This is a genomic window from Hyphomonas polymorpha PS728, assembly GCF_000685315.1.
In the GTDB taxonomy this organism is placed as follows: Bacteria; Pseudomonadota; Alphaproteobacteria; order Caulobacterales; family Hyphomonadaceae; genus Hyphomonas; species Hyphomonas polymorpha.
Genome location: NZ_ARYM01000015.1, coordinates 1 through 55,396, shown reverse-complemented (window position 1 = coordinate 55,396; position 55,396 = coordinate 1). Strand labels below are relative to the sequence as shown.

The following is a 55,396-nucleotide window of genomic DNA, read 5'->3' as shown; positions in this document are numbered from 1 at the left end:
GAACAGGAAGAAGATCGGCAGACCGTCAGACTCGCGCGAGCCTTCCAGCAGCAGCCAGGCGCGGGCAAGGCCTGCCTCGCTCGTCATCAGGATGCGGACGCAGATGGGGAAGAGGAACAGGTAGATGCCGGCAAGCTCGATCCAGTTGCGTCCCGTCTCGCCAAAGCGCGGGCGCAGGATGTCCACACGCACATGCGCCCCGTCACGCAGGGCTGCGGCGGCGCCTAGCATGAACATGGCGGCAAAGCTGTAGGTGGTGATCTCGTTCAGCCAGCTGAAGGAGAGGGCGAAGGTGTAGCGCAGGATCACCACTGCGAGCATCGAGAAGACGAGCAGCAGGCTGGCGGCAATCGCCGCGCCAAGAGCTGCGCCGGTGATCTTGTCGATCAGACGGCTGAGCTTCAGCGCAAACCCCTCAGTCAGGCGCGGCGCGCTCAGCGCAATCAGCGGCACCAGGAACAGCGGCAGGCTGATCAGGCCCAGCCATTTCAGTCCCGTGCCGATATGCAGGAAGATGCCTGTGTCCATGCCCGCCCCGGCGCCCTTATTTGCCGAGCGCCCGGGCGGTGTAATACACCCCGTCCGAAACCCCGGCCCAGCCGCGCATCAGCTTCAGGGATTTCTCGAAGCTCTCATAGATGCGCTTCTCGACGCCGCTACGCCCGGCAGAGGCGCGCACATCATAGGCTGCTTCCGACATCCGCTTGACGACATCTTCGGGGAAGGATCGCATCTGGACGTTATGCTGGTTCACCAGCAGGTCGAGATGGACGGAGTTCTGATAGGTGAACTCGCCCAGCGTCTCATGGTTCACCGCTTCGCAGGCGGCCTTGAAGATCGCCTGCTCGCTGGCCGTGAGGCTGTCCCAGACGCCGCGATTGATGCCAACGGCAAGGCTCGCGCCCGGCTCATGGAAGCCCGGGCCGTAATAGTAGGGGGCCTCGCGGTGGAAGCCGAGGGAGTAATCGTTCCACGGGCCCACCCATTCGGCCGCATCAATCGCGCCGGTCTGGAGGGCCTGATAGATCTCGCCGCCCGCCAGCGCGATGGAGGCCCCGCCAAGCGCGCGCAGCACTTCGCCGCCTTGCCCCGGAATGCGCATGCGCAGACCCGCCATATCCCTCAGGGAGCGGATTTCCTTGCGGAACCAGCCGCCCATCTGGTGGCCGGTATTGGCGCCCTGGATGCATTTGATGCCGAACTGGCCGGAGAGCTCGTCCCAGAGTTCCTGCCCGCCGCCAAAGTCGATCCAGCCCATGATCTCCTGGGCCGTCATCCCGAAGGGCACAGCCGTGAAGAAGGGAAAGCCGGTGGACTTCGCCGTCCAGTAATATTCGGCGCCGTGATACATATCCGCCGAACCATTGGCGACGGCATCGAAGGATTCAAACGGCGGCACGAGTTCGCCCGCGGCAAACACCTTCACCTCGATCAGCCCATCGGTCATGTCGCTGATACGCTGGGCCACGCGCTCGGCGGCGGTGCCCAGGCCGGGCAGGCCCTTGGGCCAGGTGGTGACCATGTTGAAACGGCGCCGGTTGCGGCCGATGGCCGGTGTTGCCAGCACGGCGCCGGCTGTTGGCGTCGAGAAGGTGGCGGCCGCGCCGGCCACACCCAGTGCGCCTGCGCCGATCAGGTTACGGCGGTTGATCATCAATGCCCTCCCCACGCGGCACGGGTCTCTTTGGCGCGTTTGCGCCATCGGTCCGTTTTGCCGGCGAAAAACTAGTCGTCGTCTCTCTAGGGCCGCCAGCGGTCGCCGTCAAGCACTTCCAGCGGTTTGTAGCGCCGTTTGTAGTCCATCTTTGGGCTGCCCTTCACCCAGTAGCCCAGATAGAGGTGCGGCAGGCCGAGGTCGTGCGCGTGCAGGATGTGGTCGAGGATCAGATAGTGGCCAAGGCTGCGGCTGGCCTTCGACGGGTCAAAGAAGGTGTAGACCATCGACAGCCCATCGCGCAGCACATCGGTGATGGCGGCGGCCACCAGCGGCGCGTCCGGTTCCGGCCCTTCGCGATATTCGAAGATCAGGCTCTGCACCGGGCTACCGCCGACCATGGCGACATAATCCCGGTAGGTCATGTCCGACATGCCGCCATTGTCATGGCGCGTCGTGACATAGGTTTTCAGCAGGCGGAACTGCTCGCGGGTTGCCTGCGCGGCAACCGGGCGGCGCACCAGCGTCTCGTTGCGCGCGATCACCCGGCGGTCATTGCGACTGAGCTCGAAATCCCGCGTCGCCACCCGCACGCTCTTGCACGCATTGCAGCGCGCGCAGGCTGGCCGGTAGGCAATCGACTGGCTGCGGCGGAAACCGGACTGGCTGAGCACGTTATGCACAGCGTCTGCTTCCGGAATGGCCAGGTTGGTGAAGGCTTTGCGTTCCTTCCTGTCAGGCAGATAGGGGCAGGGGCTGGGGTTCGTGACGTAGAACCTCAGCGACCGCTCAAGGCCCGCCAGCAGAAGATGTGGATCCGAAAACTTCATTGCCGCTGACGATACACCGGCGCGCCGATACGCCAAGTGGCGTTTTCGGGGCAGAGGGCCGGGCGCAGCAAAAATGGCGCAGGGTTGTGCCCTGCTGGTGACAGTCTAGTCGGCCAGATGGACCTGCAGGCTGATGCGGCGGTTGGCGGCCAGGTGGGGCTGGCCGGCGCTGAGGGGGCGGGTGTCGGCATAGCCGGTGACGCCCACGACCCGCTCTGTTCCGAAACCGGACGCCTCAAGCAGCCGGCGGGCCTCATTGGCCCGGGCCGAGGAAAGTTCCCAGTTGGAGCTGGCCGTGCCCGCCATCGAGAAGGCGTCGGTATGGCCTTCGATGGAAACGGTATAGGGCAGGGCCGCAAGACTTGCGCCCGCCGCGCGGATCAGGGCGGCGCCGGTTTCCGTCAGCGCGCCGCTGCCGGTTTCGAACAGGGGCCGGTCGGCGGTATCCACAAGCTCTATCCGCACGCCTTGCGCATCGGCAGACAGCTGCACACTGTCACCGGCCGCCTTCAGGCTTTCAGAGAGTTCCAGCATCGCCAGCAGGCGGGCCGCGTCTGACAGCGCCTCGCTGGCCGTCACCGAGACGGTAGCCGGTTTACCGGTAAATTCCGAAGCGATCACCGCGCGGTCTTCTTTCGAGACCCCGCTGATCAGCCACATGAGCAGAAAGAACGCGACCAGGGCCGTCAGGAAGTCGGCATAGGCCAGCTTCCAGGTGCCCGTTTTACGGGTAGGCATAACGGGCCTTCTGCCCGTCTGCCGCCGTGAGGTCGTGGCATATGCCATTGCTCTTTTGCGTCCAATCCTTCTGATGGATGACGCTGGTGTATCAGGTCGTGGTGAAAGCCACGCTTCGCCGAGGGGTGGGATTTCCATGAAATTCGCTCTAATTAGCCCGTAATTCAGCAGGAGAGAGCAATGGCGCGCACCGCATTTCTGGGCCTCGGGGTCATGGGTTTCCACATGGCTGGCCATCTGGCGCGGGCAGGCCATCAGGTCACCGTCTGGAACCGCACGCCCGCCAAGGCCGCTGCCTGGACCGCGGCCCACAAGGGCAAGAGCGCGGCAGACCCCGCCTCTGCCGTGTTCGGCGCCGAATATGTGCTGATGTGCCTGGGCGATGATCCCGATGTACGCGCGGTGTTTGACGGCTTTGAGCCAAGCCTGGGCGCGGGCATGACCGTCATCGACCACACCACGGCCTCCGCCTCCCTCGCCCGCGAACTGGCCGAGCGCTGCCGTGCCAAGGGCGCGCATTTCATTGACGCGCCGGTTTCGGGCGGCGAGGCGGGCGCCATCAATGGCAAGCTCACCATCATGTGCGGCGGCGAGGAAGATGCCTTCGCCAAGGCAGAGCCGGTGATGGCCGCCTTTGCCCGGGCCACCACGCTGATCGGCGAGAGCGGCGCGGGCCAGCTTGCCAAATCCGTCAACCAGATCTGCATCGCCGGCATCGTCCAGGGCCTCGCCGAGGCACTCCACTTTGCCGGCAAGGCGGGGCTGGACGCAGAGAAGGTGATCGCGGCGATTTCCGGCGGCGCGGCCCAGAGCTGGCAGATGGAAAACCGCTGGAAGACGATGACGGACGGCAAGTTCGATTTCGGTTTTGCGGTTGACTGGATGCGCAAGGACCTCCGGATCACGCTGGACGCGGCCCGCGAGAATGGCGCAAGTCTTCCGCTCACGGCGCAAGTGGATCAGTACTATGCCGATGTGCAGGCGATGGGTGGCAACCGCTGGGACACCTCCAGCCTGATCGCCCGGCTGGACCGGAAGCCTGACTGATGGGGATCTGCCGCGTCGATATTCACATCCCGTCTGATGGCGAAGCCTATGACACGGCGATACGGATCATCAAGGCATCAGACCCGATCGACTATCTGGTGCTTCAGCCGGAACAGAAAGACCGCCGCCTGATCCAGGTGATCATGCGGGACGGCCCGGTTCAAGCCATGCTCGACAATCTTCAGTCCCTGCTCGAACACCGCTCCGGCTGGCGCGTCACCGTTGCCGATCTGGATGTGACCATTCCCAAGCTGCCCGAGCCGAAAGACGAGAAGAAAATCGCCCGCCAGCAGCACACCCGCGAGGAACTCTACGTTCAGGTTTCCAGCAATGCGAAACTCAATCGGGACTTCATCGTCATGGTGGTGCTCTCCACCATCGTGGCGGCGATCGGGCTTGTCTCGGATGGGGTTGCCGCCGTGATCGGCGCCATGGTGATCGCGCCGCTGCTGGGCCCGATCATTGGCCTGGCGATGGGCGCTGCGCTGGGCGAGCTCGCGCTGCTGCGCCGGGGCATCCTCACACTGTTTGCGGGCATCGCCATCGCACTCGGCGTTTCGCTGGTGCTGGCTTTGGTGCTGCCGCCCAACTGGGAAAGCCGGGAACTCATGTCCCGCGCGGAAGTGCGGCTGGACGGTTTGGCGCTTGCCATGGCGGCAGGTGGCGCAGCGGCGCTCTCGGTGACGCGGGGCGCTTCCTCGGCGCTGGTAGGCGTGATGGTGGCCGCCGCGCTGCTGCCACCGGGCGCAGCGTTCGGCCTCTTCCTTGGCTATGGCGAATGGCAACTCGCCCTGCGCGCGGCGCTGCTGCTCAGCCTGAATGTGGCGGCGCTGATCCTGTCGGCGCTGATTGTCTTCCGCCTGCGCAAGATCCGTCCCCGGACATGGATAGAGCAGCAACATGCCAATCGCGCCGTCTGGCTGAACGCGATCCTGTCAGGCCTCTTCCTTTTGATTGCCATCGCGCTCATACTGCTGCTGGATCTTGGGAGCGCTGTCGAACTGGGCGCCTGAGACGCCAGGGGGGAAGACGATGGCAGGCAAGGAAGCGAAAACAAAACCCACGGCGATCAGCCCGGCAGATTACATCGCTGCCATGGAAGATGGCCCGCGCAAGACGGACGCCGCTACCGCGCTCGCCTGGATGACGAAGATAACGGGCCTGAAACCGAAAATGTGGGGCCCGTCGATGATCGGTTATGGCCGCTATGCCTATACTTATGACAGCGGCCATTCCGGCGAGGCGATGCTGACCGGCTTCAGCCCGCGCAAGGCAAACCTTGTCTTTTACGCCATGCCGGGCACGCGGGATTACTCAGCCGAGCTTGCCCGCCTCGGCAAGCACAAGACCGGCAAGAGCTGCCTCTATATCAACAAGCTGGCCGATATAGACATGGACGTGCTCGCCGAAATCGTGCGCGATGGTGTCGCCCATATGCGCCGGAATTATCAGTCCTGGGACGAGTGAGCGTGCGGAGGCGCGCTCAGAAGGCCGGCATGTCCATCATTGCCAGCGCGTCGTTCAGGATTTCCTCGCCCAGAAGCTGCGCATAGGTTTCCACGGCGCTTTCGAATTTGGGGTTCTGAACATCCGCGAAGCTCATGCCGCATTGCGAGGTCGCAATGGCCAGCGCGCTGAAGCTGAAGTTGAGGAGGGCCGCATTTGCTTCCGGCTTCTGATCCTGCAAAGCATGGATCATGACCTGTTTTACATTCGTCTTGAGTTCCGGTGTCGTATTACTTTTCATACAGGTTGCCAGACGATTAGGGTCGAAGTCCGCGAACGCCGGCAGGGCGGAACTGGCGAGCACTGCAGCAGCAATAACAGAACGTAACATGGTTCGTCTCCGGAGCTTGTCGATGTCTCCTCCTGAGTACAACAGCCGCGCGTCCGGCGAAACGAAGGAACGCAGAATCCCTGCTTATGGGTTTACATCCCGGATCAAGCGCCTACCTTGTTCATCTACGCTTCAGGAAGGCGTGGTGCGCAGCTGCGGCCTTCTCCAACCATCCTCCAGAACGATTGGATATCTTATGACTGTCAAGAACGGCGACACCGTACACATCCACTATACCGGCACGCTGAGCGACGGGTCGACTTTCGATAGCTCGCAAGGGCGCGAGCCGCTCTCCTTCGAGGTGGGCAGCGGGCAGATCATTCCGGGCCTGGATTCGGCCATTCCCGGCATGGCGGTGGGCGACAAGAAAACCGTGAATGTGCCCTGCGAAGATGCCTATGGGCCGGTCAATCCGTCCATGCGTCAGGATGTACCGCGTACAGAGTTTCCGCAGGACGTGCCTTCAGAAGTTGGCACCCGTCTGCAGATGCAGACACAGAATGGCCAGGTGATCCCCGTGGTGATCGTTGCTGCCGACGACGCTGCCATCACGCTGGACGCCAACCACCCGCTGGCTGGCAAGGATCTGACATTCGATATTGAACTCGTGGCGATTGGCGCTGCGGCCTGATTGCGCTGGGCGATGGGCCAAGCGTCCATCGCCCGCCTTCAGTCCAGCGCCCGCATCGCCGCCGCGATTCCTGCGCCGCCGGGCTGGTCTTCCAGCGCCGCGATCACGCCTGCGCGCATCTCAGGCGACTTGTTCTGGCCGAGCTTGGTGATCCCCTCCAGCCGGCTGGGCCGCATTTCGAAAGCGCGGATGCCATTCAGCAGCGCTTCAAAGGCGGCCGGCTTCATCTTCGCCCGCGTCCAGGGCGGCTTGGGCGAGAGGCCAGCCTCGAACACGGCGGAGAGGTCATCCAGAAACGCTGCTGCGCCTTCCCGGCCCGTTTCGGTCACTGCGCCCTCGGCTTCGACCGACAGATAGTTCCAGGTCGGCACCTGATCGGGCACATCGCCATACCAGTCCGGCGAGATGTAGGCGTCCGGCCCGGTGAACACGAGGGTGGCCGCCGCCCCCGCCAGCAGCCGCGCCGTAACCGGATTGGCCGCCGAAAGGTGGAAGCGCAGGACAGGGCTCTCTCCCTCCAGCCGCACGATTACCGGCGTATGCACAGCCAGGGGCGCGCGCTCGCCATTCACCATCACGATGCCCAGAGGATGGGCGGCAATCCGCGCCAGCAGGGTGGCCGGGTCGGTCTCACGGAAGCGGGGCGAAGGGTGCATCGGCTCAGAACAGGTTGCCCTGATCCCCCTTCTTGCGGGGAGCAGGCTTGGGTTTGGCGGCAGGTGGCGGCGTGTCGCCCTCGATGGGCGCGGCGGTGACGTCTCCGTCCGCAAAGGTCACGCGCATGACCGGAAGTGTCCGGGCCTGTCCGGATGTGCGCACCAATTGTCCGGAATTGTCCCGAATGATCACATATCCGCGCTTCAGCGTCGCCTGATAGGACAGCGTTTCGAGCAGCTTGCCCTCCGCGTTCAGCGCCGCCTTGCGCTGCTCGATCAGACGCATCAGCGCAGGGCGCGCGCGCACGGCCGCCTCACGCAGGCGCTGGCGCTGTCCCCGGATTTCCGCCCGCAGGGTAGAGGGCGAAAGCTGCAGCCGGGAGAGCTTCAGGCGCGCCTTCTGGGTCAGCGCCAGGGCGGCGCGGGGCAGGCTGGCGGCAGCATAGTCCAGCCGCTGACGCTTTGATTGCAAAAGGCTTTCCGGGCGGGGCAGGCGGGCCGCGACGAGTTTGTCGCTGGCGCGGGCAAGGGCGCGGGTGAGCGCGCGTTTCAGCCGCTGGCCAGACTCTTCCACGCTGAGGATCAGCTCTGTGCGCACCGGCACGGCGATCTCGGCGGCGCCTGTGGGCGTGGGTGCCCGGCGGTCGGACACATAGTCGATCAGCGTGGTGTCGGTCTCGTGCCCAACCGCTGAAATCAAAGGAATTTCACTCTCGAAAGCGGCGCGGACGACCGTTTCCTCATTGAACGGCCAGAGGTCTTCAATCGAGCCGCCCCCCCGCGCCACGATCAGCACATCGGGCCGGTCTGCCCCTGTCATCGCGTTGAACCCGCGGATGCCGGTGGTCACCTGGGCAGCGGCCTGTTCCCCCTGCACCAGCGCGGGCCAGACAATGACGCGCACCGGAAACCGGTCACGGATCCGGTGGAGGATATCCCGGATCACCGCCCCGGTCGGCGAGGTGATCACCCCGATGGTGCGGGGCATGTAGGGGATCGGCTTCTTGTGTCTCGCGTCGAAGAGGCCCTCGGCAGCGAGCTTTTTCTTGCGCTCCTCCAGCAGCTGCATCAGCGCGCCGGCGCCGGCGGGCCGCATCGTGCTGGCGATCATCTGATAGGCCGAGCGGCCCTCATAGGTGGAGAGGCGCCCGGTGGCCACCACTTCCAGCCCTTCCTCGGGCCGGAAGGTCAGCCGGTCTACCTGGCCCCGCCACATGATGGTGTTGAGGACGGCCTTGTCGTCTTTGAGGTCAGCATACATGTGGCCGGACTTGGCAATCGTCACCCGGCCAAGCTCGCCGCGCACGATCACCTGGTCATAATTGGTCTCGATTGTCCGCTTCAGGCTCGCGGCGAGTTCCGAGACGGTCAGTTCAGGCTGATTTGTGGTCGGCGAGTCAGGCATTTGGGCTTGATCCCATGCCCTGCTCAGCGCATCAAGCCGCCCCATGAACATACTCCTGATCGGATCGGGCGGCCGTGAACACGCCCTGGCCTGGAAGATGGCCCAGTCTCCCCTCGTGGACGTGGTGCATTGCGCGCCCGGCAATCCCGGTATGGACGCGGTGGGCCCCTGTTTTGATGTGGCGGCCGATGACATTGACGGGCTGGTGAAGCTTGCCCTGCAGATAGAGCCCGACCTGGTGGTGATCGGCCCGGAGGCGCCCCTCGCCCTTGGCCTGTCTGACATTCTGCGGGCACGGGGATTTGATGTGTTCGGCCCGTCGAAAGAGGCGGCTCAACTGGAAGCGTCCAAAGCTTTCTCCAAGGCCCGGATGACGAAATACGGCGTGCCGACGGCGGCCTATGGCGAGTTTACCGAGGCTGCCCCTGCCAAAACCTTCCTGCGCAAGATGCGCGCGCCCTATGTGCTGAAGGCCGATGGCCTGGCAGCGGGCAAGGGCGTTGTGATTGCCGAGACACTGGAAGAGGCCGATAGCGAAATCGACGAGATGCTGTCGGGCAAGTTTGGCGACGCCTCCGCCACGCTGGTGATCGAGGAATTCATGCATGGCGAAGAGGCCAGCGTGTTCGTCATCACGGATGGTGAAGGCGCGATCTTCCTGCCTGCCGCCCAGGATCACAAGCGCGTGGGCGATGGCGACACCGGCCCGAACACCGGCGGCATGGGCGCCTACGCGCCCGCCCCGGTCGTCAGTGAAGAGATCATGTCTCGCGTCAAGTGCGAGATTGCCGCCCCGATGCTGAAGGGCATGGCGAAAGACGGGATGCCCTATCAGGGCGTGCTGTATATCGGCATCATGGTGACCGCTGAAGGCCCGAAGGTTGTCGAGTTCAATGCGCGCTTTGGTGACCCGGAATGCCAGGTGCTGATGAAGGGCCTGAAGGGCGATATTGTGCCCGCCATTCTTGTGGCGGCGACTGGTGGCCTCAAGGGCAATGAAGAAGCGTTCGAGGCGCTGCTGGAACTGGAGGACTTCCAACCGGCGGCAACCGTCGTTCTGGCAGCCAAGGGCTATCCCGGCAGCTATGAAAAAGGCACCGTGATTGAAGGCGTGAAACAGGCCGGGGCGCTGGAAGGTGTCACGGTATTCCATGCGGGCACGGATGTTGCCGATGGCGGAAAGCTGATCGCCAAGGGCGGCCGCGTGCTGAACGTGACGGCCAGCGGCGCCACCCTGCGGGAAGCGGTGGACCGGGCCTATGCAGGCGTTGACGCGATCAACTGGCCGGAAGGTTTCTGCCGCCGGGATATTGGCTGGCGCGCGCTCTAGCTAGTCATAGCTGAATGCAACGCTCATCCTGAGCGAAGTCGAAGGATGGCAAGCGGTGCGATCGCCAGCCCCGGCTCGTCCTTCGACTTCGCTCAGGATGAGCCGTTCGGGGGGCAGCGGCGCCTCAGGAATTGGGATCGATCAGGACCTTGATCTCGCTGGGGTTTTTCGCGAGGCTCTCGAAAGCCGCTTCGGTATTGGCGAGTGGCTGGCGGCTGGTGATGAGGCGGGCGGCCTTGTCCGGGTGCGCCTCTATCATGGCAAGGGCAGCGGCGAACTCTTCCGGGCGGTAGGCGAAGCTGAACTCAAGCGTCAGTTCACGGAGGATGCCGTCAAGCGGGGTGAGCTTCTCCTCATGCGGGCAGACGCCGGCCACGATGATATGGCTGTGCGGCGGGGCGCCCTTGATCACCTGATCCAGCATCCCTTGGGCGCCGGTGCATTCGAAGATGTTGGCGCCGGGCGGCAGGCCGCGGAAATCCCGCTCAAGCAGGGGTGACATCGGATAAGGCGTCAGCTTCAGATCGCCCCAGTGATCGAAGGCAGACCCGGCCGACGGATCTATGACAATGTCGGCGCCCAGCGCGCTGGCGGCGCGGCGGCGCTCTGCGGAGAAGTCTGCCGCGAGGATGGGCCCTCTGCCCTGCAGGCTGAGCGAGAGGATGACGGCGAGGCCGACCGGGCCGCAACCGATGACGACATTTGGCGCGCGGTTGCGGCTGGCCAGATTGGCCGCATGCAGACCAACGGCCAGCGGCTCGCTCAGCGCGGCAAGATCATGCGGTACACCCTCAGGGATGCGGAAGCTGCGGCAGGCATCAATGCAGGAAAGCTCGGCCAGCCCGCCGCCATGGGCGGGCGAGAGGCCGATGGTCTGCGGGCCTTCATGCGTGTGCGTGAAGGGCAGGCCGGTGATGATGTCGCCGGGCCTGATCTGCGTCTCCGTGCCCGGCGCGATGCCGATCACTTCAGCGGAAAACTCATGCCCGGGAATGATCGCCGGCATCTGGGACAGGGCTTCCGGCGGCAGGGTATCGGCCATGGCCGCCATCTGTTTGCGGGCGCTGAGATCACTGCCGCAGATGCCGGTGAAGATCGGCCGGACGAGGAGTTGGCCAGGCGCAGGCGAGGGGTCCGGCATCTGGCGTATGCTGATGGATTTGCCCTGAAGAACGGCGGCGCGCATGATACGTGTCCTGATGCTTGCTGCGGGTCAGCTCTGGGGCGGAAGGGCGAAGCGGGCGACTTCCGGCTGGCCGGTGTGCGCGGTGGTGCCGCCATCGGCCACCATGATCGTGCCGGTGACATAGGAGGCGTCTTCCGAAGCCAGGAAGGCCACGACGCTGGCCATCTCTTCGGGCTGGGCCGCGCGGCCGAGCGGGATGCGGCTTTCCCATTCTTCCTTCAGGCCCGGCAATTGCTGGGCACCCGCGGTAATCGGTGTAACGACGAGGCCGGGGCAGAGCGCGTTGACGCGGATGCCGTCGCGGGCATGGTCTACCGCGAGGGCGCGGGTGTAGTTGATGACGGCGCCCTTGGCAGCGTTATAGGCGGCGAAGCGATAGTCCCCGCCCATGCCAGAGATGGAGGCCGTATTCACGATGGCGCCGCCGCGCGGCATGTGGGGTATGGCGAAGTGGCAGGCATAATAGACGCTGTGCAGGTCTACCGCGATGACACGTTCCCATTCCGCAGGCTGAATTTCCACGCTGGTGCCGAAGCTGCCGATGCCGGCGTTGTTGAAGAGGATGTCGATGCGGCCATGGCGATCCACAGCCGCCTTGATGAGCGCTTCGATATCGGCGGCGCTGGAGACGTCGCATTTGATGGCCATGGCCGTAGCGCCAAGGTCAGCCGCGATGGAGGCGCCGCCATTATCGTTCAGGTCCGCCAGCACCACATGGGCGCCTTCGCGGGCCAGCAGACGGGCGGTGGCCGCGCCAATACCGGAGGCGGCGCCGGTGATGACGGCGACTTTGTTCTCAAATCTTTTCCGGGTCATGCGAGGCTCGCCTATTGCGCGCTGCTGGGCGGGGCTTCGGTGGCCCAGGCCGGGCGGCGCTCCTTGATCACATCGGTGATCTTCGCCCAGGCGGGCAGCGTCTTGGCCAGGAACTTGATGTCGAAATTCTCTTCGCTGCGGAATTCCAGCACCTCGACGCCTTCCGGGCCGGGTGTGTAGCGATAGGCTTTGTCCTTGCCGATGAAGAAGCCGTCACCCTTGCCGAGCTTTTCCGTTCCGAGCTGCAGCGTGCCGGCGACGATATAATAGAGGCAATCGGCATTGTGCGTGTGCAGAGGAAGCGGGAAGCCGCTCTTGAACCAGGCATAGGTGAGGCTGAAGCCGGGGCGGGAAAAGAGGGTTTTCACCACGTTGCCTTCAGCAAAGCCTGCTTCCAGCGCGCCGCCGATGCCAGCCTGCATGTCTTCATTGAGATCGGCCACTTCCATATGGCCTGTCTCGTCCAGCGTGGGCGCAGAGGCAAAGCGGAAAATTTCCATACCGGCCGTATTGGCAGACGGTTCCGTCGCGGCAGTTGTGGTCATGTGTTCCTCCCGTGCCGGATGATTTCTTGTTATGGCTTCGAAAAGCCTCTGGCGCCGCGCCCGGCAACGCGGCAAGCTGGAAAATTAGTATCATGGTTAGAAAAGTAGTCAATGTTGACTATTTTCGAGCCGGATAGCCAGGATGACGAGTGGGGAGCGCAGTCTTGATGGGTATGAACGACAGGAGCGATCCGCTGCCGCATACGCTGGCGGCACGCCCCCGGCGAACGCGGCGGGGCGAAGAAACGCGCCGGCAGCTGATCACTGCGGCCATCGAATGCCTGTGTGAGCGGGGCTATGCCGCCACCTCCATCGAAACGGTGATGGAGCGGGCGGGCGTCAGCCGGGGGTCAGTGCTGCACCAGTTCCCGACGCGGATCGCGCTGATTACCGGCGCGGTTGAGGCGGCGATGGACCAGATGATGGAGCATACGCGAGAGCTGATGCGCGCCTTACCCAATCCGGTGGCCCGGTACCGGGCGATGTGCGACCTGTTCTGGGAGTCCCAGAACATTCCCGAGGGCGCCGCCATTACCGAGGCGCTGCTGGCCTCGCGGTGGGACGCCGCGCTGGGAGAGGCATTGCGGCCCATCGGTATGCGGGTCGAAGCGGAGATTGACCAGGATACATGCGCCACGGCGATTGCTGCCGGGGTGAAGGATGTTGAGGCGGCCATGGTGCATGCCCGCGTGCTGATCCTGACGCTGCGCGGCATCACGCTGGAACTGATGTATGACAAGAACCGGGCGATGATCCACAAGGCCCTGGAACAGATCCGCGCGCAGCATAAGGCGCATTGCGAGGATATGCTGGGGCCGGAACCGGCTTAGCCCTGGGCTTCCTCGTCCTTGAACCAGACCTCGACCGGCCCCTTCAGGGTCAGCTGCATCGGCCGGCCCTTGCGGTCCACAGCCTTGCCGGCGGACACCTTTATCCAGCCCTCGGAGATGCAATACTCCTCGACGGTGGATTTCTCTTCACCGCGAAAGCGCACGCCAATGCCGCGCACCAGCACGTCATAGTCGTAGTACGGGCTGTTGGGATAGATCGAGAGACGGTCGGGAGGTGTATCGGTCATGGCCGGGGTTTAGCCGCCTCGGGCGGGGCGGATCAAGCAAAATAGGCGGCGTTATTTGCCGACGAAGATCAGCGTGCCTGCGGGCACTTCGTTTGCGAACGCGGCCAGGTCGTCCTTCGAGAACACGATGCATCCGTTCGACCGGCCGAGCTTGCCATGGCGGGTAAGGAAGGCGGGCTCTGCATAGTCGGCGGCATGGACGACGATTGCCCGCTCACGGGAGGTGCTGTTGGTTTTGTCCAGCCCATCTAGGCGGAAGGACCGGCCATGCTTGCCGGTATATTCCTCGGCGAAACGGAAGGTGCCTTCGCTGCTCGCCTGTGAACCGGGCAGGCTGGAGAAACCGTCGAGATAGCCGTCATGATCCTTGTCGGTGCCCATGCCATGGGCGGCGCGATAGGCCGAGACGGCGCCCGTTGCCAGATCGATGACATGCAGCCGCTTCTTGCTGGAATGCTGGCCATAATCGACGATCACCAGCTTTCCGCTGCTGCCGCCATCGCGGGCGTGCGCTTCCATCGCAGCGAGGGCGCGTTCCAGCAGTTCCGGGCGTATGAGCCCGTCCGGATCGAGCATTTTTGCCTGCGCGCTCAACCCGGCGCTGGAAAAGATCAGAAAGATCAAGGCGCAAAAACGGAATGCGGTTCTCATCCTGGTATCCTGAAAAGGTGACGCGACGCGGCGGCAGGTCTTGGCGGGACGGCGCGGACTTGTATGGTATCCATACAGAATCCGGCAGAATTGAGAGAGACCAAAATGGCAGAGGGCGATACCGCACAAGACCTGTATTCCGGCACCAAGGAAGTCGCCGAGTCGCATCGTTTTGACGAAGCCAAGCTGGCTGCCTGGATGGAAGCGAATGTCGAGGGGTATGAAGGCCCGCTGGTGGTGCGCCAGTTCAAGGGGGGGCAGTCCAACCCGACCTATCAGCTGATCACGCCGAAGAAGAAATACGTGATGCGCCGCAAGCCGCCGGGCAAGCTGCTGCCGAGCGCACATGCGGTGGACCGCGAGTTCACGATCATCAACGCCCTCTATCCGCTCGGCTATCCGGTGGCCCGCCCCTACGGCCTGTGCCTGGATGAGAGCGTTACCGGCACGATATTCTATGTGATGGACTGCGTGGAAGGCCGCATCCTGTGGGATGGCACGCTGCCGGAGTATCAACCCTCAGAGCGCCGGGCGATCTATGAAGCCAAGGTGAAGACCTTCGCCGACCTGCACAATGTGGACTGGCGGAAAGCGGGCCTCGAAGGCTTCGGCAAGGAGGGCGACTATGTTGCCCGCCAGATCCACCGCTGGACGAAACAGTATAAAGCCTCCGAGACGATCCACATTCCGGAGATGGAAAAGCTGATCGAATGGCTGCCGGCGAACATCCCGCCGGGCGACACGACGACGATTGTTCACGGGGACTACCGCCTCGACAACATGATCCTGCATCCGACCGAGCCGAAGGTGATCGCGGTGCTCGACTGGGAGCTGTCGACGCTGGGTGATCCGATTGCGGATTTTTCCTACCATCTGATGAACTGGGTGATGCCGCCGGGGGATTCGGCGCGTGGCTCGATCATGGCGATCCCGGACCTGAAGGCCTGGGGCATTCCGACGATGGAAGAATATGTGGGCCTTTACTGCGAGCATACCGGCCGCAAGGGCCTGCCGGAGCTTGACTATTACTTCTCCTACAATGCCTTTCGTCTGGCCGGCATCCTTCAGGGGATCATCGGCCGCGTGCGCGACGGCACTGCCAACAGCGCGAATGCCGAGTCGAATGCTGCCCGCGTGGTCCCGCTGGCACGGTTCGCTTATGAATATGCCCGCCGCGCCGGCATGCCGGGGTGAGGCCTGAGCCTTCCAGCCCGCCGGCCCCTGAGGGTGGCCGGCGGCTGCTGACGCGCCGGGATTTGCTGTTGCTGGCACTGGCGAGCGCCGTTGTTACGGCAAACGCCTATTACATCCACCCGATCGTCGCCCTTGTGGCGAAGGATTTCGGCGTTTCGCCTTCGGGCATCGGTCTGGTGCCCGCGCTGAACCAGATTGCACTTGCAGTCGGGATTTTCGTGCTGCTGCCGCTGGGCGACCGGTTCAGCAACCGTCAGCTGGCAACCGTGTTTGCCGCCGGGCAGTTCCTTGGGCTGATGATGATGGCCTTTTCGGGCAGCTTCTGGCTGTTCGTGGCCGGATCGACTTTCCTCGGCTTCTCGACGATTACTCCCTATCTGCTGCCTGCTTATGCCTCCAAGCGGGTGGAGCCTCAGCGTCTCGGCCAGGTGACAGCGACGCTGACAACCGGAGTGATTGCCGGCATCCTGATCGCCCGTGTGGGCGCTGGCTGGGTGGGCGAGCATCTGGGCTGGAGAACGGTCTACTATATCGCCGCCTGTGTCATGCTGGCGATCACCCTGCTCCTTCCACGGATCATGGAGGGGCGCGAGAAATCCGCTGCAGAAGGGCCGGCAGAGAATTATTTCGGCCTTGTCCTCTCGGTCATCCCGATTGTGCGGCGCCATCCCGAAGTGGTGCTCTCCGGCGTGATCCAGGGGCTCGGCTTTGGTATTTTCCTGTCCGTGTGGCTGACGCTGGGGCTTCATCTCACCAGCCCCGAGATGGGCTATGGCACCGATACGGTCGGCTATCTGGCGGCGCTGGCGCTGCTGAACCTGATGACGACCGCGCCGCTGGGCGCCTGGGCAGACCGGGTGGGCGCGCGGAAGGCGCGCTTCCTCATTTCTCTGGTGCAGTTTGCCGGTGTCTGCCTCCTCGGAGTTTTCGGGCACAGCCTCTGGCTGCTGATCATCCCGCTGACGCTGATGAACGTTGTCGGCCCGCTGATTGACGTGACGGGGCGGATGACGTTCCTGAGCCAGTCGCCCGGCGTGCGGACCCGGCTGATGACGGCCTATATCGTGCTGATGTTCATCGGCGGCGGACTTGCCAGCTGGGGCGCAACCTTTGTGTATGAGCAGGCGGGTTGGGATGGGACAACGCGGCTGGCACTGATCCTCTCAGCCTTGCTGGTGACGCTGTCCTTTCTGAGTATGCGTTTCATGGGGCGCGGCAAGACGTGACCCCGCCGCCTGAACATGGCAGGATCGATCAAAAGGGAGATGTTATGACCGAAATTCTCAAAGGCCCGCTGCGCAGCCCCGTCAATATGCTGACCGAGCAGAAATATGGTGGCCACAAATCCCTGCATGATGACGCAGAAGCCGCGCGCCTTGGCATCAAGGCGGGGCCTATCGAAGGGCCGACACATTTCCAGCAATTCGTGCCGTTGCTGGCGGACGTCTGGGGCAAGGACTGGTTTGAACGCGGTTGCTTCTCCTGCCATTTCCTCAACATGGTGTTCGATGGCGAGAAAGTCCGTGCCGAGATTGACAAGCCTGCGCCGGGCGCCACGCGCACGGCGGCGCGGGCCTTCAAGGAAGATGGCACGCCCGTGCTGGAAGCCAGTGCCACGCTGGGCCCGGACCATGGCGAGACACTGCTGGAGGCGCGGATGAAGGCGCTGCGCCCCGCGAGCGATCTCGTCATCCTGGCGGACATGAAGGTTGGCCTGCAGGGCGCCGCCGAAGAACGTGTGCGGATGGGGCCGGATCAGAATATGGGCGATCTCTATCCCTTCTCGCTGGCAGAGAAGCTGGCCGTGATCACCGAGAATGACCCGATGTATTCGGATGCCGGCGCCTCGCCCTGGGGGCGTCCGGTGGTGCCGCTCGAAATGGTCAGCGTGCTGGCCAACTATTCCAGCCATGGCGCCCGCTTCCCGGTGAAACATCCGAGCATTGGCCTGTTTGCCGATCTGGAAATCCGGATGATCGAGGGACCGCTTTTCGTGGGCGAGGAATATGTGCTGCGGCGGGAGGTCGTGGCGCTTTCAGAATCGCGGCGGGTGGAGAATTACTGGATCCGCACGCGCATCTTTGATGCCTCCGGCCAGAAGCAGGTGGCCGAGATGCTGCTCAATCACGGCGTGATGAAGGCGAGCTATCCCGAATATCCCAAGGAACGCCTCGCCTGACGTATCGGGGGCGATTGCATCGACGGTAAGGGGCGCTACCCTGCGCGCGATATCTCTGGGAGGGATTACCCGTGAAGAAACTGATTGCCGCCGCGCTCGGCGCGCTCACCCTGTCAGCCCCGGCTATCGCCGAGGATGCCGTCATCCATGCCGGCCATGTGCTCGCCAAGCCGGGCGAAGGCTATCTGACCCGCCAGACAATCCTGGTTGAAGATGGCCGCATCGTGTCGATCACGGCCGGCTATTCGACGCCGAAGAACTATACGGTGATCAATCTGCGAGACGCCTATGTGCTGCCGGGGCTGATCGACAGCCATGTGCACATCACCAGCGAGAACGGGCCGGGCGGGCGCATCAAGGATTTCGAGGATTCCGAGGTCGACACCGCTTTTGATGGCGCTGCCTTTGCACTGGTAACGCTGAAGGCGGGGTTCACCACGGTTCAGGATGTGGGCGCGCCCAACGATTCCATTTTCGGCCTGCGCGACGCCATTGCGCGCGGCGCTGTGCCGGGCCCGCGTATGCGTGCCTCCGGAAGCAGCGTCGCGATCACCGGCGGGCATGGGGACATCAACGGCTATTCCTCGCGCGTGATGGCAGCCTTCACGGGCAGCAGCATCTGCAACGGCGCTGATGATTGCCGCCGGGCCGTGCGCCAGCAGATCAAGGAAGGCGCCGATCTCATCAAGATCACCGCGACCGGCGGAGTGTTGTCCAACACCGCTGCGGGGCTGGAACAGCAATTCACCGATGAGGAGCTGGCCGCCATCGTGGACGCCGCTCACAAGATGGGCCGCAAGGTGACCGCGCATGCCCATGGCAAGAGCGGGGTAGATGCGGCGCTGCGCGCCGGCATCGATTCCATCGAGCACGGCACGTACCTGGATGCCGAGTCTATTGCGCTGTTCAAGCAAAGCGGCGCCATTCTGGTGCCCACCGTGCTGGCAGGGGCGACGGTGACCGGCTGGACGAATGAACCCTGGCTGCCGGCGCCGTCACGGGCCAAGGCGGCGCAGGTTGGGCCGTTGATGCTGGAGATGCTGCGCCGGGCGCATGAGGGCGGTGTGGCGGTGGCCTTTGGCACCGATACCGGCGTCTCGCGCCATGGGGACAATGCCCGGGAATTTGCGCTGATGGTTGAGGCTGGGTTCACGCCCGAAGAAGCCATCCGGTCAGCGACGGTCGTGGCGTCCGAGCACCTTGAAATGGCCAAGGACATCGGCACGCTGGAGCCGGGCAAATATGCCGACCTGATTGCGGTGACCAAAGACCCGCTGAAAGACATCCGCGTGCTTGAGGCGGTCGAGTTCGTGATGAAGGGCGGAGAGGTCTACAAGTCCGGCAAGTAATTTGCAGGGCGACAGGGACGCGGCCTCCCGCTTTGACGGCGGGGGCTGCACCGCTTATGCATTTATGATGGTAAATCCTGCCTGCGCCGGCGTTACCCCTGTGAGGAAAGTCATGGCTATCCGCTCCTGCCTGCTTGTTTCGGCCGCGTTTCTGACGCTGGGCGCCTGTAGCGACACGGCCCCTGCTTCTACCCGTGCGGCGGCCCCAGCCGCCTCAACGGCGGGCGGAGACGAATGTGTGCCGATTGCGGACGGGATGTATGAGATGCGGGATGGCCGCCTGCTGGTGAGCACAACGCCGCCGGAACTTGCCGCCAATAATCCGGCGCTCTGGGCGCAGGAAATTCAGACAGGGCTGCAGGCCGCAGGAATTGACTGGCTTGGCATCACCATGCGCGATCAGGTGGCCGTGGTGACCGGCTCAGCGCCGGACGCCGGCGCCAAGGCGCAGGGCCTTGCTGCCGGATTGGCCGCCATTGAGGGGCATCCGCGCGCGGGGGCTGCCGGGATGCTGGTCGTGGATGGCATTTCAGTTGAGGGCGGCGAAGAGGGCCTCGGCGTGCCGCTGGCGGCGCTGGCGGGTCAATTGACCACGGCGGAAAGCTGTCAGGCGGCGTTCAATGCGACCTCCAGGGACCGGGTCATTCAGTTTGGCACCGGCAATGCCAATATCTCCCCGGTCAGCCTGCCGCTGGTTGATGCGCTGGGCGGGGTTGCCATGCTCTGCCGGGCCTTCGGGATCGAGATTGGTACGCATACGGATACACGCGGCGCGGACGACTATAATTTGCGCGTCTCGCAAGAGCGGGCCGATGCCCTGCGCGCCTATCTGATCGGCAAGGGGCTGCCCGAAGAGACGCTGAAAGCGGTGGGCTATGGCGAAAGCCGCCCGATCGACACAGGTTCGACGGCTGAGGCGCATGCCCGCAATCGCCGGACCGAGTTCACGGTAAAGCCGCGCTGAAGCCTCAGAAGCTGAGGATCAGGCCGGTCGACGGGGAGACCTTGGCGTCCAGCGTCTGGCGCCAGGCTGTCTCGATGGCGGCGCGGCCCTTCTGATGTTCCGGCGTCAGGTATTTTGACGAGGCAGCATAGAAACCCGCCAGAGATTTGCCCGTCCGCGCATTGAGTTCATCCGCCCCCAGCGCCTTGGCACGCTCGGCGGCATATGTTGGTACAAAGAAGAATTCCGGCTGGGGGCCGGGCGCCTCCACCGGCGCGCGATTGCCTTCCCAATCTGTCACGCCAATCACCAGGCTGCGCACCAGCCGGTCTTTCAGGGCGTGATGGACATCGGCTGTCAGCGCCGGGCGGCCAAGGAAATCCACATATGCGGTGAGGCCGCGGGCATGCAGGCTGTCGACTTCATCATAGGTGGTGGTGCGCGCATAGAGGCCGGAGGCTTCGACAAAGGCCTTGTTGGCCGGTGAGGTGAGGCCGATGGCTTCCACGGCGCCCCGCTGTTTCAGGCAATGGGCAAGCGCCAGGGCCGTTTTCGACGAGGCAGAGGAGATGACGACGGTTTCGGGAATGTCCGCGCCCGTTTCCATCAGGCAGTCATCGATCATCCAGCCGGTGGTGAACAGCGGACGGAACAGCATCTGCTGGGCTTCGAAGGCGGGATCGTAGGAGGGGTCCGCGGCGTTGAAGATGTAGGTGTTGTAGATCGGCGCGAGGCCCTGACGGTGGGCGGCGCCGTCCATGAAGCTCGCCGCGCTGACGCGGATAGGTGAAACGTCGAACTGTTCGGAGACCGGCAGGTAGCCATAGACCCGCGCGCCGGGCGCGACGCCCTCGGCTTTCGACTCGGTCACGGTCGCAAAGCCCCAGACCGGCACGCGGCCAAAGGCCGGATCGGCGGCAGGGAAGAAACTCCAATAGCCCATCGCCTCGCCAAACGTGGCATAGGTGACGTTGTTTGCGGTGAGCGCGAAGGCATCGACCTTCAGGCGGGCCTGGCCGTCAGCGAGCGGAGCCGCAGGCGTTTCGGTCCAGCTTGTGTCGCGCAGATTGCCGCGACGGATCAGAAAGTCAGCCATGTCTTGTCCCCTTTTCAGGGCTCAGCTGCGGCCTTTCCCCATGAATGCGCCGATGCGAGCCTGCATGTCCGGGCCTACACCCTCATTGTTAAGTATTTCCCATTGCAGGCCGCTGTCCATATCCCGCGCGTCCGTTGCCTCCAGAAGGCGTTTGTTGGCAGCATGACTGAACGGTGAATTTGCGAGGATCTGACGGGCGATTCCGTCGATGGCGGCATCAAATTCCGCATCCGGAACAACGAGTTCTGCAAGGCCCATCCGGTGCGCCTCGGCGGCGCCGAACATTTCGGCGGTGAACATCAGGCGCTTGGCGGTGGCAATGCCGACGCGCCGGGGCAGGCGCTGGCTCATGCCCCAGATCGGGGTGAGCGCCCATTTGGCGTGAGTGTCGCCAAACTTTGCGCTTTCGGCGGCGATGATGAAATCGGCCGCCAGCGCCACTTCCAGGGCGCCGGTGTAACAATGCCCGTGCACGGCAGCGATCACCGGTTTGGGCAGGCGCTCCATCAGGCGGAGGGTTTCCGAATGCCAGCCGCGCGAGGGCACAGCTTCGCCTTCGGCGATATCGGCAAGATCGTGCCCGGCGGAGAAACACCGCCCGGCGCCGCGCAATACCACGCAGCCGATGGAGTCGTCCTTGTAGAGCGCGAGCACATGTTTGCGCAGCTCCTCGAACATACCCACGGTGAGCGAGTTGAGCTTGTCCGGGCGGTTCAGCGTCAGGATGGCCAGCCCATCGCGGTCTTCGCGGAGAACGACGCTCATTTGCCGAGATCCACCATCAGCGACGAGATCGCATGCACGAAGTTGTTCGGCGCAATTGTCTGCTCACCGGTCCATCGCACATTCGGGAAGCGGCTGAGAATGTTCCGGTAGGCCGATTCCAGCTGCATGTTCGCCACACGCTGGCCAAGGCAAACATGCGGTCCATGGCCGAAGGAAAGATGTTCCTTGGCGTTGGCGCGGTCGATGTCGAAGGTGTTGGGATCTGCAAACTTTGCCGGGTCACGGTTGGCGGCCGGATAATACATCACGACCTTTTCGCCCGCAGCGATCTTCTGGTCACCCAGTTCGGTGTCCTGCGTGGCGGTGCGGCGCATATAGGTGACAGGTGTGACCATGCGGATGGCTTCATGCACGAAATTGGGGAAGCGCTCGGGCTTCTCCTTCAGCTGCTCGCGCAGATGCGGATTTTCCGTCAGCAGGCGCATGGTTCCCGAGAGGGAGTTGCGCGTGGTATCGTTCCCCGCAAAGACGATCAGCAGCCAGGAACCATCGAGGAATTCCGGCGAGAGCGGCTTGCCGTCGATCTGCACATTGGCGATGGCGGAGAGAAGGTCCGGCTGCGGATTTTTGCGCCGCTCATCCAGCAGGTAGCGCCCATATTCGAACATGGCCTGGATTTCGGTCATGAAGGTCATGATCTGCTCAGGCGTCACATTGCCGAGACCTTCCTGCTGGGCCTGGTATTGCGAGGTCTCCAGGAAGTGCATCCAGTGGACGAGCTTCGGCCGGTCGGCCGGCGGCACGCCGAGGATTTCGCAGAGCGTGAAAAGCGGCAGTTCGGCAGAGAACATCTCCACCATGTCGACCACGGGCCCCTGCTTCTCCATCGCGTCGAGCAGACGGTTGACCTCCACATCCACGCGCTTGCGAAGTTCGGCAACAAAGTCGGCGCGGAAATAGGCCATATGCTCCATGCGGAGCGGCGTGTGGAAGGGCCGGTCCAGATTGATCAGCGAGTTCAGCGAAGAGGAATGCAGCAGCGGATGGCGCGGAACGCCCTCCATACCGTAATTCATCAGGATGCCGCCTTTCTGGGATGAGAAAGTTTCGGGCGCCAGCTCGACTTTCTTCACCAGATCGTAGGACGTAACGGCCCAGAATCCTGCGCCGAGGACTTCCGGATGCCACATGACGGGGGCTTTCTCGCGCATTGTCGCGAACGCGTCATGAGTGTAGCCACCATTGTCCGAGAAGACGGTCGGCTGGGTCAGGTCCACCGGCGGCGTGAGGGCGTGAGCCTTGCCGAATTTCGGTTCCTTCGGCGGGCTTTCAACCTGATAGGTTTCGGTGACATTCAGAAGCGTCATTGATCCTGCTCATTGTGATGGCGCCTCCCCTCAGGGAGGCGATTAACTAGAATTTGTACCGTACCGGGATGGATTTCGGGCCGCCGACGAAGTTGGCCTTGATGAAGCTCGGCTCTCCGGCCAGCTCGATCGATTTCACGCGGCTGAACAGCTCCTCATAGATCGCCTGCATTTCGAGGCGGGCAAGGTGCATCCCGAGGCACATATGGCCGCCATAGCCGAAGGAGATCAGCTTGTTGGGCGAGCGGTCGGCGCGGAAGGTGAAGGGATCGTCGAAGACTTCCTCATCCCGGTTGCCCGACGGATAGCAGAGCAGAACGCTCTCCCCTTTCAGGATCTTCTTGCCCCGGAGTTCATAGTCATCCTGCGCGGTGCGCATGAAATGCTTCACCGGCGTCGTCCAGCGGATGGCTTCGTCCACGGCCGTGCGCGAGACGGCCTTTGGATCGGCCATCATCTTTTTCAGCTCGGACGGGTTCTGCAGCATGCCGAGCACGCCGCCGCCGGTCGATGCGCTGGTTGTGTCATGGCCCGCAGCGGCCACGATGATGTAATAGCTCATCGCTTCCAGCTGGCCGATCGGCTCGCCGTCCACCATGCCATTGGCGATGACGGTGGAGACATCATCCTTCGGGGTGGCGCGCCGGTCGGCCGTGATGTTGGTGAAGTACATGAAGAATTCGGCCAGCGTCGCCTGGATCGAGGCGAGGCCCTTTTCCACATCGCGCTCCTCGGCGAGGGATTTGTCGCGCATCAGGTCTTCATCCTGCGCGCCGAAAATCTCCTGCGTCAGCTTCAGCATCATCGGTTCATCCGATTCCGGAACACCGAGGATCTGCATGATCACGCGCAAGGGATAATAGAGCGCCACATCGCGCTGGAAATCGCACTCCCCGCCCATGTCTTCCATCCGGTCGACATACTGTTTGGCGATGGATTTGATGGCGTCTTCGCGCTTCTTCACATTCTGCGGCATGAACCATTCCTGGGTCAGGTGGCGCAGCTTGTAGTGCAGCGGGTCGTCCAGCTGGACGAGGGTTTTCAGAAGGTGGGGCTGGCCGAACTTGGCGTAAACGCCCTTCTCCGCCTCGTGATAGGAGAGCATCTCGCGCTGGCCGTTTGTGAACAGCTGGTTCTGGCGAGAAATATCCATGATGTCGGCATGCTTGGTGGCCGCCCAGAAGGGACGGAAGCCTTCAGGCTCGCACCAGGCCAGCGGATCTTCGGCGCGCAGCCGCTTGAAGGCCGCGTCCAGCGCCGCCTGGTCGGCATAGACGGCCGGGGTGACGATCTGATCGCAGGTGGCCGCTGCTGCTTCGCTCATGCGGCGCGCAGGGTCTTTCTTTGTGTCCGGCGGAACCGCCAGCACAGCTGTATCGGACATGTGAAAAGCCTCCAGAGCGTGGGGTGCGGATCTAGGCCCGCTTTCCCTTTACTCTAGTCGAAGGCCCCCGCCTGCCAAGGCGTGACTTAGGGGCAGGAGCGGGCTTGGCGGGCGCAGAATCGACCTTGTGGCCCAGCTCTGCCAGCGCCGCTTCGAGGAGGTCGGAGGGCACCTGATCCACCTGGCCTGGTTTCAGATCTGCCAGCACAAACGGGCCATAACTCACCCGGATCAGGCGGTTCACCGTAAGGCCCACCGATTCCAGCGCCTTGCGCACTTCCCGGTTCTTGCCCTCTGTCAGTGTCACGGTCAGCCAGGAGTTGGCGCCCATCTCCCGGTCGAACACCGCCTTGATCGGCTGGTATTTCACGCCCTCGACCGTAATGCCGCTCGCCAGTTCGTCGATCTTCAGCTGCGTCACCGTTCCCTTGGCGCGGACGCGGTAGGTGCGCTCGAGCGCCGATTTCGGCAGTTCCAGGAAGCGGGCGAGTTCCCCATCATTGGTGAGGAGGAGCAGGCCCTCGGTGGTCAGGTCGAGCCGGCCAACGGTAACGGTCCGGGGCAGGGATTTGGGCAGCTCGTCGAAAATCGTGCGCCGGCCGGCCGGATCGTTGGTGGTGGTGATCAGGCCAGCAGGCTTGTGGTAACGCCAGAGGCGGCTGGCATCAGGCGCCCGAACCGTCTTGCGGCCAACCTTGATCAGCTCCTTGCCGGTCACCTTGAAGGCTGGGGATGTCAGCTTCTGGCCGTTAACGGTCACTTCGCCCGCCTCGATCAGGCGTTCGACCTCGCGGCGGGAGGCAATGCCCGCCCGCGCCAGATATTTGGCGATACGCTCGCCTTCCGACCAGTCGGCCCGGGCGGCAGCAGATTTGTGGGCAGGGGCGGGCCGTTTCGCGCCGGAAGGTTTCCGGTTCGGGCGGGCCGTCTCGCGACGCTCCGTCATGGCAGTGTCTTTCTATGTGGCTTCAGCCGAGGAATTGCAGGACTGGCGCGCCAATAGCAAGGCCGAGCGCCACCTCAGTGGCCATCCAGATCGGGATGATGCGCGTATCGCCGAGTTTCGAACGATCAAACAGCAGCGAAACCACCCGGCCAAACGCTGCGCCAAACCATCCCGCTGCAATCGGCATCACCGCCAGGGCAGACCCGGCCGGCGGGGTGAGCAGCACAATGCCCAGCGCTACAGCGTGAACCAGGAAGAGAAGGCCGCCATATGTGGCGCGGAACTCCGAATAGCCCCCGCCCTTTGCCGGATCGGCTTTGAGGCGGACGACACCCGAAGCCCATTCGGGCACAAGGAGGGCGCCCAGCCCCATCGCTGCCCCGAGCCCAAGCCCTGTAATCGCTGGAATTTCTGTCAGCGGCATGACGTTTCCCTGCGTTTTCCTGATGTCAGGATAGGCCGTCCAGCCAGCAAGGCCAGTCGGGTCCGCGAAACGTTACAAACACCCTGCTTTCCTGAATTTCCTGTAAACCCTAACGCAATTTCGGAAAAAATTAACCTTTGGGCGGCTTGATCAAATCGAGTTCAGCGGCGCCCCAGAGAATCACTCCCCACTCCCGCCGCAGCGTAACCTGAGGACACGACGCCCATGCGCATGAAGATGTTCGCCGCAGAATCGATGGAAGCTGCCAAGGCGATGATCTTTGCGGAAATGGGCGCGGATGCGGTGATCCTGTCCGAGCGCGAAGTAGATGGCGGCGTGGAAGTGCGCGCGGCCACCGACCGGAAAGGCGCATCAGCTGCCGGGAACGAGCCGCTCTTCCTGCGCGACGCCCGCAATCTCGGCCATGGCCGCGGCGTGGACAATCCGATCTTTGCCCGCGTGCGGGACGCGCTGCTGTGGCATGGCGCCCCGCAACGCTTTGCCGAGCGTGTGGCCAATGAAGGCGCTGGCCGCCGCCCGGGCGAGTTCTCGACGCCTGAGGAGGCGATGGCCGAGGGCCTGTCGCGCCTTGTGACCTGCGATCCTATTCCGGCCCGCCTGGACCGCGACATTCTTCTCGTTGGTCCGCCCGGCCATGGCCGCACCTCGACAGCAGCGAAGCTGACCCGCCGCGCTTCGGTGGCGCGGGCCGAGATCACGCCGCTGGCGGCTGACCTCGACGGGTCTGCAGCCGGTGAGCAATTGGCTGCCTATCTCGAGCGCGAGCGCGGGCAGATCCGGGTGGCTGAAACGCCCGATGCGCTGTTCAGTGAGCTGAGATCCCTGCGCAATGAAAGCCGCCGCTGCGTGATCGACCTGCCGGCTATCAACCCCTTCGAGGGCGATGATCTGGCGAGCCTTGGCGATCTCGTGGCTGCCATCCGCGCCGAGCCGGTGCTGGTCCTTTCTGCTGAGGGGCACCCGGACGATCTGGCCGAGTCCGCCCGCGCTTTCCACCGCGCAGGTGTTCGCCGCGCTATCCTGACCAAGCTTGATGTTGTACGCCGCCGGGGCGGGGCCATCGCGGCTCTTACCTCATCAGGTATCGCATTCTCGCATCTGGCAATCACGCCGTTCATTGGTGGCGGGCTCGTCCCGGCCGCCCCGTCACGTCTTGCTGCGCTTCTTATGGAAGACGCCCGCGGCGATGTGATTGCCCTCAGAGGAGCTGCATGATCCCATGAGCTTTGCCCTTCGCAGATCGCAAGACCGCCCGCCCGTTCGTCCGCCCCCGCGCGTGACGCCGGCTTCCGTCATCACCGTTGCCAGTGGCAAGGGCGGGGTCGGCAAGACCTTTGTATCCATCTCTCTGGCCTCGTCCCTGGCGCAGGCCGGCCGCCGTGTTTTGCTGGTGGATGGCGATCTTGGCCTTGCCAATGTCGACGTTCAGCTGGGCATCGCGCCGGAGACGGATCTGGCGGCTGTGGTGGCTGGCTGGGTTGAGCTTGAAGACGCAGTTACCCCGATTGATGGCGGCGCAGGCCATGGCGGGTTCGATGTGCTGCCGGGCCGTTCGGGCTCCGGTGCGCTGGCTGAGCTGCCCACGGAAGAAGTTGCGCGCCTTGCGGCCGGTCTCTCGGCGCTGGCGCTGCAATATGACCATGTGGTGATTGATCTTGGCGCCGGCATCGAAGCCAACTGCATGCGGCTCGCCCGCTCGGGCGACAAGGCGCTGATCGTCATTACCGATGATCCCGCCTCGATGACCGATGCCTACGCCTTCATCAAGGTGCTGCGCGGCTATGCCCCGTCGGTTGAGCCGCTGATCTGCATCAACCAGGCCGATACGCGCGCGGCAGGTCAACGTACCTATGAAGCCATTGCGCGCGCCTGCCAGACCTTCCTCGGTTTCCGGCCTCGCCTTGCGGGTACGGTCATGCGCGACCCGAAGGTTCGCGATGCAATCCGGTGTCAGAAGACGCTGATGTCAATCGATCCCCAGGCCCAGCCTGTTCAGGATGTGATCGCGGTGGCCCAGGTCATGATGGGCCAGGCCTCCGCAGAGCTTGGCAACTGATCCGTTCAGGGAAAGTGAATCATTTCGTCTGTGGTCCAACGCTTTTTTAATACCTGTTAATAAAGGTACGTTAGGATTCACAATGTTAACCAAAACAGCTACGACTGACTTTAAGATGATTCGGGAGACGAGCGATGCGCGTCCTGCTAATTGAAGATGATCGGGCGCTGGCCCGTTCGATCGAGCTGATGCTCAAAGCCGCTGGCTTCAACGTCTATCTCACTGATCTGGGGGAAGACGGCGTTGATATCGGCAAGGTCTACGAGTTCGACATGATCCTCCTGGATCTGTCGCTGCCTGACATCACAGGCTTTGAAGTTCTCAAGCAGCTCCGCATGAGCCGTGTGAACACGCCCGTCATGATCCTCTCGGGCAATCCGGACATTGAAGCCAAGGTGAAAACCCTCGGCTACGGCGCGGACGACTACCTCACCAAGCCGTTCAACAAGGACGAGCTGATCGCCCGCATCACCGCCATTGTGCGCCGCTCCAAAGGCCATGCCGAGAGCGTGATCCGCACGGGCGAGATCCTGGTGAACCTCGACGCCAAGACGGTCGAAGTGGAAGGCGAGCGCGTCCACCTCACCGGCAAGGAATACGCCATGTTCGAGCTGCTTTCCCTGCGCAAGGGAACGACGCTCACCAAGGAAATGTTCCTCAACCACCTTTATGGCGGCCTCGACGAACCAGAGCTGAAGATTATCGACGTCTTCATCTGTAAGCTGCGCAAAAAGCTGCAGCAGGCCACCGGTGGCAACCACTATATCGAAACCGTCTGGGGCCGTGGCTATGTGCTCCGTGATCCGCGTCCCGGCCAGAAGGCTGGCGAGATCGAGGAAGCCGCCTGAGCTTCCGTTGAGATTTGAAATTGAGCGCCCGGAAAGCCAGACTTTCCGGGCGTTTTCATGTCTGTTGACAGAGTATCGGCAGGCAGAGGAAGCGGCGGCTATTTCCGCCCGCGCGCCTCATCGGTGCCTTTGCGCGCGAGGGCGTCGGCGCGCTCATTGCCTTCGTCGCCATTGTGGCCCTTCACCCATTTCCAGGTGATATCATGGCGTTTGCAGGCTTCGTCCATCGCCATCCAGAGCTCCTGGTTTTTCACCGGCTTCTTGTCGGCGGTTTTCCAGCCATTGCGTTTCCAGCCCTTGATCCATTTGGTCAGGCCGTCCTTCACATAAGTGGAGTCAACATTGAGCGTGACCTTGGACGGACGCTTGAGGGCGTTCAGCGCTTCGACCACAGCGGTCATTTCCATCCGGTTGTTGGTCGTCGCCGGATCGCCGCCATAGAGTTCCTTCTCATGGCCGTTCCAGCGGATCAGCGCGCCCCAGCCACCGGGCCCGGGATTCCCGCTGCAGGCGCCATCGGTCCAGATTTCGATTACATCATCAGTCATCATCGCGAGGTGCGGGGCTTCGGCGCCTGCGTCAAGGCGGGCTTTAGAAGACGCTTACATCCAATTGCGTGAGTTGCCGGGCCGGCTGCACGATCGTGTGGAAAAGAAAGCCGCAGAAGGTGCCGGCGACGCCTCCGATGGAAGCCCCCCCAACCAGCGCGCCGAGGCCGGAGGCGAAGCTGTCGGTCAGCCCGAACAGGCAGGTTGTCCCGCCAACAAGAAAGGCGCCCCAGATGGCCCCCCAGCGAAGATAGGATTTCACCCCGGCGATACGCCGATAGGGAAAGCGGGCAACGGAAAGTCCCATCACAATTGCGGCGGCAGGGATGGTGATGAAAAACAGAATGAAATTCAGCGCTGAAAGCTGGGCTGCCAGCAGGAAGCCGCCGCCGAACTCCCCGGCGCCTGTTGGCGGTCCTGCGCCCATGCCGCCGAGGCCCGTAAAGATGGCGCTCAGCGCCAGCACCAGAAAGCCGATAATCGCGACGGACAGGCAGGCAACGAGGGCGCACAGGAAAACTGCCAGCTTGACCCGTTTGAAGCGCCTGGGCTGCATATCCAGGGTATAGGTGGGCGCCGCCTCAGCGGGCGCGGGCGTCTTGCCTTGCGGGTCGGAAGCTGTGTTTTCCGTCATGCCCCATAGCCCTCGGCGGTTTCCATCTTGCGATGGAAAGCCAGCCGAGCGGCGTATTCAAGGGGGTTTTTGGGCCGCACGAGGGCGCCCGCCGGTGTAGACGTCCAATCGGCAAGCCGCGTCAGGAAAAAACGCATCGCTGAGCCGAGGCAGAGCGCGGGCAGCGCTTCAAGCTCTGCGGCCTCCAGCGGACGCACGGACTGATAGCCCGCGATCAGCGCCGAACCTTTGGAGAAATTGTATTCCAGCCGCGAGGCGTCCGTCGCGTTGCCTTCTTCGAAGGCCCAGGAATTGAGGCAGACGGCGAGATCATAGGCGAGCGCGTCGGTGCAGGCGAAATAGAAGTCGATGGCGCCCGTGAAGGTGTCGCCCAGGAAGAAGGCATTGTCCGGGAAGAGGTCGGCGTGGATCGTGCCGCGTGGCAGGTGATCTGAGAAGGCGCGGGCGGCATTGATCCTGACGAAGCAGGCATCGACCTCATTTGAGAGGCCCGGCTGCAGCGCGTCGGCATTGCCCGCGCAGCCCTCCCACATGCGACGCCAGGAGGCGGGCCCGAGCGCGTTTTCGCGGCGCCCGTCAAAGCCTCCCAGCGCCAGATGCATCCGCGCGAGCCCTTCGCCCAGCGAGCGGCATTGCCTCGCATTCGGCCGCTTGGGCGAAAGCCCCTCAAGGAAAGTGACAATCACGGCCGGCCGGCCTTCCAGCGTGCGCAGCGCCTCTCCATCCCGGCCCATCACGGGCTGCGGGCAGGGAAAGCCCTGCGCGGAAAGATGCTGCTTGAGGCCAATGAAGTAAGGCAGGTCAGCCGCGTTCACCCGCTTTTCAAAGAGGGTGAGAATGTAGCGCCCTTTGCGGGTCTCCAGATAATAGTTCGAATTCTCGACGCCCTCGGCAATGCCCTTGAACGCCAGCGCCTCGCCGAGATCATACTCGGCGAGGAAGGATGAGAGCGCTTCGTCTGAAACCTGTGTGTATACCGCCATAGGCGGCGCCCTTACGCAGTTTTCGGCAGCATGTCACGATGCAGTGTTTTGCCGGCCAGCAGGTAATGGATCGCTGCCCAGCCATAGAGCGTGGCAAAGATGATGATCGACCACTGCAGGCCGCGCGCATCGGCGTCGCGGCAGGCCGCAACCTGATCTGCTGCCAGCCCGGTTACATCCTTGCACATCGACAGTGTGAGCCCGAGATCATTCCCGCTGAGCATCATGGTCTTGAGGCCGGTGGACAGGAAACCGATCAGCGTTGGGCCAAGGCCGATGCCGATCAGATTGACCGCGAACAGGGTGATCGCCACCGCCGTGGCCCGCGTGCGGCTGTCCACAACGCCGGCAGAGACGGCATACATCGGCCCGAGATAGAAATAGTGCAGTGTGGCGGCCAGCATCAGCGGCGGGATCATCAGCGGCACGGTGGGGCTGAGATAGCCGAGCCAGTAAAGCGGCACCGACAGGCCCATGCCGAGGGCGGGCATCCAGGAAAGCGCCGTCGGGTAACGCACCGACAGCTTGTCAGCGAGGAAGCCGGACAGGAACACGCCCAGGGCTGCCATGAGGCCGAGCACCAGGGAGAAGATCAGCGCGGCCTGCGTCAGTGTCAGGCCATGTGTGCGCAGCAGGAAGGATGTGGAGAAAGCGGCGACGCCATATCCGGCAAAGGAAGCAATCGCAGCGCCGGCAACGACATGAACATAGGTCGGCTTCTGCATCAGATCCTTGAGCACGGTGCCGAACCCATCGGGTACAGCTTTGCGGGGCGCGCCCGGAGGGTCCGAATAGCCGCGCGGTGGTTCTTTCACGGTGAAGAAAAGAATGAGGGCAAACAGAACGCCGGGCAGGCCCACGGCAATGAACGCGATCCGCCAGCCCTCAAGGCTGTTCCAGTCAACCAGGCCTTGCGCCCAGGTCCAGCCCCATGAGCCCAGAAGGTTGTAGACGTTTTCGCCCGTCACATAGTCGTTGATCGGACCGGCCGAGAGGCCCGCTAGCATGCCGCCAAGGGGCACGCCCAGCGCATAGATCGAGGCGGCCGTCGCGCGGCTGGTCGGCTTGAAATAATCCGCGATCACCGACTGGGCCGGCGGCGTGCAGCCGGCTTCGCCCACGCCTACCAGCAGACGGAAGATGAACAGCGTGAGGAAGCTCGTCGCAAAGCCGCACATCACCGTCATCAGGCTCCACAGGGTGAGCGAGATGACAATGATCATCATCCGGCTGCGCCGCTCGGCGACACGCGCAATCGGAATGCCGAGCGTGGTGTAGAAGATCGCGAAGGCGAGCCCCCCGAGAACGCCCATATGCCAGTCTTCAAGCTGCAGGGAGAGCTTCATCGGTTCGGTCAGGATCCCGAAGATCGACCGGTCGATGAAGTTGAAGATGTAAACAATGAGAAGTGAAGACAGCACATATCCGCGGTAAAGCGGTGTCCCAAAACCGGTGAGATAGCCCGGCTGGGTCGTAGCGCTTGTCTGGCTAGGGGTGGCGGCGTCGGTCATTCGGGTCTCCACGAATAGTCAGGCAAATTTTGCGGATTTTCAGATCGCAGGGCTCCAGCGGTCCTTAAGGAAGGTGCGGGAGGCGAGGAAGTAGAATGCGGCGGCAACCACGAAGAACAGCACCGTGGCCACCATCGACTGACGCAGGCCTTCGGCGTAGGCCGAGCAGAGCGCCGGGCCGAGCTCTCCGAGCTCTGCCATACGGCTGGCGCAGAAGCCGGGATTGAAGGTGGTAAAGGCTTCTTCCAACCCGTTCCTGCGGATAATTCCGCCCATGAAGGCGCTGCTCATCATGCCGGTAAACATCGGGCCGAGACCGTTGCCGATAAGGCTGACGATCAGCAGGAGGACTGAGACCGTTGTGGCGCGCGAGCGCGGGCTGACGATGGCCGTCGACACGGTGTATTGCGCGCCGAGATACGCGTAGTGTGCAATGGCAGCGATCATCCACATCCAGAATGCCATCGTCAGCGACGGCGTCATGAAGGCGGCGATATAGGCGGGAATAGCTACCAGCAGGCCAACACCAGGAAGCCAGGCGACCACCGCCGGAAAGCGCGGAGACAGTTTTTCTGACAGGAAGCCGCCGAGGAATGTGCCGAACGCGGCGACGGCTGCGAGCGGCGCGCCATAGCGGATGGCCGCTTCCGAAACGCTGACGCCATGCACGCGCATCAGGAACGGCGCCTGGAAGCTGATCAGGCCGTAGCCGACGAAGGCAACGAAAGCGGCGCCCAGCGACAGCGTCCAGAAGGTTGGCTTTGCGCTGAATTCCCGGAAGGCTTCAAAGAACCCGGCCTTCTCGACCGGCGCTTTGCCCTTGGGGTCTGAATAGCCGCGCGGAGGCTCGCGCGTGGTCAGCCACAGGATCAGGGCAACAAGAATGCCCGGCGCCCCGACAATCACGAAGACCAGGCGCCAACCTTCCACCTCTTCCCAGTTGATGCCCGAGAAGAGACCGCCCAGGCCAATCGAGGCCAGGAAGTTGCCGAAATCGGGGCCCTGCAGACCGGCGAGCGCGCCGCCGAAAAGCTGAGCCATCACCCCGCCGATGGTCACGCCCATCGAATAGATGCCGATCGCATTGGCGCGGCTCTTTGGGGGATAATAGTCTGTGATGATCGAGTTGGCGGGCGGCGTACAGCCGGCCTCGCCGATCGCGACGCCCACGCGGAAGAGAAGCAGCCAGATGAAACTCGCCGCCAGGCCGCAAAAGACGGTCATCACAGACCAGATGACCACGCACAGCGAGATGATGAAGACGCGGTTGCCCCGGTCGGCCCACATGGCGATCGGTATGCCCATCAGCGCATAGAACAGCGCGAAAGGCGGCCCGGTCAGCAGACCCCACTGCGTATCGGTTAGCGAAAAGGTGTTGATGATCGGCTGGGCGACGACGGTAATCACCGTTCGATCGATGAAGTTCAGCGTGTAGATCAGCGTGAGGGCAATGAGCACATAGGAGCGGTATGGCTTGCTGCCGAAACCGGTAATGTGGCCGTTGCCAGTTTCAGCCGCGTCTGCGGATGCCGTCATGTGTCGCTCGCCTCCCAGGGAAACGCGCTTCTGCCGGCGCGCCGTTGATGACCGAACGGTAACGGCCCCGTCGCGCCCTGCAAGTGTTATCGTGAGGGAAGGCGCAGAGGGAGCCTCTTCATTTCCGCCAGATGCGAGTTGAACTTTTCGTGAGCGATGCCTATCTGAGCAACCTTGCAAAGAATTCCACAGCCAAGCGTGAGGCCCTGCGTCATGAACGACCACCGGAAAACGACCGCCCTCGGATCAGTTTACCGGAAGAGTTCACACCATGCCCGCCTCCATAACCTTCGCCTCACTGAACTTTGCCCTGCCTGACGGCCGGGTTCTTTTTTCAGACCTTAGTTTTAGTCTCAATCAGGAACGCACAGGGATTGTTGGCCGCAACGGCGCGGGCAAATCCACTCTGCTCAAGCTGATTTCCGGCGCGCTGAGCCCTGCGTCCGGATCGGTCACGGTCGCCGGCACGACCGGTGTGTTGCGCCAGTCTTTTGAGCCCTCCCCGGAGGAGACCCTCGCGGGCCTTTTTGCGGTAGAGCCTGCACTTGCCTGTCTCCGGCATATCGAGGCGGGCGCCGGTACCGAGACCGATTTTGCTGAGGCCGACTGGACGCTGGAATCGCGGCTGGCTGAAACGCTGGGCCGCGCGGGCTTGCAGGGCGTGGGATTGGAGACGCCACTCGCCACCCTGTCGGGAGGTCAGCGAACGCGGGCAAGCCTTGCTGCGCTCATTTTTGCAGAGCCCGATTTCCTGCTGCTGGATGAGCCGACCAACAATCTTGACCGTGAGGGACGCGCCGCTGTGGCAGAGCTGCTGGCCGGTTGGCGCGGCGGCGCCGTGGTGGTCAGCCATGACCGGGAACTGCTTGAAAACATGGATGCCATCATCGAGCTGACATCACTCGGCGCGGCGCGCTATGGCGGGGGATGGAGCAGCTATGAAGCGCAGAAGGCGCGCGAGCTCGCAGCCGCCCAGCAGGATCTGGCGCATGCAGAACGGCGCGTCGAGGAGGCGGGGAAAAAGGCGCAGACCGCCGCCGAGCGCAAGGCAAGACGCGATGGCGCAGGCAGCCGCAAGGCCGCCAGGGGCGGCGCGCCCCGCATTTTGCTTGGCACACTGAAGAACAGGGCGGAAGATTCTTCCGGCGCTCTGGGGCGTCTGGCCGAGAGACAAAAGACTGAGGCAGAGGAGGCCGCAACCGAGGCGCGCGGCCGGGTCGAAGTGCTTCAGCCCTTCATCGTGAAACTCGCCCCCACGGCTCTTCCGCCGAATAAAGAGGTGGTACGCGTAGCCCGTCTTGCGGCGGGATATGATGCGGACCGCCCCGTAATCCGTGATCTGTCATTTGATCTGCGAGGGCCTGAGCGGGCGGCGATCTCCGGGCCGAACGGGGCGGGCAAGTCCACCCTGCTCAAGGTCATAACCGGCGCCCTGCCGGCGCTTTCCGGCGAGGCGCTGGTCCACGTACCCTGGGCTCTGCTGGATCAGGAGGTGAGCCTGCTGGAGGGCGCCGGCACTATCCTTGACAACTTTCGGCGTATAAATCCGGAGGCGGATGAAAATGCCTGCAGGGCTGCGCTGGCGCGCTTCCGCTTCAGGGCGGACGCGGCGCTTCAGCCGGTGGCCACGCTGAGCGGTGGAGAACGCCTGCGTGCCGGCCTTGCCTGCGTCCTCGGCGGGGGCGCCCCGCCACAGCTTCTGATCCTGGACGAGCCGACCAACCATCTCGACATTGCGTCCCTGGAAACCGTCGAAGCCGGGCTGAACGCCTATGACGGCGCGCTGCTGACGGTCAGCCATGATGAGACCTTCCTGGAGCGCGTGGGCGTGACCCGGAAGATCAGTCTCAGATGAGGCCGGAAGTGCGGAAGCTGACAACGCCCGATGTGCCGACCACGAGATGATCATGCACGGAAATATCGAAAGGGCCGAGCACATCGATAATTTCGCGCGTAATCGAAATGTCTGCGCGTGACGGCTTGGGGTCACCCGAGGGGTGGTTGTGAACGAGGATCAGGCTGGAGGCCTGAAGCTCCAGCGCGCGCCGGGCGATCTCCCGCGGGTAGACGGGCGCGTGATCCACCGTGCCATGGCCCATGATCTCGTCGACGATCAGCTGGTTCTTCCGGTCAAGGAAGATGACGCGGAACTGTTCGCGCTTTTCATGCTGAAGTTCCCGCCGGACATAAGCCACCAGGGCGGACCAGGATGAGATGATTTCCCTCGCCTTGATCTCTTCGCGCGCCGCGCGGGAATGAAGCTCGGCAATGGCCTTGATGTAGGCCGCCACCGTTTCCCCCACGCCGGGCACTTTCAGAAGGTCTTCGGCAGGCGCCGCGAGAATGGCCGAGAGGCAGCCGAACTTCCTTTCGAGTGCCTTGGCAATCGGCTTCACATCCCGGCGCGGAATGAAAGCCATCAACAGCACTTCGAGGATCTCGTAATCATCCAGGGCGCCGGCGCCGCGGTTCAGCAGTTTCGTCCGCAGCCTGTCCCGGTGGCCCTGCCAGTGAGGCTTGTCGGCTAGGGCTGGTGCAATGAAAAGGCCGCCGGCCTCATTCAATCCGTTTGCGGATGAAACTTCTGAACTCATAGTGTCAGCACGCGCCCTTCTCCCGGCAGGTATGGAATGTGCTGCCCATGGACAAAGCGATGATCCAGCACGCGAAACGTGCTGGAACATTTCACGAACATTTGAGTTCGTCAAGTAGTTGCAAAAGGTTCAGCGGGGGCTTTCCCAAGGACAACCCAAGGGTATGGGCCTATCCCAGCTTCACCTTGAAAGGCTCATGCCAGCCTTTGGGCGAGGCGGAGAAAATCTCCACGCCCGTTTCGGTCACGCCGACGGAATGTTCAAACTGCGCCGAAAGCTGACGGTCGCGCGTCACAGCCGTCCAGCCATCAGGCAGGATCGCCGCGTCGCGCCGGCCAAGGTTCAGCATCGGCTCGATGGTGAAGAACATGCCGGGTTTCAGCTCAGGGCCGGTGCCCGCTTTGGCGGAGTGGACCACGTTGGGCTCGTCATGGAAAAGGCGCCCCAATCCATGGCCGCAGAAATCATCCACCACCGAATAGCGGTTGAGCCGGGCAATCTCGCTGATCGCGCCGCCGATGTCGCCAAACCGGGCGCCGGGTTTGACGGCGGCAATGCCCGCCATCATGGCTTCATAGGTCACTTCCATCAGGCGTTCGGCTTTGCGCTTCACCTCGCCCACGCCGTACATCCGGCTATGGTCACCGTGCCAGCCGTCCAGGATCAACGTCACGTCGATATTGGCGATGTCACCTTCCTTCAGCGCCTTCGGGCCGGGAATACCATGGCAGATCACATGGTTCACCGAAATGCAGGAGGCGTGGCGGTAACCCCGATACCCGATGGTTGCCGAAACGGCGCCGTGATCCTGCACGAACTCGCGCACAAGCGTATCCAGACGCTCGGTCGTTACACCGGGTTTCACTTCGGGAACCAGCATGTCCAGACATTCGGCGACGAGGCGGCCCGCGCGGCGCATCCCCTCGAAGCCTTCGGCGTCGTGAATGCGGATGTCGCCCGTGCGCATGGGCAGGAGAAGATTTGTATCGTTCATGCCCGCAATATGGCAGTCCGGGCCCCGAGATTCCACTCCCTTCTTGCCGAACAGGCAGACCGCTGCCAGTTATCACCGCGACATGGCATGGGAGAGAGCGGGCATGAAGCGGTTCAAGGGACAATTCATGGGGGGCATACTGGCCCTTGCCGGGGCGGTTTTGGCCGCCTGCGCCAGCGCGCCTGCGGGTCTCGAACCAGCCGCGCTGACGGCGCCCGCCGCCGAAGCCCGGCCTGCCTTCAGCGCGGAGGGAATTGCCGCCCTGGAAGCCAGAATGGCCTCGTATGTTGATGGCGGAACTGTAAAAGGCATTGCCACACGCCTGATCCAGGATGGCGAAATCATTTCCGATTTCCGTCATGGCATCCGCCGCCAGGCGGACGGCGCCCCGGTGGAAGAAGATACCATCTGGCGGATCTATTCGATGTCCAAGCCGGTCACCGGCGCCGGGCTGATGATCCTCTGGGAAGAGGGCAAGTTCCAGCTGGACGACCCGATCACCAAATATTTCCCCGAATTTGAAGGGCTTCAGGTCTTCAAGGGGCAGGACGAGGCGGGCAATCCCATTCTTGCGCCGGTCAGCCGCCCGCCCACGGTTCAGGAATTGATGAGCCACACGGCCGGTTTCGGCTACGGCCTCGCGCCCGGCAATTACGTCGACGATCGCTTCCGCGAGCTGGAGGTTTTCCAGTCGCCTGACGCTGATGAAATGATCCGCCGCGTGGCCACCATCCCGCTGAAGCATGAGCCGGGCGTGACCTGGGATTACTCCATTTCGGTAGACATTCAGGGCGCGCTGATCGAGCGCCTGTCCGGCCAGACGTTGGGCGAGTTTCTGCAGGCGCGCGTTTTTGCGCCGCTCGGCATGACCGATACTGCGTTCTTCGTGCCGGACGAAAAGTACGACCGGTTCTCCGACGTCTGGGGTCCGAACCCGGAAACGGGGGAGCTCGTCCCGCTGCCAATGCCGGGCTTTCAGTATCGCAAGGACACCATCGCCTTTGAAGGCGGCGGGCATGGCCTTGTGGGTACGCTCGGCGACTATGCGCGCTTCACCGATATGCTGGCCAAGGGCGGCACGCTGGACGGGGTTCAGGTGCTGAAGCCGGAAACGGTGCAGCTGATGGCGACCAATTTCCTCCCCGAAGGCGTTTTCATCGGCCACAATGGCACCACGACCGATCCCAATGCCGGCGGCGGTTTCGGGCTCGACTTTGCCGTGATCCTCAATGATGGCGAGGCCTATCCGAAAGGCGCCTTCATGTGGGGTGGCGCGGCGGGCACCTGGTTCTGGGTCGACCCTGTCAACAAGATCAGTTTCGTCGGTATGATCCAGGTATTCGGCGGATCCCTGGACCGCAGTATGCGGACGGAATCGGCCGAACTCGTTTATGATGCGCTTCAGGAGACCAAATGACCCAGCCCACTGCCGCCGTTCTGCTGATTGGGGATGAGCTGCTCTCCGGGCGCACCCGAGACATCAACCTGCAGCAGATTGCGCAATATCTGGAGCCGATCGGTATTCCTGTGCGGGAGTGCCGGACGGTGCCGGATATTGAGGAGGAGATCGTGGCGGCAGTGAACGCCCTGCGGGCGAAGTACACTTACGTCTTCACCACCGGCGGCATCGGCCCGACGCATGATGATATCACAGCGGATGCGATTGCGGCGGCCTTTGGCACGGGCATCTCCGAACACCCCGAGGTGCTGGCGGAAATGGCCGAGCGCTACAAGGCCATGAACACCGATTTCACCCCCGCCCGCCGCCGGATGGCGCGCATCCCGCACGGGGCAAAAATCGTGAAGAATCCCGTCTCTGGCGCGCCGGGGTTCCAGATGGAAAACGTCTTCACTATGGCCGGTGTGCCCCAGATTGCCCGCGCGATGCTGGAGGATATCGGCCCCCGCCTGGAAGGCGGCGCGCGGGTTCACAAGGTGCAGTTGCGCGGCCCTGGCCTGCGCGAGGGCGACCTTGCCGAGCCCCTCGGCGCTATCGCCAAGGCGTATCCGGACGTCTCCATCGGCTCTTACCCCTGGTATCTGGGGACGGGGGATAATGGCGTGGCGCTGGTGGCCCGGTCGACTGATACGGTCAGGCTGGAAACGGTGCGGGGCGAGCTTGAGGCGCTGATGCGGGGCCTGGGTGTGGAGCCCATCCCCGACCCGCTCTGACGACACATAAAGCGTGGATAAGGAGGCAAAAAAACGCCAACGATTCCTCCAACCACGCCGCAGAAAATTCCAACAGAACTCCAAGGGGGAGGAGAGAAAATGCAAGTCCTGACACGCGCGCCCGTCCTGTGGGCGCTTTTCGTGATGATGATCCTGTCCGGCGCCGCGTTCCAGGTTTTCGGGCCGGCGGTGGGCGGGGCGTATCTCGACATGGTCTCAGACCCGGCCGAGGTGCGAGCCCTGTTTGCGGCGCTGACGCCGGAGCAGAAGACCGCCCATTTCTGGGTGACGGTGCTGAACGACACCGTGTTCCCCTTGAGCTTCGGTCTTCTCTTTGCGGGCATGGCGCTGCGCTTCTTTGGGCGCTGGGGAAAGCTGGCGGCGCTGCCCGGTTTTGCCGTACTGATCTTTGACCTGACCGAGAACACGGTTCAGGCCCTCGCCCTGGCCGGGGTGGCCGACGCGCTCGATACCAAGGCCTGGATCACGCCCCTCAAGTTTGGCCTGTTCTGGCTGGCTGCGGCGATTGCGATTATTGCGGCGCTGATTGGCGTCTTCCGCCTGGTGACCGGCCACAAGGGCTGAGAGCCGACGCCGCGTCAGGCTTGGCGGGCCCATCTGCGCGCCGTAACACCTTTACTGACCATTTCCGGAGGAGCTTCCATGTCCGAACCCATCGTCCTGACCGAACGCCACGGCGCTGTCTGCCTTGTCACGCTGAACCGACCCGACGCGCTCAACGCGCTCAACCGCGCCCTGCGCGCCGAGATCGTGCGCGTGTTCACTGAGCTGAAGGACGATCCGGAAATCCGCGCTGTGGTGCTGACCGGGGCGGGCCGTGCGTTCACCGCAGGCATCGACCTGAAAGAAGCCGGCCAGACGGGCTTTGCCCTGGGCGCCGACGAGGACAGCAAGTCCATCAACATGCTGGCCGCGCTGGAAGCCTATCCCTGGCCGATCATCGGCGCGATCAACGGCTTTGCCATTACCGGCGGCTTTGAACTCGCCCTGATGTGCGATGTGCTGCTCGCCTCCGAACATACCCGTTTTGCCGACACCCATGCCCGCGTCGGCATTGTGCCGGGCTGGGGGCTCTCGCAGAAGCTTTCGCGCCTCATCGGCATCAGCCGCGCGAAGGAGCTCTCCTTCACCGGCAATTTCATCGATGCGCACACTTCTGAGAAATGGGGTCTTGTGAACCGCGTCTATCCGGCGGCGGATCTTGTGCCGGCCGCGCTGCAGATGGCGACGGAAATGACCTCGACCAATCCGGACCTGCTGCGTAAATACAAGGCGCTGATCGATGACGGCTTCGGCATGAATTTCGCCGCCGCCATGAAGGAAGAAGTGACCCGCTCGATCGACCATTCGAAGTCGGTTTCCGCCTCGGCGGTGGAAGAGGCACGCAAGCAGGTGACCGCGCGCGGGCGGGATCAGCAGGGGTAAGGTTTCCGGCTTCGCCGGCCCTCGCCTCCCACGCGCTGTGCGCGGGCCCTCATCCCAACCCCTTCTCCCAAGGGAGAAGGGGGTTCTTTGTGTCAGGCTGCAAATTCAAAAGCGTCCATCCTCAGCACGCTGAACGTTACGGACGTGTGCAACTGAGCCATGTGCGCACCCTTGCCAGCCGCGCCGAGGGCCACGAACAGCGGCAGGAAATGCTCCTCCGTCGGATGGTTGCGCGCGGCGTTGGGGGCGAGGCTGCGATAGTTCACGAGATCGTCGACGCGGCCTTCGGCCAGCGCCTGGTTCACCCAGTCACCGAAGGATTTCACCCAATCGGGCTCCGCATTCGGGCCGCGCCAGCTGACACTGCGCAGGTCGTGCGTGAGGCTGCCGCTGCCGAGGATCAGCACGCCCTCTTCGGCCAGAGGGCGCAGCGCCTCGCCAAGCCGCAGATGATGCGCCGGGCCAAGATGGGTTTGCAGGGAAAGCTGCAGCACCGGAATATCCGCCGCCGGAAAGGCGAGCTTCAGCGGCACCCAGGCGCCATGATCGAGGCCGCGCGCCGGATCGAGCGTTGCGGGCAGGCCCGCCCCGTCCAGCAGCGTCTTGATGCGCGCCGCCAGGGCAGGGTCGCCCGGCGCGGGGTATTGCTGCTGGTACATCACCTCTGGAAAGCCACCAAAATCATGGATCGTCGGCGGGGCAGGCGCGGCGGTGATGCTTGGGGCAAGCGTTTCCCAATGCGCGGAGACGGCAAGGATCGCTTTCGGGCGCGGCAGTGCCTTGCCCAGCTGCATCAGGAAGTCGCGCGCGGGCACATCATCGAAGATCAGCGTGGGCGAGCCATGCGATACGAAAATCGGCGGGGTCATCAGAGGAAGCCTCCTTCAATCTTGCTTCCCCTTAGGTAAGAGAGGTTTGCTGGCGGGAACAGGCCTGCTCCGGCCTGACTGTTATGCGGGCCTCGCATGAAAGAGGCCGGGTTGCGCTGGGGCGCAGGCCGGGCTTAACAGGGGCGGACTTTGGATACTCCCGGGAGGAATGAATGCGCGATGTGGTGATTGTCGAGCCGGTGCGGACGGCGGTGGGCGGGTTTGGCGGCTCGTTCAAGGGCGTGCAGGCGCATGAACTCGGCGCGGCCGTCGTCGAAGGGCTGATGGCGCGCACGGGCCTGGCGAAAGACAAGGTCGATGATGTGATCTTCGCGCAGTGTTACCCTTCCATGGACGCGCCCGCGCTGGGCCGCGTGGTGGCGCTCGACGCCGGCTTGCCGGTGGAAGTGACGGGTATGCAGATCGACCGGCGCTGCGGCTCGGGCCTGCAGGCGATCATCAATGCGACGATGCAGGTGGCGACCGGCGCGATGGACTGCGTGATCGCGGGCGGCGCGGAGTCGATGAGCAACGCGCCTTTCTACTCCACCGGCCTGCGCTGGGGGCTTGGCCAGGGCAACATGACCATCAATGACGGCCTGATCACCGGGCGCCTCACCGCCGGCGGCAAACATTACCCCGTGCCGGGCGGGATGCTGGAAACGGCAGAAAACCTGCGCCGCGATTATCAGATCACCCGTGAGGCGCAGGACGAGTTTGCCGCCGCTTCCCATGCCAAGGCTGTAGCGGCGCAGACATCCGGCGTGTTCGGTGAAGAGATCATTCCGTTCACGGTCAAAGGCCGCAAGGGCGACACTGTGGTGGACCGGGACGAACATCCCCGGGCGGATTCCACGGTGGAGGTGCTGTCGAAGCTGAAAGCCATCCGCCTGAAGCAGGACGCTGAAGCCACCGTCACCGCCGGCAATGCCAGCGGTCAGAATGATGGCGGCTCGGCCTGCCTCGTGATGACGCGCGAGATGGCAGAGGCCAATGGCCTCAAACCGCTGGCGCGGCTTGTCTCCTGGGCCGTAGCGGGCGTTGGCCCTGCGGTGATGGGGATCGGGCCTGTTCCGTCTACGGAAAAAGCACTGAAGCGCGCAGGGCTTTCGCTGAAAGACATTGACCTGATCGAACTGAACGAAGCCTTTGCCGCGCAGGTGCTTGCCTGCACCAAGGCGATGGGCTTCTCGAAGGAAGACTATGCGCGCCTGAACGTGCATGGCTCGGGCATCTCGCTGGGCCACCCTGTGGGCGCAACCGGCGGGCGCATCCTGGCGACGATGCTGCGCGAAATGGATCGCCGCGGGGCGCGCTACGGCCTTGAAACCATGTGCATTGGGGGTGGGCAGGGGCTCGCGGCGGTGTTCGAGCGCGTTAACTGAAAATTCGGTCAGGCTCCGGAGCGTCCGGAGCCTGACAGTAATTTAAACTTGCATTCTGCCTGTGGATGGCGCATATGGCTGGCATCGACATTGGCCGGACGATCAGGCGCGTGCGCTCACCAGGGTGAGTTGCGGTTTCAGAAACTCTCCAAAATTCGATACGCAAGGGCTGACACACTGTCAGTCCACATATGACTATGAGACTTATCTAAATGACCCAAGGTATCGTGAAGTTCTTCAACACCCAGAAGGGCTTCGGCTTCATTTCGCCCACCACCGGCGGCAATGACGTTTTCGTGCACATCTCGACGCTTGAGCGCTCGGGTATCGCCCAACTCAACGAAGGCCAGAAGGTTTCCTACGAAACCGCCATCGACAAACGTTCGGGCAAGCCTGCTGTCAGCTCCATCGAGCTGGTCTAACAGTTCTTCAAGGCAGACGCCTCGCCGTTTGCCTGACGTAATTGCGAAGCGCGCCTCCTCACCGGGGCGCGCTTTTCATTTGGGGCTCAGAAATCGCGTGAAACAGTGAGGACGATGTGATGGTTGGTCTCGTCGGGGGCGCCGCGTTCGTTCTCGAACTGGTTCATATAGCCGAATTCCCAGCTTACCTTGTCGTTCATGTCCCAGACGAGCAGCAGCTGGCTGCGGGCTTCGATGAAGCCGTCAGACTGGCCCCAGTCAGTATCGTTCAGTTCAAAGAACAGATCCGTACTCAGCGAGATTTCGAAGGGGGTGCCTTCGAGAGGACGCTTGACGCCGAACTCCTGGCGCAGCCGCCAGCCGGTATCGTCCCAGCCTTCACGGCGGCGTTCTTCCAGACGCGAGCGGCCATCAAATTCGAAGCTATAAGCTTCGCCGAAATCATAGCTCAGCTGTTGCCAGAGACGGTGTTCCTTCCGGTCCGGCCCCTCCTGGCGAACGCTGCCCCATAGATAGCCGCCGCTGATCTTGAACGTGTCATTCAGGCGATAGCCGATGCCGGGGCGCAGCTCGATCGTGTCGAGATCACCGTCGGGCTGGTAGCGCAGATCCGCGTCAAGGGAGAGGCTGATAGCCCTGTTGTCGAAGGGTTTGGCCTTGGTGCTGGCGGCGGTCCATATCTGGTTTTCCGCCAGGGCGGGGCAGGCCGCAGCAATGGCCAGAGCGGTCAGGGCAATACAAGTACGTCGCATGCGGTGGCGTCTACCCCAACAAATCTGACACAATACTGACAAGCAGGCGCGCAACTAGGCGCGCGGAACATACGCGTCAATCGCAGTTTTGTGACATTTTCACTTCAGGGGTGTGCCGGCGGGGTCAGAGCCCGAAATACAGCGTAACGATCACTACGCAGGCGACGTTGAGCCAGAAGCCGGATCGCATCATGTGGCCGATGGAGAATTGCCGCATCCCGAACACCACGGCGTTCGGCCCGGTGGCGATGGGCAACATGAACGCACAGGAGGCCGCCATCGCGCACGGCAGGATCAGGCTGCGCACGTCTATGCCGGTTGCCTCTGCCAGCGCGCCAAGCACGGGCAGGAAAGTGGTCATCGCCGCCACGTTCGACATCACCTCGGTGAGGAAGATAAGGATGCTGACGACGATCAGGATCAGCACGATGGGCGGCAGGGCCGCCAGGCCTGCCAGTGAGTTGCCGAGCCAGCCGGCAAGGCCCGACGCCTGAACCGCCGCGGCCAGCGACAGTCCGCCCCCAAACAGCAGCACAACATCCCAGGGCACAGCCTTGGCATCTTCCCAGTTCAGCAGGGCCCAGCCGCCGGGCTGGTGCTCTGGCGCGCGGCTGCCATGGGGCACGAGGAACATCAGGATGGCCCCCATGATGGCGATGCCCATATCCGTCAGCCCGGCGAACAGGGGAATCATGACAAGCTGTTCCCGCGTGATCCAGGCAAGCGCAATGAAGCCAAACACGATGGCGACGCGCGTTTCGGGCGTCGTCATCTTGCCAAGCGCGTCGCGCTGGGTGCGCACTGTGGCGCCGGCAGCCCTGGCCGAGGCGGCGTCTGACTTGATGCCCCAGGTGAGGATCAGCCACGCCATTGGCAGCATGATCAGGACCACCGGAAGGCCGAAGCTCATCCATTCGCGGAAGCTGATATCAATCCCGGCATTGTCATTCAGCCAGCCCATGGCGATGAGATTGGTGGGCGTGCCAACGGGGGTGGCGAGGCCGCCGATGGAGGCGGAATAGGCAATCCCGAGCAGCAGGGCGCTGCCAAGCCGGGCGCCGCCGCCCGCTGCCACGGCGACCGAGAGGGCAATCGGCGCCATCATCAGGGTGGTGGCCGTGTTGGAAATCCACATCGAGAGCAGGGCGGTGGCCAGCATGAACGCCCCGGCCAGCAGTTTCAGCCGCCCGCCTGACAGCATCAGCACATTCAGCGCAATGCGGCGGTGCAGGTGCCATTTCTCGATGCCGATGGCCATGATGAACCCGCCGAGCAGCAGCAGCACCACGGTATCGGCATAAGGCGCGGCAATCTCGCGGAGGCTTGCCACGCCTGTCAGCGGCAGAAGCGCCAGCGGGATCAGCGAGGTGGCGGCAATCGGGATCGCCTCGGTGGCCCACCAGATGGCCATCAGCACCAGGACACCGGCAACAAGCATACCGCCCCGTTCCAGCCCTTCGGGCGGCGGCAGCACGGCAATCAGGATGGCAAGGGCGGGCCCGGCAAACAGTCCCAGGCGGGCGGCAAAGCCGGGCTTCAGCGCGGCGGCCTGCCGGTCTCCTGTTGTCATTAATACAGTCCCCGCTTGTTTCGCTTCCCGACGCTACCGGTTTTTTGCCGGAGGGCAAATGGTGCCGGCGGCCGGACTCGAACCGGCACGGCCGTTGGGCCTAGGGATTTTAAGTCGCCTTTGGATTTTGTAAGTAATTGATATTAAAAGACAAAATGACTGTGCGCAAAATTTATGTGTAAGAAAATGTGTAAGTTTTTGATGCCTTTTACAGTATCGCGCTGCCACTTTTTGCAGAAACGATCTCGTTCTTAGCCAGCTATCACGCTCAGTGCTCAGCGAACATTAAAGACAGGCCATCAGCATGGAGTCCATTTGGAGAGGTTGATCAGAACTATTTTTGAACCAAAGCTCGCAAAGCTGAGCCAACAACGCCAAGATCAGAATTGAAGTCTGGTGATGGCTCGGGAGCGCTTGCTTCATCTGCGCCAATCTCTGCAGAACATCTCTCAATGAACTCGGGGCTGTAGTGTTCGTCTCGTGCCAAAGCCTCTCTTAGGGCTTGTCGAGATAGCTCTATGCGCCGCTGCTGTTCATCGGTGGGGACAAATGTCATTCCTGCTCCTCCATGACTACATGAATAGATCCATCGATCAGATGTTCGACAAAAATGATTAAGTAAGAACGATACGGTGGGAACAGTATCTCATCTTCAAGTTCAAAGGATGAGAAGGCAGTGATTTGCCTTCCAGACTTTCCCCAGATTGTAAAGTAACAGACGCCTGGAAAGGCCCTTCTCGGGTTCCGACTACTGCTAAGAAACCCCTTCTCATGAATCACATCCCCCTCCTCATATTGAGCTATGCCGGGATGCGGTTTCGATCCTCGATATGAAGGAGCCAGGCGCTTCGGGAGTTTTTGGAGTGCTTCGTTGAGGTAGAGGCCAATGGAATATAAGCGTACGGCTTCAGGGTGCTCACGTGTGCGTAGCAAAAGATTGAGGTCTGCATACCTCAAGCCTGCGCTCGCAGTTTCCTTGGTGTACCAGTGGACTACAACTTTGTCGTCGGCATCAAAATCAGATGGCAGCGAAGAACTGCTTGCCAATATTTGCCGTTCGACGTCATCAAACAATTCCGCGTACTCATGACCAAATATATGGCGGGGAGCTACTTGAAATGCTTCGCGCGTCTTTCGGCTCATAAGTGCGCGAGCTGCGATATCGACCAAATATTTTATCACAAAACCACCCAGCAAAGGAGAAACGCTCAATCCCAAGCGCCCTATAACACACTAGGTCGGACGTGATTAGCGTTTCTTAATCTTAAGTGGCGGCAAAGTTGTTTCTGCCGTCTGCCGATTCAGTGAGCGTTCGCTTTGCTGCGGCCAGTCTTTCAAGGCTTCATTCAGCGCCTTACGTGCCACTTCAATGCGCATCTTCTGATCAGTGGTAAGCTTTATCTTATTCATGTGCGGTTTCCTATTCAGTGTACTGATAATTTAGCGTCTGAATTATCCAAACCCAACAAAAATATAGGTAAGAATAGTTCGATTTTACGCAATATTGTAAGTGAAGTGAGGCGCGTTTCATCAAAAAAGGGGTTGCATATGCAACCCTGCCTTCCGGCGAGGATGGGGGTAGCAAGCGCAAGGAGGCTCCGAACGAGGGTCCGCGCCGTCAGGCGTGGAGACGTTTGGATGCCTTGCGTGCGCGAGGGGCAAAGCCCCTGAGTAGCGTGCGCGGCGCAGCCGCGATCCGAAAGCGCGAGGGATCGAAGCCGAAGGGCAGAGACGCGCAGCGGCTCGGTTCACGAGAGCCCGACCCGAAGGAACGCGCCCGTGATTGATTACGGTTGGAGCTGAAGTGACGCGGCATTATGTGGCGCGGCCATGATCATCGTTCCCTGCCCATTAGGTTCGCGCCAGAGAACAATGCCATTCGCCCAAAGGACGCGCTCGGCATGGATGTTGAGCGCGTAGAAGTCTTTTCGCGTCCACTGATCTTTCTGCCAGAAGCGCTGTAGGTCTTTGGAGAACACCTCGATCCAATTGGTGAGCTGTCGTGATGCCATAACTGCGCCGACTTCCGTTTCAGCGCCGGGGAAACCCAATTGCCCCATGCCGTGACGGTGGCCGATCAGGCGCGCCGCGCTGATCAGCATATTGCTGGCCATGCCGTGTGCGGCTTCAAACAGCACGGGGAAATTCTCGCTCTGCGCATGGGCTTCTTTGGCTTGTTTGAGCGCCGTTGTGGCACTATCGAACGTGCTGATCAGATATTTTGAGAATTCCTCTTCGACTACATCATCCGCGCCGAATTCGGTGCTGTCGCGCGCGTAGCGATAGGCGCGGATCGCCTTGCGGACCGCGCAATGCAGGACGCCGTCGTGATCGGACATCATCACAGGCGTCATGAGAAATTCGGGCAGCGCTTTCTCGATCCGATTAAGCGTGCAGGCTTGAGCGAGACCCGCCACTAGAAAGTGCAGCGCTACCTCCGCGTCTTGGACATCATTGGCCACCAGGGCTTGTCCGTAAGCTGCGTGCATGACGATACGCACCTTCAGCACACCGTCGCGCAACACTACGGCGGTCGATACCCCTTGCGCGATATCTTCCGGCATTCCTTCCGGCGTAACGTTCACATCGAAGCCGCGCTCCAACTCCGTGAGCGCCGCTTCATGGTCAGCGGCGAATGTAATTCCGTCCAAACGGTCGAGATCGAAGAGCGGCCGAATTTGGCCTACGAGCCTCTGCGTTTTCTCGCTGAGCGGCGTGATCTCCTCATCTGTTCCAAGCCCCGTGAAGGAGAGTTGGTAGCTCAGCGGCGACAACGGCGGCGGTTCTCCGCTGAGTTCGCGGGCAGACTTCTTGTTTGGAAGAATGTCCTTTAGTGCCCCTTGCACGACGGCATCGATTTCGGCCGACCAACGTTCTCCCAAGTTCGCGCTGATCTCAGCGAAGACCGATGCGGACGATGCGGTGATAAAGAGTTCATCACTGCACGCCGATGCATCCTTGTTGAAGTCGGAAAGAACTGGCGCAGCATGGCCAACTCTCACACCCACCAGCAGTTTTGTAGACGTGATCGGCATCACCACAGCGGACACGCTCGCCGTATTGGTCATCATGTAGGGAAAGAACGTTCCGCCCTCATCATCAGCGCCGATTGCGACGCAATCCGGCAGGATCGCGCCTTCCGGCGGCGCTGCCCTAATGCGCCATTCGAGGGCCTCCAGCGATTCCTTGCGCGCCATCGCGACCAATCCATTGCCAAGCGCTTTATTGTGCCCGTCGCGGACTATATCATCGAGACCGTCCAATACGGAGGTGAAGGCCTCCATGATGCCGAGACTCTTGGCGCCGTAGCGACCGAGGAAATGCTCTTTTGCAGCCATGAAAATCAGCCTTTCCAGCAGATCGTCTGGTAGCTGGAGAAGGTCGAGCATCGTCTTAAGCTGCGGCTCTTTATCGAACATACGCGAGATGTGTTCGTTCCAGACGGCATTCGGCCCCGGTTCAGACAAGCCAAGCATCTGCACGACAGTGTCTTCGTCGGAAAAGGCTTCCGCAGCGGCCGTCATAAGCTGCTGCATCCCGCTTCCGAACATGCGGCGCATGTTGGCGCTGCGCGGCGTCAGATGCGCGATGACTTCGGCTGCCAGCGCGGGATCGACAGCGCCGTCAATATCGACGGAACGAAGCGAGATCAGCAGCCCGCCGAGCCGGTTCTCGTAGTCCGTGATCTTGTCGTCGAGCGTCTTGCTGCCATCGCTCGACAGGCGCGAATAAAAAAACCGCTGCGCCGCCACATCTGCGATCGATGCGGGATGGATGACACCCTTGCGGCGATGCACATAGGTTTTCTCGGCCTTCGCATCGAAGAGAAACCCACGCTGCAAAGACTGCGGAATGTGATGTTGCTTCTTGCCCGCCACGATTGCCTGCCGTCAGTACTTCGTCTCTACAAAGAATCCTCTGCGGCCTGAGCACTGGCCGCCCCAATCATTCTTATGTGGATTGAGTTGACTGTCATGCGTGCGGCGACGGAACTTCTTGTTGCAAACAGGACATTGATAGATGTGCACGGGCTGTCCAAAGCCCGTGCTGCGGCGCGTCGGTGCGCGTGTCGGCCTGATTTGCGGCGCGCGCGGCGTATAGGATTGCGGCCGTGCGCTTGATGCGGAGACCTGCACTGGCCCTTCTGGCCCCAGTTCTATGGCGTAGCGCGGCACAAAGCTGCGATTGGTCACGCGGGCGCCCTGCATGCGATCAAGGCGATAGCTGCGATGCTCGTTCTTGTCGGTGTTCCATGCATGCAAGACGATGTTTCCGTCTTGCGTGCGGCGCAGAGAGTAAGGCTCGATGCGGCGTGTGGAGCCTTGGTAGTCGAGTTCGACCAGCAAGCGGTTGCCTGCTGCGAAGCGGATGATCTCGATCATGGATTGCGCCTGGCCAGAGACGGGCAAGCGCATATCGCGTGCGCGCAAGACGACTTCGCCAGCGCCTACGGCGTATCTCGCGGGGATGACAGGCGCTGCGCCACCTGCAAGCCATTCAAAGAAGGCGGGCAGTTCTTCCCAGAAGTTTTCGTAAGGCGGCAGAATTGGAAGCTGATGCGCGAGCATGCTCTGCCAGAGGTTTTCCAGTTCGCCCCGATGCTCTTCAAGATCGGCAAGCACGGGCACATTGATGCCTTTGAACTCACATTTCTGGCGCAGGACATCGAGCAGCACCGAGGGTGATGGCAGCGCTTCCCCATTCCTGAAAAGGTTCACGACATCGTAGAGGTCGCGCGGGCGCGTGCGTTCGGCGAGCGCCCTCACCTTTTCACCGAACAGCTCCTCATAGGCGTATGCAAGAACGTCGATCCCTTCTTCGGGTGCGTCCGTATAAGGATGAAAAACACTCACACGATTTGGTGCAAGGACAATGCGTTCGTCGGCTGTGAGGTCGAGCTTGATACGCGGCAGGTCGCGCGGTGCTATCGGGCCGCGATAGCTGATTTTGCCCTGGCATGAGGTTGAGCCACGCGGATTGGTATAGATGTCGAATGCCTGCTTTTCGGCGGGAATCTCGATGCCTGTGCGCTCGTAAATCCAGTCGCCGATTTCGCTGAAGGTTTGCTTCAAGAACTCTTCGTCCAGATGGGAGGCATCGGTCAGGGTAAAATCAAGGTCTTCGGAGAAACGATAGGTTTCGAAGAAGCATTTCTTCAGACACGTACCGCCCTTGAATAGCCAGCTATCGCGCAGCGCGTCATGCGCGCTGATGCCCGCCAGCATCCAGCCCAGCACATAGTCTTTCTCGACGACATGCGGCGTCAGCGACATGCGTGTCGCCATATCAAGGATTTCGCGGCGTTCGATCATGTCTGCATCCCTGCTTTCCAGCGCGCGGGAATCCATATGCGCCAGCGTGTCACCAGCTTCGGGCAATCCTGCGCAGGATCAAGTTTGATGGCGCCCTTCGTCAGACGCTCCAGGCAGGCCTGCACCAGCGCCTCTTCCCCGCGCTGCTCCGCCAGAAAGCCGAGGCGCTTAAAGACAGCGCCATTCCCCAACCGCTCCCCATAGGAGATCAGCAAATGATCTTTGCGATCCTTGCGTTTGAGGTATTCACCAAAGCAGTCGGAGACTTGCTGGATGCCGCCGCCGATGGCGGGATCATCGAGCGTATCGATAATGGAGCGCTCAAGGTCCGAGACCATGACTTTCGTGCGCCCGCGCCAGACGGGCTTGCATCCGAATATCTTGCGTTCCTGAATGTGCTTGAGGGTAAAGGTCGCGCCGTGCCGCTGCTGCGACTTTGAACGCACAGACTGGGCGGTCATCACGACGATGTCGTTGAAGAGCTGTTCGGTCAGATCCCAGTATTCGGCGGCGGTGCGCCCGCCCACATAGGCGGGGCCAAAGAGCCCAGGCACCAATACCCACGGATCATCAAGCACATGCTGGCTGCTCAAGGAGTCGAGCGACACAGGAACGTAGACGCCCCGCCGGACGCGCCGCAGCCAACCTTGGTTGGTCCAGCGCGCGAGGGTTTTCGCAGCGACGGTTCGGTCGAGACCCAAGACGCGCACGGCATCATCGATCTGGATCACATCGCCCGCCCCCGCCACAAGATGGGCGAGTTGCTGGCGGCCTTCTGGAATGGACGGGATGCTATTCAACTGCTGCAATTCCACGAATCAATGAACTTCTACAGCCATAATATACTAATCCCGCGCCCAGCGCCAATAGCTTTCATCTGCGATAGTTCATCAGAATGATGAACTAAAACAAACATAATATACTTTCAAATACTGATTTTATTGAATTTTTTTACATCCCAGCTCTAAAGCCCTGCAATTCGAAAGCGCGCGGGATCGAAGCCGCATGGCCGAGCCCCGCCGCTGTCTTTGCGGCGGGGCTTGGTTCACGAGAGCCCGACCCGAAGAGGCGCGCCCAAGGCGTCGCTAGAACAGCGACAACTGGGCATGAGCCTTCCAGTCGGATTTTTTCGCCGCTTCTGTCAGCCAGGCAAGAATGTAAGCCCGCAGTTCTTCGACGTTTTCGACCTCGTTCAGAGGCAGAAAATGCGACTTGTAGCCCGTTTCCGAAATCGGGTTCGGCGCACGGGCGGGCTTGATGGTCTCGATCTCCATATGGGCGACATGCCCCCAACCATTCCAGTCGGGGGAGAAGGTGACTGACAGGGACAAGCCCTGCCAGTCGATCACTTCGTTGATGATGATGTGTGATGCTTTGCTCATGGCTGGCCTCAATACTCAGAGGCCAGCATGATGGTCAGCACACGGGTGGTGACGTCAGGATCGGCAGGATCTTCCGATCCGTAGCGAAGATCGCGGTCGTAATAGTCGATCTTCCAGAAGACACGCTTGCCAGCGATATCGAAAGCACCGAAGTCGTGCTCGCCGTAGGGATCATTGTCCTCGGAGAAGTCCGAGAAGGTCTGAACGGCGCGGGTAGCGAGCAGCATGAAGTCGGGGCCTTGCGCCATGACACCTGCCGTCATCATCCACTTTCCGCTGGAGATGCCAGCTTTGCGCATGGCGTCGTTGAGATCGCGGATGCGATTTGCGGAGGAAAGCGTTGTCATTGCTGCTCTCCTTCCACTTTTTCGGTGATGACGCGCAACATGACGCGGCCTTCACGTGGTATCGCATCCAACTGGATGCTGAAGCCCATGCCATCTTTGTTCGGCCATGCTGCACCAATCGGTGTCCATGTTGCCAGTTTGCCATCGCCGACGACGCGGTAGAGGCGGTGCGTGGGTTTGCGGCCTTGCGGCTGCTGCTGTTTGGGTTGAGGTTTCTTGGCCATTTAAGGTCTCCTTGTTCTGGCCACGGACCATTCCGCGGCTTCATGGGAGCCAAGAACCTCTGGCCATAGAGACGGCGATCACACCCCGCGCCCGCCGACCTTGTCGGCAATGCATATTGCAGCGCAGCTGCGGCGCGCCCCAAAGGGAGCGGAGCTGCACGTAACAAGGTGGAGGAAGCGAGCTGGGTTGAACGGCGGCGGGCCTGAGGTACACAGCTCACGAAGATGGAGCACGCGAATGTCTGTCAGATTTCAAGGGAACTTTTTGCCAACCAATCCAACAGGCTATTGCGCCGCATCACCCAAAACAAACCCAGCATCACATAATCCGTCAAAGGAAGAACTGGAATTCATGGTATAATGAAGATGTCAGCATAAAAGCCGAGCAGGCAGGGGTTCGATTGGGGAATTGGATTGCAACCACAGAAGGGATCATCGTTGCGGATGTCATCCGTTGGACGGAAGGCATCTATGAGAAACGCCGACGCAAGAATGCAAAGTCGCGGCGCATCGGCGAGCGCCAGGTCACAGCCGAAGTGCTGGAAGTGACAGATGACGGGTGGCTCAAGCTACTGGTCCGCACATGCACGATCACTCAGGACGATTATGCAGGCAGCCGCCTGCCGCAGCTAAAGGCTGGGAACGAGATCAAGCGGGCACGCAAGACGGTCGAGCGCGGAAAGCCAGAGCGCTTGCTGTGGAGTGACGAGACCGCCCGGGCTTTCGCCGATCCATCTACGTGAGGCGCGCAAGGCAAGAAGGCCAGCTCAGAACGACAAATTGCAAGCGGTGTTTTCACCTTTCTCTAAGCTAGGCTGTGTATGGTGAACGCCAAAGATTCATTTTGGAGTTTACGATGGGCAATCACAGTAGCGGGGAGCGGTATCTGCGCTCTGTGAATGAACTGCTGGACGGACTGGAGTCGGCTTCGCAAACGGGAACGGGGGATTCCCTCGCAGAACAGGGGTCGCAGGAGGTGGATGTCGCTTCGCGGCGTGTTCCTGCGGGCTTATCCCGCACTGAATTCATCAAGATGGACGACTTCTTAAAAACCAGCGGCGTGGTTGCCTGCGGATTGGCCACATCATTGCTGACCGTGCTTCTGGTTACAGCTATCGGGCACTTCACGGGCTTTGATCTGTATACGCTCAGCTTCTTTTTCATCATCCCAGTTGGCGCGCTCATTTGCGGAGCTGCTGCCGCTTCAGGATACTATTTCGGAAGTCTGTATTTTCATACGCGTCCGAACGCGCTTCTGATCTTACAGATGATCGTCATTGCGGGAATCACACAAATTCTGATCTATTATGCGCAATATGCCACGCTCATGGTAGAAGGTTTCCGTGCACGCGATTTAATCTCCTTCCAGGAATACGTCGAACTGTCTCTGACGACCGCGCAGTATAGCATGGGCCGTGGCCTACAGCATAATATGGGTGAAGTCGGACAGGCAGGATATTGGCTGGCTGCAATCCAGTTTGTTGGATTTTTGCTCGGCGGATTTGCAATGTTTATCAATCTGCGCAACAAACTGACGTGTCGCCCATGTAACAAATATTTGCGTACACTGAGCAAGACCGGAAAGAGCTTTGATACAATCGAGAAGCTCGCTGACTATTACGACACGCTAATGACCCTTCCAGTGGACGGTCCTGATTTTGCAGAAATGATCCAAACCAATCATATCGCTCGCGGAGAGACTGTCTACACGATAGGGATTGAACTGCATGGCTGCCCTGATTGCAAGGGGCAAGAGTGTTCCCCGTCAGCGACTGTGA

Annotated in this window: 59 protein-coding genes (1 of these 59 cut by a window edge); 23 read left to right on the top strand and 36 right to left on the bottom strand. The window is 62.0% G+C overall.

Features of this window, described 5'->3' with window-relative positions; all coding sequences use genetic code 11:
- From HPO_RS13240 to HPO_RS13225, 4 genes are all read right to left on the bottom strand, one after another.
- Positions 1–528, bottom strand: the 5' portion of a protein-coding gene (locus HPO_RS13240; protein ID WP_035599697.1) for a TRAP transporter small permease subunit. It extends 144 nt beyond the left edge of the window; only the first 528 of its 672 coding nucleotides appear in the window; the start codon lies at positions 526–528; its stop codon lies beyond the left edge, outside the window.
- Between the two features lie 16 nt (positions 529–544).
- Positions 545–1,654 (bottom strand): TRAP transporter substrate-binding protein, encoded by a 1,110-nt coding sequence (locus HPO_RS13235; protein WP_035599695.1) that lies wholly within the window; start codon positions 1,652–1,654, stop codon positions 545–547.
- Between the two features lie 86 nt (positions 1,655–1,740).
- A complete protein-coding gene (locus tag HPO_RS13230; protein ID WP_051612613.1) occupies positions 1,741–2,484 on the bottom strand; it encodes an arginyltransferase in 744 nt (247 codons plus the stop codon).
- Between the two features lie 105 nt (positions 2,485–2,589).
- Positions 2,590–3,222, bottom strand: coding sequence for a flagellar motor protein MotB (locus HPO_RS13225; RefSeq protein WP_035599692.1), 633 nt, complete (start codon positions 3,220–3,222; stop codon positions 2,590–2,592).
- A 180-nt stretch (positions 3,223–3,402) separates the two neighbouring features.
- Between HPO_RS13225 and HPO_RS13220 the strand changes: the two genes are divergently transcribed.
- From HPO_RS13220 to HPO_RS13210, 3 genes are read left to right on the top strand one after another with little or no spacing between them, the layout of a single operon-like run.
- A complete protein-coding gene (locus tag HPO_RS13220; RefSeq protein ID WP_035599688.1) occupies positions 3,403–4,269 on the top strand; it encodes an NAD(P)-dependent oxidoreductase in 867 nt (288 codons plus the stop codon).
- Positions 4,269–5,282 (top strand): TIGR00341 family protein, encoded by a 1,014-nt coding sequence (locus HPO_RS13215; protein WP_035599685.1) that lies wholly within the window; start codon positions 4,269–4,271, stop codon positions 5,280–5,282. The genes HPO_RS13220 and HPO_RS13215 overlap by 1 nt, the downstream gene beginning before the upstream one ends.
- 19 nt (positions 5,283–5,301) lie before the next feature.
- The gene (locus HPO_RS13210; RefSeq protein WP_035599682.1) at positions 5,302–5,736 is read left to right on the top strand and encodes a DUF1801 domain-containing protein; all 435 of its coding nucleotides are present in this window, start codon (positions 5,302–5,304) and stop codon (positions 5,734–5,736) included.
- Between the two features lie 16 nt (positions 5,737–5,752).
- On the opposite strand, the gene HPO_RS13205 is transcribed toward HPO_RS13210, so the two are convergent.
- On the bottom strand, positions 5,753–6,106 hold the full coding sequence (locus tag HPO_RS13205) for a hypothetical protein (RefSeq protein WP_157532835.1): 354 nt from the start codon (positions 6,104–6,106) through the stop codon (positions 5,753–5,755).
- 196 nt (positions 6,107–6,302) lie between these two features.
- Here HPO_RS13205 and HPO_RS13200 point away from each other — a divergent pair, with 196 nt between their 5' ends.
- A complete protein-coding gene (locus HPO_RS13200; RefSeq protein ID WP_035599676.1) occupies positions 6,303–6,737 on the top strand; it encodes an FKBP-type peptidyl-prolyl cis-trans isomerase in 435 nt (144 codons plus the stop codon).
- 38 nt (positions 6,738–6,775) lie between these two features.
- On the opposite strand, the gene HPO_RS13195 is transcribed toward HPO_RS13200, so the two are convergent.
- Both HPO_RS13195 and xseA read right to left on the bottom strand, forming a co-directional pair.
- Positions 6,776–7,393 (bottom strand): FMN-binding negative transcriptional regulator, encoded by a 618-nt coding sequence (locus HPO_RS13195; protein WP_035599673.1) that lies wholly within the window; start codon positions 7,391–7,393, stop codon positions 6,776–6,778.
- Between the two features lie 4 nt (positions 7,394–7,397).
- Complete coding sequence (xseA, locus tag HPO_RS13190) at positions 7,398–8,798, bottom strand: exodeoxyribonuclease VII large subunit (protein ID WP_035599838.1); 1,401 nt, start codon at positions 8,796–8,798, stop codon at positions 7,398–7,400.
- 43 nt (positions 8,799–8,841) lie between these two features.
- Here xseA and purD point away from each other — a divergent pair, with 43 nt between their 5' ends.
- On the top strand, positions 8,842–10,128 hold the full coding sequence (purD, locus tag HPO_RS13185; RefSeq protein WP_035599670.1) for a phosphoribosylamine--glycine ligase: 1,287 nt from the start codon (positions 8,842–8,844) through the stop codon (positions 10,126–10,128).
- Positions 10,129–10,252: 124 nt separating this feature from the next.
- On the opposite strand, the gene HPO_RS13180 is transcribed toward purD, so the two are convergent.
- The 3 genes from HPO_RS13180 to HPO_RS13170 are packed head-to-tail and all read right to left on the bottom strand — an operon-like array spanning position 10,253 to position 12,675.
- The gene (locus tag HPO_RS13180; protein WP_051612612.1) at positions 10,253–11,314 is read right to left on the bottom strand and encodes a zinc-binding dehydrogenase; all 1,062 of its coding nucleotides are present in this window, start codon (positions 11,312–11,314) and stop codon (positions 10,253–10,255) included.
- A gap of 27 nt (positions 11,315–11,341) precedes the next feature.
- The gene (gene budC / locus HPO_RS13175) at positions 11,342–12,130 is read right to left on the bottom strand and encodes a meso-2,3-butanediol dehydrogenase (RefSeq protein ID WP_035599668.1); all 789 of its coding nucleotides are present in this window, start codon (positions 12,128–12,130) and stop codon (positions 11,342–11,344) included.
- An 11-nt stretch (positions 12,131–12,141) separates the two neighbouring features.
- Positions 12,142–12,675, bottom strand: a complete 534-nt coding sequence (locus HPO_RS13170) for a cupin domain-containing protein (RefSeq protein ID WP_035599665.1) — start codon at positions 12,673–12,675, stop codon at positions 12,142–12,144.
- Between the two features lie 167 nt (positions 12,676–12,842).
- Here HPO_RS13170 and HPO_RS19845 point away from each other — a divergent pair, with 167 nt between their 5' ends.
- The gene (locus HPO_RS19845) at positions 12,843–13,505 is read left to right on the top strand and encodes a TetR/AcrR family transcriptional regulator (protein WP_051612611.1); all 663 of its coding nucleotides are present in this window, start codon (positions 12,843–12,845) and stop codon (positions 13,503–13,505) included.
- On the opposite strand, the gene HPO_RS13160 is transcribed toward HPO_RS19845, so the two are convergent.
- A complete protein-coding gene (locus tag HPO_RS13160) occupies positions 13,502–13,753 on the bottom strand; it encodes a DUF3297 family protein (RefSeq protein WP_035599662.1) in 252 nt (83 codons plus the stop codon). The genes HPO_RS19845 and HPO_RS13160 overlap by 4 nt on opposite strands.
- Before the next feature lie 51 nt (positions 13,754–13,804).
- Positions 13,805–14,329, bottom strand: coding sequence for a murein L,D-transpeptidase catalytic domain family protein (locus tag HPO_RS13155; RefSeq protein WP_162174046.1), 525 nt, complete (start codon positions 14,327–14,329; stop codon positions 13,805–13,807).
- Positions 14,330–14,509: 180 nt separating this feature from the next.
- Here HPO_RS13155 and HPO_RS13150 point away from each other — a divergent pair, with 180 nt between their 5' ends.
- The 5 genes from HPO_RS13150 to HPO_RS13130 all read left to right on the top strand — a co-directional run bounded on the left by HPO_RS13150 (position 14,510) and on the right by HPO_RS13130 (position 20,090).
- Positions 14,510–15,598, top strand: a complete 1,089-nt coding sequence (locus tag HPO_RS13150; protein WP_035599660.1) for a phosphotransferase family protein — start codon at positions 14,510–14,512, stop codon at positions 15,596–15,598.
- A 71-nt stretch (positions 15,599–15,669) separates the two neighbouring features.
- Positions 15,670–16,824 carry an MFS transporter gene (locus HPO_RS13145; protein ID WP_422120099.1) on the top strand — a complete coding sequence of 385 codons (1,155 nt, stop codon included), beginning with the start codon at positions 15,670–15,672 and terminating at the stop codon, positions 16,822–16,824.
- A gap of 44 nt (positions 16,825–16,868) precedes the next feature.
- The gene (locus HPO_RS13140; protein WP_051612609.1) at positions 16,869–17,777 is read left to right on the top strand and encodes a hotdog family protein; all 909 of its coding nucleotides are present in this window, start codon (positions 16,869–16,871) and stop codon (positions 17,775–17,777) included.
- A 71-nt stretch (positions 17,778–17,848) separates the two neighbouring features.
- Positions 17,849–19,126: a metal-dependent hydrolase family protein gene (locus tag HPO_RS13135; RefSeq protein WP_035599657.1), complete on the top strand. Its 1,278-nt coding sequence runs from the start codon at positions 17,849–17,851 to the stop codon at positions 19,124–19,126.
- Between the two features lie 112 nt (positions 19,127–19,238).
- Complete coding sequence (locus tag HPO_RS13130) at positions 19,239–20,090, top strand: OmpA family protein (protein WP_162174045.1); 852 nt, start codon at positions 19,239–19,241, stop codon at positions 20,088–20,090.
- Between the two features lie 4 nt (positions 20,091–20,094).
- On the opposite strand, the gene HPO_RS13125 is transcribed toward HPO_RS13130, so the two are convergent.
- From HPO_RS13125 to HPO_RS13100, 6 genes are read right to left on the bottom strand one after another with little or no spacing between them, the layout of a single operon-like run.
- Positions 20,095–21,165 (bottom strand): DUF2855 family protein, encoded by a 1,071-nt coding sequence (locus tag HPO_RS13125; RefSeq protein ID WP_035599654.1) that lies wholly within the window; start codon positions 21,163–21,165, stop codon positions 20,095–20,097.
- Between the two features lie 21 nt (positions 21,166–21,186).
- On the bottom strand, positions 21,187–21,930 hold the full coding sequence (locus tag HPO_RS13120) for an enoyl-CoA hydratase/isomerase family protein (protein WP_035599651.1): 744 nt from the start codon (positions 21,928–21,930) through the stop codon (positions 21,187–21,189).
- Positions 21,927–23,258, bottom strand: a complete 1,332-nt coding sequence (locus HPO_RS13115; protein ID WP_233349131.1) for a cytochrome P450 — start codon at positions 23,256–23,258, stop codon at positions 21,927–21,929. Before HPO_RS13115 ends, HPO_RS13120 begins: the two co-directional genes overlap by 4 nt.
- 46 nt (positions 23,259–23,304) lie before the next feature.
- Entirely contained in the window at positions 23,305–24,642 is a 1,338-nt protein-coding gene (locus tag HPO_RS13110; RefSeq protein WP_157532832.1) for a cytochrome P450, read from the bottom strand.
- Between the two features lie 31 nt (positions 24,643–24,673).
- Positions 24,674–25,588: a pseudouridine synthase gene (locus HPO_RS13105; protein ID WP_035599647.1), complete on the bottom strand. Its 915-nt coding sequence runs from the start codon at positions 25,586–25,588 to the stop codon at positions 24,674–24,676.
- Positions 25,589–25,610: 22 nt separating this feature from the next.
- The gene (locus HPO_RS13100; RefSeq protein WP_035599644.1) at positions 25,611–26,012 is read right to left on the bottom strand and encodes a hypothetical protein; all 402 of its coding nucleotides are present in this window, start codon (positions 26,010–26,012) and stop codon (positions 25,611–25,613) included.
- Between the two features lie 225 nt (positions 26,013–26,237).
- Between HPO_RS13100 and HPO_RS13095 the strand changes: the two genes are divergently transcribed.
- The 3 genes from HPO_RS13095 to ctrA all read left to right on the top strand — a co-directional run bounded on the left by HPO_RS13095 (position 26,238) and on the right by ctrA (position 28,937).
- Complete coding sequence (locus tag HPO_RS13095) at positions 26,238–27,248, top strand: flagellar biosynthesis protein FlhF (RefSeq protein WP_035599641.1); 1,011 nt, start codon at positions 26,238–26,240, stop codon at positions 27,246–27,248.
- 4 nt (positions 27,249–27,252) lie between these two features.
- A complete protein-coding gene (locus tag HPO_RS13090) occupies positions 27,253–28,089 on the top strand; it encodes a nucleotide-binding protein (protein ID WP_035599637.1) in 837 nt (278 codons plus the stop codon).
- A gap of 134 nt (positions 28,090–28,223) precedes the next feature.
- On the top strand, positions 28,224–28,937 hold the full coding sequence (gene ctrA / locus HPO_RS13085) for a response regulator transcription factor CtrA (protein WP_035599634.1): 714 nt from the start codon (positions 28,224–28,226) through the stop codon (positions 28,935–28,937).
- Between the two features lie 98 nt (positions 28,938–29,035).
- Here the strand turns inward: ctrA and rnhA are convergent, their stop codons facing one another.
- The 5 genes from rnhA to HPO_RS13060 are packed head-to-tail and all read right to left on the bottom strand — an operon-like array spanning position 29,036 to position 34,149.
- Positions 29,036–29,485, bottom strand: a complete 450-nt coding sequence (gene rnhA / locus HPO_RS13080; protein WP_035599815.1) for a ribonuclease HI — start codon at positions 29,483–29,485, stop codon at positions 29,036–29,038.
- A gap of 43 nt (positions 29,486–29,528) precedes the next feature.
- On the bottom strand, positions 29,529–30,119 hold the full coding sequence (locus HPO_RS13075; RefSeq protein WP_035599632.1) for a hypothetical protein: 591 nt from the start codon (positions 30,117–30,119) through the stop codon (positions 29,529–29,531).
- Positions 30,116–31,102 (bottom strand): homoserine kinase, encoded by a 987-nt coding sequence (locus tag HPO_RS13070; RefSeq protein ID WP_035599630.1) that lies wholly within the window; start codon positions 31,100–31,102, stop codon positions 30,116–30,118. The genes HPO_RS13075 and HPO_RS13070 overlap by 4 nt, the downstream gene beginning before the upstream one ends.
- Positions 31,103–31,113: 11 nt before the next feature.
- On the bottom strand, positions 31,114–32,613 hold the full coding sequence (locus tag HPO_RS13065; protein ID WP_035599627.1) for a spinster family MFS transporter: 1,500 nt from the start codon (positions 32,611–32,613) through the stop codon (positions 31,114–31,116).
- A gap of 39 nt (positions 32,614–32,652) precedes the next feature.
- On the bottom strand, positions 32,653–34,149 hold the full coding sequence (locus HPO_RS13060; protein WP_035599625.1) for a spinster family MFS transporter: 1,497 nt from the start codon (positions 34,147–34,149) through the stop codon (positions 32,653–32,655).
- 271 nt (positions 34,150–34,420) lie between these two features.
- Between HPO_RS13060 and HPO_RS13055 the strand changes: the two genes are divergently transcribed.
- Positions 34,421–36,004 carry an ABC-F family ATP-binding cassette domain-containing protein gene (locus HPO_RS13055; RefSeq protein WP_035599624.1) on the top strand — a complete coding sequence of 528 codons (1,584 nt, stop codon included), beginning with the start codon at positions 34,421–34,423 and terminating at the stop codon, positions 36,002–36,004.
- Here the strand turns inward: HPO_RS13055 and radC are convergent.
- Both radC and map read right to left on the bottom strand, forming a co-directional pair.
- Positions 35,997–36,743, bottom strand: a complete 747-nt coding sequence (gene radC / locus HPO_RS13050) for a RadC family protein (RefSeq protein ID WP_035599622.1) — start codon at positions 36,741–36,743, stop codon at positions 35,997–35,999. The genes HPO_RS13055 and radC overlap by 8 nt on opposite strands.
- Positions 36,744–36,912: 169 nt before the next feature.
- Positions 36,913–37,737, bottom strand: coding sequence for a type I methionyl aminopeptidase (gene map, locus HPO_RS13045; protein WP_035599621.1), 825 nt, complete (start codon positions 37,735–37,737; stop codon positions 36,913–36,915).
- A gap of 103 nt (positions 37,738–37,840) precedes the next feature.
- Between map and HPO_RS13040 the strand changes: the two genes are divergently transcribed.
- The 4 genes from HPO_RS13040 to HPO_RS13025 all read left to right on the top strand — a co-directional run bounded on the left by HPO_RS13040 (position 37,841) and on the right by HPO_RS13025 (position 41,355).
- Positions 37,841–39,154, top strand: coding sequence for a serine hydrolase domain-containing protein (locus HPO_RS13040; RefSeq protein ID WP_162174044.1), 1,314 nt, complete (start codon positions 37,841–37,843; stop codon positions 39,152–39,154).
- The gene (locus HPO_RS13035) at positions 39,151–39,909 is read left to right on the top strand and encodes a competence/damage-inducible protein A (RefSeq protein WP_035599617.1); all 759 of its coding nucleotides are present in this window, start codon (positions 39,151–39,153) and stop codon (positions 39,907–39,909) included. Before HPO_RS13040 ends, HPO_RS13035 begins: the two co-directional genes overlap by 4 nt.
- A gap of 99 nt (positions 39,910–40,008) precedes the next feature.
- Positions 40,009–40,494 (top strand): hypothetical protein, encoded by a 486-nt coding sequence (locus tag HPO_RS13030; RefSeq protein WP_035599615.1) that lies wholly within the window; start codon positions 40,009–40,011, stop codon positions 40,492–40,494.
- 78 nt (positions 40,495–40,572) lie between these two features.
- Positions 40,573–41,355, top strand: coding sequence for an enoyl-CoA hydratase (locus tag HPO_RS13025; protein WP_157532830.1), 783 nt, complete (start codon positions 40,573–40,575; stop codon positions 41,353–41,355).
- A 92-nt stretch (positions 41,356–41,447) separates the two neighbouring features.
- Here the strand turns inward: HPO_RS13025 and HPO_RS13020 are convergent, their stop codons facing one another.
- Positions 41,448–42,224 (bottom strand): DODA-type extradiol aromatic ring-opening family dioxygenase, encoded by a 777-nt coding sequence (locus HPO_RS13020; protein ID WP_035599613.1) that lies wholly within the window; start codon positions 42,222–42,224, stop codon positions 41,448–41,450.
- Between the two features lie 173 nt (positions 42,225–42,397).
- Here HPO_RS13020 and HPO_RS13015 point away from each other — a divergent pair, with 173 nt between their 5' ends.
- Positions 42,398–43,609 carry an acetyl-CoA C-acetyltransferase gene (locus HPO_RS13015; RefSeq protein ID WP_035599610.1) on the top strand — a complete coding sequence of 404 codons (1,212 nt, stop codon included), beginning with the start codon at positions 42,398–42,400 and terminating at the stop codon, positions 43,607–43,609.
- Positions 43,610–43,821: 212 nt separating this feature from the next.
- Positions 43,822–44,031 carry a cold-shock protein gene (locus HPO_RS13010; protein ID WP_035599606.1) on the top strand — a complete coding sequence of 70 codons (210 nt, stop codon included), beginning with the start codon at positions 43,822–43,824 and terminating at the stop codon, positions 44,029–44,031.
- 86 nt (positions 44,032–44,117) lie between these two features.
- Here the strand turns inward: HPO_RS13010 and HPO_RS13005 are convergent, their stop codons facing one another.
- The 10 genes from HPO_RS13005 to HPO_RS12965 all read right to left on the bottom strand — a co-directional run bounded on the left by HPO_RS13005 (position 44,118) and on the right by HPO_RS12965 (position 53,618).
- Entirely contained in the window at positions 44,118–44,783 is a 666-nt protein-coding gene (locus HPO_RS13005; RefSeq protein WP_035599604.1) for a DUF2490 domain-containing protein, read from the bottom strand.
- 124 nt (positions 44,784–44,907) lie between these two features.
- Complete coding sequence (locus tag HPO_RS13000) at positions 44,908–46,353, bottom strand: SLC13 family permease (protein ID WP_051612608.1); 1,446 nt, start codon at positions 46,351–46,353, stop codon at positions 44,908–44,910.
- A 552-nt stretch (positions 46,354–46,905) separates the two neighbouring features.
- Entirely contained in the window at positions 46,906–47,565 is a 660-nt protein-coding gene (locus HPO_RS12995) for an ADP-ribosyltransferase domain-containing protein (protein WP_157532826.1), read from the bottom strand.
- A 36-nt stretch (positions 47,566–47,601) separates the two neighbouring features.
- Positions 47,602–47,763 (bottom strand): hypothetical protein, encoded by a 162-nt coding sequence (locus tag HPO_RS20555; RefSeq protein WP_157532824.1) that lies wholly within the window; start codon positions 47,761–47,763, stop codon positions 47,602–47,604.
- Positions 47,764–48,140: 377 nt separating this feature from the next.
- Entirely contained in the window at positions 48,141–50,231 is a 2,091-nt protein-coding gene (locus tag HPO_RS12990) for a hypothetical protein (protein ID WP_035599598.1), read from the bottom strand.
- Between the two features lie 12 nt (positions 50,232–50,243).
- Entirely contained in the window at positions 50,244–51,665 is a 1,422-nt protein-coding gene (locus HPO_RS19840) for a nucleotidyl transferase AbiEii/AbiGii toxin family protein (protein WP_157532822.1), read from the bottom strand.
- Complete coding sequence (locus tag HPO_RS12980) at positions 51,662–52,480, bottom strand: type IV toxin-antitoxin system AbiEi family antitoxin domain-containing protein (RefSeq protein WP_206742161.1); 819 nt, start codon at positions 52,478–52,480, stop codon at positions 51,662–51,664. The genes HPO_RS19840 and HPO_RS12980 overlap by 4 nt, the downstream gene beginning before the upstream one ends.
- A 270-nt stretch (positions 52,481–52,750) precedes the next feature.
- Complete coding sequence (locus HPO_RS12975) at positions 52,751–53,047, bottom strand: hypothetical protein (RefSeq protein ID WP_051612606.1); 297 nt, start codon at positions 53,045–53,047, stop codon at positions 52,751–52,753.
- A gap of 8 nt (positions 53,048–53,055) precedes the next feature.
- Positions 53,056–53,394, bottom strand: coding sequence for a DUF3768 domain-containing protein (locus HPO_RS12970; RefSeq protein ID WP_035599596.1), 339 nt, complete (start codon positions 53,392–53,394; stop codon positions 53,056–53,058).
- Positions 53,391–53,618: a hypothetical protein gene (locus HPO_RS12965; protein WP_035599594.1), complete on the bottom strand. Its 228-nt coding sequence runs from the start codon at positions 53,616–53,618 to the stop codon at positions 53,391–53,393. Before HPO_RS12965 ends, HPO_RS12970 begins: the two co-directional genes overlap by 4 nt.
- Before the next feature lie 401 nt (positions 53,619–54,019).
- On the opposite strand from HPO_RS12965, the gene HPO_RS12960 reads away from it, so the two are divergent.
- Positions 54,020–54,361: a hypothetical protein gene (locus tag HPO_RS12960; RefSeq protein WP_084324319.1), complete on the top strand. Its 342-nt coding sequence runs from the start codon at positions 54,020–54,022 to the stop codon at positions 54,359–54,361.
- A 152-nt stretch (positions 54,362–54,513) separates the two neighbouring features.
- A partial coding sequence (locus HPO_RS12955) for a hypothetical protein (RefSeq protein ID WP_157532820.1) occupies positions 54,514–55,396 on the top strand: 883 nt, incomplete at its 3' end.

Bases quoted from the DNA above. Each gene is read 5' to 3' on its own strand.
- HPO_RS13090 (WP_035599637.1), top strand. From the start codon at position 27,253: ATGAGCTTTGCCCTTCGCAGATCGCAAGACCGCCCGCCCGTTCGTCCG.
- HPO_RS13035 (WP_035599617.1), top strand. From the start codon at position 39,151: ATGACCCAGCCCACTGCCGCCGTTCTGCTGATTGGGGATGAGCTGCTC.
- rnhA (WP_035599815.1), bottom strand. From the start codon at position 29,485: ATGACTGATGATGTAATCGAAATCTGGACCGATGGCGCCTGCAGCGGG.
- budC (WP_035599668.1), bottom strand. From the start codon at position 12,130: ATGACCCGGAAAAGATTTGAGAACAAAGTCGCCGTCATCACCGGCGCC.
- HPO_RS13170 (WP_035599665.1), bottom strand. From the start codon at position 12,675: ATGACCACAACTGCCGCGACGGAACCGTCTGCCAATACGGCCGGTATG.
- HPO_RS13060 (WP_035599625.1), bottom strand. From the start codon at position 34,149: ATGACGGCATCCGCAGACGCGGCTGAAACTGGCAACGGCCACATTACC.
- HPO_RS13160 (WP_035599662.1), bottom strand. From the start codon at position 13,753: ATGACCGATACACCTCCCGACCGTCTCTCGATCTATCCCAACAGCCCG.
- HPO_RS13025 (WP_157532830.1), top strand. From the start codon at position 40,573: ATGTCCGAACCCATCGTCCTGACCGAACGCCACGGCGCTGTCTGCCTT.
- HPO_RS13215 (WP_035599685.1), top strand. From the start codon at position 4,269: ATGGGGATCTGCCGCGTCGATATTCACATCCCGTCTGATGGCGAAGCC.
- HPO_RS13180 (WP_051612612.1), bottom strand. From the start codon at position 11,314: ATGCGCGCCGCCGTTCTTCAGGGCAAATCCATCAGCATACGCCAGATG.
- HPO_RS13220 (WP_035599688.1), top strand. From the start codon at position 3,403: ATGGCGCGCACCGCATTTCTGGGCCTCGGGGTCATGGGTTTCCACATG.
- HPO_RS13125 (WP_035599654.1), bottom strand. From the start codon at position 21,165: ATGGCTGACTTTCTGATCCGTCGCGGCAATCTGCGCGACACAAGCTGG.
- HPO_RS13140 (WP_051612609.1), top strand. From the start codon at position 16,869: ATGACCGAAATTCTCAAAGGCCCGCTGCGCAGCCCCGTCAATATGCTG.
- HPO_RS13205 (WP_157532835.1), bottom strand. From the start codon at position 6,106: ATGTTACGTTCTGTTATTGCTGCTGCAGTGCTCGCCAGTTCCGCCCTG.
- HPO_RS13070 (WP_035599630.1), bottom strand. From the start codon at position 31,102: ATGGCGGTATACACACAGGTTTCAGACGAAGCGCTCTCATCCTTCCTC.
- HPO_RS13055 (WP_035599624.1), top strand. From the start codon at position 34,421: ATGCCCGCCTCCATAACCTTCGCCTCACTGAACTTTGCCCTGCCTGAC.
- HPO_RS13065 (WP_035599627.1), bottom strand. From the start codon at position 32,613: ATGACCGACGCCGCCACCCCTAGCCAGACAAGCGCTACGACCCAGCCG.
- radC (WP_035599622.1), bottom strand. From the start codon at position 36,743: ATGAGTTCAGAAGTTTCATCCGCAAACGGATTGAATGAGGCCGGCGGC.
- HPO_RS13005 (WP_035599604.1), bottom strand. From the start codon at position 44,783: ATGCGACGTACTTGTATTGCCCTGACCGCTCTGGCCATTGCTGCGGCC.
- HPO_RS13000 (WP_051612608.1), bottom strand. From the start codon at position 46,353: ATGACAACAGGAGACCGGCAGGCCGCCGCGCTGAAGCCCGGCTTTGCC.
- xseA (WP_035599838.1), bottom strand. From the start codon at position 8,798: ATGCCTGACTCGCCGACCACAAATCAGCCTGAACTGACCGTCTCGGAA.
- HPO_RS13030 (WP_035599615.1), top strand. From the start codon at position 40,009: ATGCAAGTCCTGACACGCGCGCCCGTCCTGTGGGCGCTTTTCGTGATG.
- HPO_RS13130 (WP_162174045.1), top strand. From the start codon at position 19,239: ATGGCTATCCGCTCCTGCCTGCTTGTTTCGGCCGCGTTTCTGACGCTG.
- HPO_RS19840 (WP_157532822.1), bottom strand. From the start codon at position 51,665: ATGATCGAACGCCGCGAAATCCTTGATATGGCGACACGCATGTCGCTG.
- HPO_RS13150 (WP_035599660.1), top strand. From the start codon at position 14,510: ATGGCAGAGGGCGATACCGCACAAGACCTGTATTCCGGCACCAAGGAA.
- HPO_RS13235 (WP_035599695.1), bottom strand. From the start codon at position 1,654: ATGATCAACCGCCGTAACCTGATCGGCGCAGGCGCACTGGGTGTGGCC.
- HPO_RS13010 (WP_035599606.1), top strand. From the start codon at position 43,822: ATGACCCAAGGTATCGTGAAGTTCTTCAACACCCAGAAGGGCTTCGGC.
- HPO_RS12975 (WP_051612606.1), bottom strand. From the start codon at position 53,047: ATGAGCAAAGCATCACACATCATCATCAACGAAGTGATCGACTGGCAG.
- HPO_RS13200 (WP_035599676.1), top strand. From the start codon at position 6,303: ATGACTGTCAAGAACGGCGACACCGTACACATCCACTATACCGGCACG.
- HPO_RS13225 (WP_035599692.1), bottom strand. From the start codon at position 3,222: ATGCCTACCCGTAAAACGGGCACCTGGAAGCTGGCCTATGCCGACTTC.
- HPO_RS13120 (WP_035599651.1), bottom strand. From the start codon at position 21,930: ATGAGCGTCGTTCTCCGCGAAGACCGCGATGGGCTGGCCATCCTGACG.
- HPO_RS13210 (WP_035599682.1), top strand. From the start codon at position 5,302: ATGGCAGGCAAGGAAGCGAAAACAAAACCCACGGCGATCAGCCCGGCA.
- HPO_RS13020 (WP_035599613.1), bottom strand. From the start codon at position 42,224: ATGACCCCGCCGATTTTCGTATCGCATGGCTCGCCCACGCTGATCTTC.
- HPO_RS12970 (WP_035599596.1), bottom strand. From the start codon at position 53,394: ATGACAACGCTTTCCTCCGCAAATCGCATCCGCGATCTCAACGACGCC.
- HPO_RS19845 (WP_051612611.1), top strand. From the start codon at position 12,843: ATGGGTATGAACGACAGGAGCGATCCGCTGCCGCATACGCTGGCGGCA.
- HPO_RS13155 (WP_162174046.1), bottom strand. From the start codon at position 14,329: ATGCTCGATCCGGACGGGCTCATACGCCCGGAACTGCTGGAACGCGCC.
- HPO_RS13230 (WP_051612613.1), bottom strand. From the start codon at position 2,484: ATGAAGTTTTCGGATCCACATCTTCTGCTGGCGGGCCTTGAGCGGTCG.
- HPO_RS12965 (WP_035599594.1), bottom strand. From the start codon at position 53,618: ATGGCCAAGAAACCTCAACCCAAACAGCAGCAGCCGCAAGGCCGCAAA.
- HPO_RS13110 (WP_157532832.1), bottom strand. From the start codon at position 24,642: ATGTCCGATACAGCTGTGCTGGCGGTTCCGCCGGACACAAAGAAAGAC.
- HPO_RS13075 (WP_035599632.1), bottom strand. From the start codon at position 30,119: ATGACGGAAAACACAGCTTCCGACCCGCAAGGCAAGACGCCCGCGCCC.
- HPO_RS13095 (WP_035599641.1), top strand. From the start codon at position 26,238: ATGCGCATGAAGATGTTCGCCGCAGAATCGATGGAAGCTGCCAAGGCG.
- HPO_RS13105 (WP_035599647.1), bottom strand. From the start codon at position 25,588: ATGACGGAGCGTCGCGAGACGGCCCGCCCGAACCGGAAACCTTCCGGC.
- map (WP_035599621.1), bottom strand. From the start codon at position 37,737: ATGAACGATACAAATCTTCTCCTGCCCATGCGCACGGGCGACATCCGC.
- HPO_RS13115 (WP_233349131.1), bottom strand. From the start codon at position 23,258: ATGACGCTTCTGAATGTCACCGAAACCTATCAGGTTGAAAGCCCGCCG.
- HPO_RS20555 (WP_157532824.1), bottom strand. From the start codon at position 47,763: ATGAATAAGATAAAGCTTACCACTGATCAGAAGATGCGCATTGAAGTG.
- HPO_RS13100 (WP_035599644.1), bottom strand. From the start codon at position 26,012: ATGCCGCTGACAGAAATTCCAGCGATTACAGGGCTTGGGCTCGGGGCA.
- ctrA (WP_035599634.1), top strand. From the start codon at position 28,224: ATGCGCGTCCTGCTAATTGAAGATGATCGGGCGCTGGCCCGTTCGATC.
- HPO_RS13195 (WP_035599673.1), bottom strand. From the start codon at position 7,393: ATGCACCCTTCGCCCCGCTTCCGTGAGACCGACCCGGCCACCCTGCTG.
- purD (WP_035599670.1), top strand. From the start codon at position 8,842: ATGAACATACTCCTGATCGGATCGGGCGGCCGTGAACACGCCCTGGCC.
- HPO_RS13040 (WP_162174044.1), top strand. From the start codon at position 37,841: ATGAAGCGGTTCAAGGGACAATTCATGGGGGGCATACTGGCCCTTGCC.
- HPO_RS13015 (WP_035599610.1), top strand. From the start codon at position 42,398: ATGCGCGATGTGGTGATTGTCGAGCCGGTGCGGACGGCGGTGGGCGGG.